The following is a 47,413-nucleotide window of genomic DNA, read 5'->3' as shown; positions in this document are numbered from 1 at the left end:
CGCCTTGTATCTTGCGTTCACCAACGTCGAGCAACGAAAACGTTGGAGCGATGGGGCCGGTGGCCACCGGCCCCATCGCGCGGCGGGCGGCGCCCGAGTACGCCTCGGTTACAACCGCTCTGGAGCATGGGACCGCCGCCGTTGTCACACACAACCGGACAGTCGCTGGATCGTCCATCGCATGGACAAGGTAGGTTACTGTGACGCAGGTAATTTGTGGAGTGGATGTTTCCTCGAAAATGCTGGATGCCCGCATTGGCCGGGATGGAAAAGTCGAGCGTTTTTGTAGGACAAGCGAGGGGATCGATGCCCTGGCAAGCTATTGCCAGGTAAACAACGTGACCCTGGTGGTTATGGAGGCAACTGGCGGCTACGAGAGGCTTCCCTTCGCGCTGCTCTGGCAGCAGGAGATCCCGGTTGCGATCGTCAATCCGCGGTCAGTCCGGCAGTTTGCCGAAGCCATGGGATTTCTGGAAAAAACCGACGCCATTGATGCTGGGATCATCGCCTGGTTTGCCGAGGTCAAGAGGATCGCGCCCCACGCGCCGCTTGGAGCCGAACATGGTCGGCTCCAAGCCCTGGTGCAGCGGCTACGTCAGCTCACCGCCATTCAGACATCCCAGATCAACCAGCGGAGGCTGGTCACCGATCCCGATACTCTGGCAAACGTTGACGCTCTGCTGGCCTTTTTGCGCGGGCAGATCCGCAATCTGGCGAGCGTGATTGCCGGGATTATCGATCAGGATCCGGTATGGGGCGAGCTCGACAAGACCTTTAGGACCATCAAAGGGGTGGCGGATCGGACCGTGGCCCAACTCATGGCCGGATTACCCGAGATCGGAACTCTGTCAAACAAGGCGATTGCCAAACTGGTTGGTGTCGCGCCCATTGCTCGTGATAGCGGCACCATCAAAGGAAAACGCCTGACCAGGGGCGGGCGGGCTGATGTCCGGACGATCCTTTACGTCATCGCCGATATCGTCCGGAGATACAACCAAGAGTTTGCAGACTTTCATAAACGGCTCTCTGACGCTGGGAAGCCCAAGAAGGTCATTCGGATCGCTCTGGCGCATAAGCTGCTGATCCGACTCAACGCAAAAGCGCGTGATGCCCGCAAGGAAATGGCCTTTGCCGCTTGACAGCACAGACAGTCGCTCCAGACCTCTCCCTTGTTTGAAAACAAAAAAATCACCGCCGGTCTCAGCCCGGCATCAGCGCCGCCCCCTGCCACAGGGTCAGCCCCCCGAGCACCGCGAAGGAAGCGGCGGCGGCGGCGCGGATCAGCCGCATCGGCAGCTTCTGGGCGGCGACGTCGCCGAGCAGCACCGCCGGCAGATTGACCAGCAGGATGCCGAGGGTGGTGCCACAGGTGACCAGGATCACGTCGTGGAACCGGGCGGCCAGGGCGATGGTGGCGATCTGGGTCTTGTCACCGATCTCGACCAGGAAGAAGCTGACCAGGGTGGCGAGGAACGGCCCCCAGCCGGGGCGGGACTCGGCCGCGCCCTCGTCGGCGGCGTCGGGCACCAGACACCACGCCGCCATCGCCAGGAACGAGCCCCCGACGATCCAGCGCAGCAGATCGGGGCCGATCCAGCCGGCCACCGCCGCGCCGAGCCAGGCGGCGAGACCGTGATTGGCCAGGGTGGCGAGCAGGATGCCGAGCAGGATCGGCGCGACGCGGCGATAGCGCGCGGCAAGGGCCAGGGTCAGCAACTGGGTCTTGTCGCCGATTTCGGCAACCGCGACCACCCCGGCGGAGACGAACAGAGAGTCCATGTGACAAAGGTCCCGGGGGCGGACGGATGCGACCATGGCCAAGCTCCCCGTCCACCCCCAAGGTGACGGATGCCAGGCCAAAGGTCTCGCCAAGCCAACCGGGCCGGACGCGCCATGGGCCATGATGGCCCAAGTCTGTTGACGCGCCCCCCTTCGGCCGGAACCGAAGGCGGCTACTCCCCAATGACGGCGCGGACCCTATCGCGCGCCCCTGCTATACGCAAGCGTATTTGTTCTGGACGAAAAACTCTGCGACCGTCTACCCATACGGCAGGCACATGCCCATTTATCAGGCAGGGAAAGAGGAATTCGCGGTGGAGACGAGAATGGCCGGCAGGCACGGCATTTCCAAAAAATTTCTGATCATCGTCCTGGCCAGTATCGCCGGCGTGGCGGTGGTGGCGGGACTGGCTTTGTTCTTCCTGCGCGGCATCATGGTCGAGGATCGCGTCGCCAAACTTCATAATCTGGTTGACGTCGCCCAGGGCATCGCCCGCCAACAATACGAGCGGGCGCAGCGCGGCGAGATCGATCAGGCCGAGGCCCAGCGCCTCACCCGCGAAACCCTGCGCAGCCTGCGTTATGACCAGGACGAATACTTCTTCATCTATGCGGTGGACGGCACCACCGTGCTTTATCCCGGCCGGGAAGAGCGCGAGGGCAAGAACGCGATCGAGGTGCGCGATTCCGACGGCGTGCCGCTGATCCGCCGCCTGATCGAGGCGGCCCAGGCCGGCGGCGGCGCGGTGTTCTACCGCTTCCCCCGGGTCGGCTCCGACACCGCCATCCCCAAGGTCTCCTATGCCGCCCTGTTCGCGCCGTGGAACTGGATGATCGGCACCGGCATCTACATCGACGACATCGAGGCGATCTTCCGCGCCAAGGCGCTCGGCTTCGGCGGGCTGGTGCTGCTGGTCGCCCTGGTGGTGGCCGGGCTGGCCCAGCTGATCTCGCGCGGGATCGTCGGCCCGCTCCAGCGGCTGGCCGGCATCACCACCCGCCTCGCCGGCGAGGATTACGCCTGTGAGGTCACCGAAACCGAACGCCGCGACGAGATCGGCGCCCTCGCCGTCTCGATCCGCACCCTGCGCGACGCCGCGCGCGAGGCGGCCGAGCTGCGTCGCGACCAGGAGCGCCACAAGCAGGAGGCCGAGGCCGAACGCCGCCGCGCCGCCCTGGCGATGGCCGACAGTTTCGAACGCAGCGTCAAGCAGGTCTCCGACGTGATCGCCGCCTCGGCCGGCAACATGAAGAACGCGGCCGAAAGCCTGACCGGGGTGGCGCGCCAGACCTCGTCCCAGGCGACCGGCGTCGCCGCCGCCGCCGAGCAGGCCTCGGTCAACGTCCAGACCGTCGCCGCCGCCTCGGAGGAACTGTCGGCCTCGATCAACGAGATCAGCCGGCAGGTCCAGCAATCGGCGGCGATGTCGGCCGAGGCGGTCAGCGAGGCCCGCCGCACCGATCAGCTGGTGCAGAGTCTGGCCGAGGCCACCGACCGGATCGGCATCGTCGTCAACCTGATCAACGACATCGCCGCCCAGACCAACCTGCTGGCCTTGAACGCCACCATCGAGGCGGCGCGGGCGGGCGAGGCCGGCAAGGGCTTCGCCGTGGTCGCCAACGAAGTCAAGGGGCTGGCCAACCAGACCGCCAAGGCCACCGAGGAAATCTCCACCCAGATCGGCGCGGTCCAGAGCGCCACCGGCGAAGCGGTGGCGGCGATCCGCCTGATCGGCGGCACCATCGGCCGCATCGACGAGATCGGCTCCGGCATCGCCGCCGCGGTCGAGGAACAGCACGCCGCCACCGCCGAAATCTCCCGCAACATCCAGCAGGCTTCGGCCGGGACCCGGCAGGTGACCGATTATCTCGGCCAGTTGGCGGCGGCGGTGGCCGAGGTCGGCGACACCTCCAGCAACGTGCTGACCGCCTCGCAGGACTTGGCCGAACAATCCGGCCGGCTCGACCACGAGGTCGGCACCTTCCTCCACAGCGTGCGGGCCTGACGCAAAGCGCGGGCTCCGCCCGCACCCGCCAAGGGCCGCACGGCCCTTGGATCCCCTTCCTTGCCCTTCGCGCGGCAACCACCCGCGCCCAAGCGGAAAGGCCGGTCCGCACCCGACCACCAATGGGATCCAAGGGCCTTGCGGCCCTTGGCGGGTGTGGGCGGAGCCCACAATCATCCCGAAACCCGAGATGAGCCAGCAGGGAATCAGGCCCGGCGGCGGTAGGCGGCCGGGGTTTCGCCGCAGAAATCCCGGAACGCCTTCGAAAACGCGCTGAGGCTGGCAAAGCCGAGTTGGTCGGCCACCTCGGCCAGCGGCGGGCCGGGCTGGGCCAACAGCGCCAGCGCCGCCAGCATCCGGCTCTGGCTCAGATAATGTTGCCAGCTCATCCCGGTCTCGCCCTGGAAATGGCGCCGCAGGCTCCGTTCCGACATCGCGGCGGCGCGGCAGGCCCCCGACAGGGTGGCGTCGGCCAGATGGGTCTGGGCGTACTCCATCGCCCGCGCCAGTCCGGGATGATCGCTGCGCGGCAGCCGGAACGGCATCTCGTGGGCCACCCATTCCCGGCACAGCAGCGTCAGCGCCCGGAAATAGGCATCGGCCAGTTCATCCGGCCGGGGGCGGTCGGGCGGCCAGCGCGTCGCGTACAGGATCATCTCCCGCATCACCGGCGCCACCGCCACCACCCGCACCCCGCCGCCGCTCTCCCCCAGGCTCCCCGCCGGAAAGAACACCGAGGCCGAATCGACCGGCCCCAGCCAGGTGCGATGGCGCATTCCGGCCGGAATCCAGATCGCCCGCTGCGGCGGCAGCAGAAACCGCGCCGTCGCCGTCTCCAATTGCAGGCTGCCCCGGATTGCGTACAGCATCTGATCGCTGCCATGGGCGTGCCAGTCATAGGCGAATGGCTCGACCACCGCCTCGCGGAAGGCAAAGGCGTCGGCGGGATGGCGCTCGATCCCCACCGTCTCGATCCGCTGTCGCGTCTCCGCCCCGCTCAGCCAGCGCATCCCCGCCTCCCCGTCGCCACTTTGGCCGATTGTAGCACTTTATTGGCCGGCCGGCGTTCATCGGCCAAGGCCGCGCCGTGCTATGCCTGAGGGATCGATCCCCCCGGCCCCACAGGAGAGCGCGATGAGCGAGCGCGACCGGCACCAAGCCTCGATTCTCGACCAGTTCACCCGGCAGGCGGCAGGCTTCGCCGCCCTGCCCGCCCATTCCGACCAGGACGCCCTCCGCCTCTGTTGCGAGCTGGCCCGGCTCGGCCCCGATGATGTGGCGCTCGATGTCGCCTGCGGCCCCGGCATCCTCGCCTGCGCCCTCGCCGCCACCGCCCGCCACGTCACCGGCCTCGACCTCACCCCGGCGATGATCGCCCAGGCCCGGCGGCGCCAGCGCGAAGCCGGACTCGCCAACCTCAGGTGGGAAATTGGCGACGGCCACGCCCTGCCCTTCGCCGACGGCGCCTTTTCGTTGGTGACCAGCCGCTACGCCGTCCACCACCTGCTCGATCCCCGGGCGATGCTGGCGGAAATGCGCCGGGTCTGCACCGTCGGCGGCCGCCTCCTGCTGATCGACGCCACTCCCACCGCCGCCACCCAGGCCGCCTATGACGCGATGGAAACCCTGCGCGATCCGTCCCACACCAGCGCGTTGACCCTCGATCAGATGCGCGGGCTCGGCCAGCAGCTCGGTTTGAGCGAGCAGGCGATCGGGGGCTACCGGCTGGAGGTCGAACTGGAGGCCCAGTTGCGCGCCGCCGCCTGCCCGCCCGGCGCGGAAGAAAGGCTGCGGGCGCTGTTCCGGCGTGACGCCGAGGACGGTGTTGACCGGCTCGGCGTCGGGGCTCGCTACGAGGAAGGCGAGATCCGGTTCTGTTATCCGATCTCGATCCTGGTGCTGGGACGGGAAAGCTAAAAAAACGTGGGCTCCGCCCACACCCGCCAAGGGCCGCAAGGCCCTTGGAACCCTTTGGGGGGAGGCGCACCGCCGTTCAGGGAGCCGGCGTCAGCGCGAAGGGGCTATATATATGGCGTCACATATGGACGCCGTATTCGAGCCGGGTCAGATAATCTTCGACCAACTGCGTCCCGGCCGGGGTGGCGAGCAGTTCGATCGGTCGCCGCCGGTCGAGCCCCAGCGCCGGCTGTTCCAGCCAGCGCTCGGCCTCCTCCCGGCCGCCGAGCAGTTTGACAACCTCATCGACACCCACGGCCTCCGACATGGTAACTCCTACTCGACAGCTGTCGCTCATCATACGACAACCTGTCGCCAGGACACCAAAATACTGGAGGCGGTTAGCGTGGCTTCTTCAGAAGCTGACTAAGTGAATCCACACCTTCTTCCTTGAGAAGCGTGCTGAGCATCATGTCACTGCGCCGTCCCGCTGCGAAATCAGCGCCATAAGTCTCCCGCACATTACCAACAAGAGTTCGGCCATTTTTCTTACGTATCGTACCATCATTGTTACGACGACGACCATCAAGCCCAGGTTGATTCATTTTAATCATCCTCCACCTTTTTTTGAAATTTCGAGCGTTCCCGCCTTACGAGCAGCCGGTGGTGCCGCCGCAGGTGTCGCACTTCAGGCAGGTGCCGTTCCGGACCAGGGTGAAGTTGCCGCATTCGGGGCAGGCGTCGCCTTCGTACCCCTTGATCCGCGCCGCGCGGATCTGTTCGGCGCGGTCGTCGCGCGGCGCGACCGGCGCCGGAGCCTCGGCCGCCGGAGCAGCCGCCGGGGCCGCCGCCGGCCGACGGAGCAGCCGCAGGTTCGACCGCACATAGCCGCGCGAGGCCACCCGCCGCACCGCTTCGAGCTGGCCGGCGGTCGGGCGGGTGTCGAGCTGGCCTTCGGCCGCGCCGCGCCCGACCGTGTCCGGGGTCAAATCGGACGGGACGACATGGGCCAGATCGTTGCGGCCGAGATAGGAGATCGCCAGTTCGCGGAAGATGTAATCGAGGATCGAGGACGACATCTTGATCGTCTCGTTGCCCTCGACCATCCCCGACGGCTCGAACCGGGTGAAGGTGAAGGCCTCGACGAATTCCTCCAGCGGCACGCCGTATTGCAGCCCGACCGACACCGCGATGGCGAAATTGTTCATCATCGCGCGGAAGGCGGCGCCTTCCTTGTGCATGTCGATGAAGATCTCGCCCAGCCGTCCGTCCTCGTATTCGCCGGTGCGCAGATAGACCTTGTGGCCGCCGACCATCGCCTTCTGGGTATAGCCCTTGCGGCGGTCGGGCAGGCGGGCGCGGCCGCTGGCGGCGGCGCGTTCGACCAGCTTCTCGACCACCTTCTCGGCCACCGCCGCCGCCTTGACCGCCGCCGGGGCCTCGGCGACGCTATCGGCCAGGGCGCCCTCGTCGTCGAGCAGCGCCGCCTGCAACGGCTGGCTCAGCTTCGAGCCGTCGCGGTACAGCGCCACCGCCTTGACCCCCAGCCGCCACGACAGCAGGTAGGCTTCCTTGCACTGCTCGATCGTCGCGCTGTTGGGCATGTTGATGGTCTTCGAGATCGCCCCGGTGATGAAAGGCTGGGCCGCCGCCATCATCCGGATATGCGCCTCGACCGACAGCGCCCGGGTGCCGGTGCGGCCGCACGGGCTGGCGCAATCGAACACCGGCAGATGCTCTTCCTTGAGGAACGGCGCCCCTTCCAGGGTCATCGCCCCGCCGACATAAAGGTTGGCGGCCTCGATCTCGGCCTTGCTGTAGCCAAGATGGGTCAGCAGGTCGAAGCCGGGCTCGTCGAGCTTGGCCAGCGGGATCTTGAGGGTCTCGACGCAGAACGCCTCGCCCAGCCCGTGCCGGGTGAAGACGAAACGGATGTCGAAGGCGGATTCAAGCTGCCCCTCGATCCGGGCCAGACTGGCCTCGTCGAAGCCCTTGGCGGCGAGGCTGGCGGGGTTGATCGCCGGCGCGCCCTTGAGGGTGGCGTGGCCGATGGCGTGGCGGACGATCTCCTCGATGTCGGAGGGCGCATAGCCCAGGCTGCGCAGCGCCTCGGGCACCATCCGGTTGATGATCTTGAAATAGCCGCCGCCGGCCAGCTTCTTGAACTTGACCAGGGCGAAATCGGGCTCGATCCCGGTGGTGTCGCAATCCATCACCAGCCCGATGGTGCCGGTCGGCGCCACCACCGAGACCTGGGCGTTGCGGAAGCCGTGGACGGCGCCCTGCTCCAGCGCCCGGTCCCAGGCATGGCGGGCGGCGGCGACCAGGGCCGCGTCGGGGCAGTTGCCGGCGTCGAGCGGCACCGGCGGGCGCGACAGCCCCTCGTAGCCATGGGCGAGGCCGTGGGCGGCGCGGCGATGGTTGCGGATCACCCGCAGCATCGACTCGCGGTTGGCGGGGAAATCGACGAAGGCGCCCAGCGCGGCGGCCATCTCGGCCGAGGTGACATAGGCCTCGCCGGTCATCAGCGCGGTGATGGCGCCGATCAGGGCGCGGCCGCGCTCGCTGTCATAGGGGATGCCGGCGGCCATCAGCAGCCCGCCGACATTGGCGTAGCCAAGGCCGAGGGTGCGGAAGCGGTAGGACAGTTCGGCGATGCGGTCGCTGGGGAACTGGGCCATCAGCACCGAGATTTCCAGCACCATCGTCCACAGCCGCACCGCGACGCGGAAGCCGTCGAGGTCGAACCCGCCATCGGCCTGCCGGAAGGCCAGCAGGTTGAGCGAGGCCAGATTGCAGGCGGTGTCGTCGAGGAACATGTATTCCGAGCACGGATTGGAGGCGTTGATCCGGCCGGATTCGGGGCAGGTGTGCCACTCGTTGATGGTGGTGTCGAACTGGATGCCGGGATCGGCGCAGGCCCAGGCCGCCTCGCCCACCTTGTCCCACAAAGCGCGGGCACGGACGGTGCGCAGGGTCTGGTCGGTGGTGCGGGCGGTCAGCCGCCAATCCGCGTCGGCGGCAACCGCGTCAAGGAAGGCGTTGCTGACCCGGACCGAATTGTTGGAATTCTGGCCCGAGACGGTGAGATAGGCCTCGCCCTCCCAATCGGTGGTCATCACCGGAATGTCGAGCCGGGTGAAGCCCTGGCGGGCGAACTGGATCACCCGCTGGATGTAGGCCTCGGGGATCTCGGCGCGGCGGGCGGCCAGCACCGCCGCCTTCAGCCGGGGATTGCGGCGCGGGTCGAAGCGGGCCTCGCCCTCCCCTTCGCCGCAGGCGGCCAGCACCTCGGGCAGATGGCGGGCGGCGAGACGCGAGCCGGCGACCAGGGCGGCGACCTTCTGCTCCTCATGCGCCTTCCACTCGATGAATTTCTCGATGTCGGGATGGTCGATATCGACCACCACCATCTTGGCGGCGCGGCGGGTGGTGCCGCCCGACTTGATCGCCCCGGCGGCGCGATCGCCGATCTTGAGGAAGCTCATCAGCCCCGACGAGCGCCCACCGCCCGACAGCCGCTCCCCCTCGCCGCGCAGGCGGGAGAAGTTGGTGCCGGTGCCCGAGCCGTATTTGAACAGCCGGGCCTCGCGCACCCACAGATCCATGATGCCGCCCTCGTTGACGAGGTCGTCCTCGATCGACTGGATGAAGCAGGCGTGCGGCTGGGGATGCTCGTAGGCGGACTCGGAGCGCACGACGCGGCCGGTGGCCGGATCGACGTAGGAATGGCCCTGGCCGGGGCCGTCGATGCCATAGGCCCAATGCAGGCCGGTGTTGAACCATTGCGGCGAGTTGGGCGCGGCCATCTGGCGCGCCAGCATGAAGGCCAGCTCGTCACGGAAGGCGCGGGCGTCCTCCTCGTCGTCGAAATAGCCGCCCTTCCAGCCCCAGTAGGTCCAGGTCCCGGCGAGGCGGTCGAACACCTGGCGGGCGTCGCGCTCGGCGCCGTAACGCTCGGCCTCGGGCAGCGCCGCCAGCGCCTCCGCGTCGGCCTCGGAGCGGGCCAGCCAGGCCGGCACCCCGGGCTCGACCACCGGGCGGGTGCGGGCCGGCACCCCGGCCTTGCGGAAATATTTCTGGGCCAGCACGTCGCAGGCGACCTGCGACCACTCGGCCGGCACCGCGATGTCGGTCAGCGAAAACACCACCGAGCCGTCGGGATTGCGGATCTCGCTCGATGCCTGGCGGAACGGGATGTCGGCATAGGGCGACTGGCCGGCACGAGTGAAGTGACGCTGGACCCGCATGGGTGTTTCCTTCTGTGGCAGGGGGTGGCCCGGGAGCGCCGAACCGGAGCGGAGGTTAGTCCCGACCGCCGGTTTGCGTCAATATATAGTTATCCACAAGGTTTTCCACACATCATGTTGATTTGCAGTGTTTTGAAGAGCTTAACCGGATTTGGGCGCGCCGGGGCGGGTTGACCCGGGCCGGGGCGGCGGCCTAGTCTCGGCCGCGCCGGAGCGATCCGGTGGTTCGACCCGGCGAGGAGCGGCCGTGATGACCTATCTGCTGATCGCATTGGGCAGCGCCCTCGGCGGCACGCTGCGTTACTGGCTGTCCGGCCTGATCGCGGCCTGGGTCGGCCAGACCTTTCCCTGGGGCACCCTGGCGATCAACGTCACCGGCTCGATCCTGATCGGCGCCTTCGCCACCCTGACCGGCCCGGACGGGCGGGTGCTGGTGCCGGGCGAATGGCGCCAGTTCGTGATGGTCGGGATCTGCGGCGGCTACACCACCTTTTCCTCGTTCAGTTTGCAAACCCTGACCCTGGCCCAGGATGGGGAATGGCTGTGGGCGGGGGCCAACGTGGTGCTGTCGGTGGTATTGTGCCTGTTCGGGGTGTGGCTCGGCCATGTCGGCGCCAGCCTGTTCAACCAGTTGCCGTGACCGGAGGGAGGCACCCAGGATGACCATGTTGCGCGAAGCCGCCCTGCTCCGGATCTACACCAGCGAACGCCGCCGCCTCGACGGCCGCCCGCTGCACGAGGCGATCGTGCTGCTGGCGCGCGAGCAGGGACTGGCCGGGGCCACCGTGCTGCGCGGCCCGCTTGGCTACGGCGCCTCCAACCGGCTGCATACCGCCAAGATCCTCGATCTGTCCGAGGACCTGCCGCTGGTGATCGAACTCGTCGATTCCCGGGAAAAGATCGAAGCCTTCCTGCCCCACCTGACCCCGGTGCTGGGCAAGGGACTGGTCACGCTCGAAAAGGTCCAGGTGCTGACCGGCGGGGAATGACGGCGGGCTCCCGCCCGCGCGCTTCGCGCGCCATCCCATCGCGTTACGCGGGCTCCCGCCCGCGGGCCCGGCCGGGGCGATGCCCCGGACCCCCTTCTTTTTTTTCGATTTCCCCATCAAAAATACGAACCTCCGGGGAAAGAGAGACTGGTCATTCCCGTGTCAGGGCGCCAAACGGCTCCCCTGGATGCGCGGATCAAGTCCGCGCATGACGGAACAGACCGGAGGGCCGTTCGGTCCGTCGCCCCGGAATGAACAAAAAAAGAAGGGGTTCGGGGAGCTTTGCGCCCCGAGCGGGTGCGGGCGGCAGCCCGCCAGGGGGGCTGACCGGCCCTGGCCGATGGTATAGGATCAGCGGATGGAGAGGGTTCCGCATATCCTGGTGGTGGACGACAGCCGCGAGATCCGCGAGCCGCTGGCGCGTTATCTGACCAAGATGGGGCTGCGGGTCAGCGCGGTCGGCGACGGGCGGGCGATGCGGCAGAGCCTGGCGACCGGGGCGTTCGATCTGGTGATTCTCGATCTGATGCTGCCGGGGGAAAGCGGGCTCGATCTGGCCCGGCCGCTGCGCGAGGCGCGGATTCCCTTCATCATGCTGACGGCGATGAGCGAGGAGGCCGACCGCATCGTCGGGCTTGAACTCGGCGCCGACGATTACGTCTGCAAGCCGTTCAGCCCGCGTGAATTGCTGGCGCGGATCAAGGTGGTGCTGCGCCGCGCCGGCGGGCCGGGGCGGCCGTTGGTCGAGGCCGAGGCCGGGCGGCCGTTGCGGATCGACCGCTGGCGGTTCGACCCGACCCGGCGCGAGCTGACCGGGCCGGACGGGGTGGCGGTGGCGCTCAGTTCGGCCGAGTTCCGCCTGCTCGACGTGCTGGCGCGGCGGCCGGGCCAGACCCTCAACCGCGACCAGTTGCTCGACCTCAGCGCCGGCCGCGCCGCCGAGCCGTTCGACCGCAGCATCGACAACATCATCAGCCGGCTGCGCCGCAAGATCGAGGACGACCCCAAGGCCCCCCGCATCATCAAGACGGTGTGGGGCGAGGGCTATTGCCTGTCGGTGCCGGTCGAGGAGGCCTGAGGGCGATGAGGCTGCTGCCGCGCCGGATCTTTCCCCGTCTGGTGCTGCCGCTGCTGCTGGCGATCGGGCTGTCGCAGGGGATCTGGCTGGCGGAAGCCCTCCACGGCCAGCACCGGTTGAAGCGCGGGCTGGTCCACAGCCAGATCTTCGAGCAGGTCGAGGCCACCCTGCGCCTGCTCGCCGCCCTTCCGGCCGAACGCTGGGCCGAGACGGTCGAGCATCTCAGCCTGTCCGACCTGTGCTACGCCATCGAGGCCGCCCCGGTGGTGGCCGACGGCCCCGACCAGGATCCGCCGCTGGCCGGCCGGCTGGCCAGCCTGCTGCGGCTCTACGCCGCCGGGCCGCCCCGTCTCGCCATGGAGACGACCGACACCCGCCCCTGCGCCGGCTACGAGGCGGTGTCGGGTTCGCCCCATGCCGGCCCGGCCGACCACAGCCACGATTTCGGCGCGCTGGCGATCGCGGTGCCGCTGGCCGACGGGCGCTGGCTCAACGCCCAGGCCCGGATGGTGCTGCCGCCGCTGTGGGACCGGCCGACCCTGGTTTCGCTGCTGGTGCTGGCCGGGGTGACCATCGGCGGCGTGTTCCTGCTGGTCAGCCACGAGACCCGCAGCCTGCGCCGCCTCGCCGCCGCGGTCGAGCGGCTGGGACGCGGCGAGACGGTGCCCCGGGTGCCTGAGGACGGGCCGAGCGAGGTGGTGGCGCTGATCCGCGCCTTCAACACCATGCAGGACCGGCTGACCCGCTTCATCCAGGACCGCACCCGCCTGCTCGGGGCGATCAGCCACGATCTGCGCACCCCGCTGACCAGCCTGCGGCTCAAGGCCGAGCTGCTCGACGATCCCGACCTCGCCGCCCAGATGACCGCCACCCTGACCGAGATGGAGACCATCGTCCGCTCCAGCCTCGATTTCGCCCGCAACGACGCCACCAGCGAGCCCAGCCGCGACATCGACCTGACCGCGCTGGTCGACAGTCTGGTCGAGGACATGGCCGAGCTGGGCCAGGACGTCGCCTTCGCCGAGGACTCGCCCCGGCTGACCCTGCCGGCGCGGCCGACCGCGTTGCGGCGCGCCCTGCGCAACCTGATCGAGAACGCGGTGCGCTACGGCCACCACGCCCGGGTGGCCTGCCGGCGCGCGGACGGCGCCGCCCTGGTCGAGATCGCCGATGACGGCCCCGGCATCCCCGACGACCAGTTGGCCGAGGTGGTCAAGCCGTTCGTCCGGCTCGAATCCTCGCGCAACCGCGCCACCGGCGGGGTCGGGCTCGGCCTCGCCATCGCCGCCGACATCGTCGCCGCCCATGGCGGCAGCCTCGCCCTGCGCAACCGGGCGGCGGGCGGGCTGACCGCGACGGTGTCGCTGCCGCTGCCGGCGGCGGGGCGAAGTGGCGCCCCCACGGCAAAAGTGTAAGCATTTGTCGCAGGGGGCGCGGCTGGGACCGCCTGCGACAAAACCCGCCCCGGCCGGACACAGTTCGGCAGTCTTTTCGGGCTAGGGTCACGCCATCGCAACTTCCCCCACCGAGGCCCCCCGTGACCGTTTCCGTCCGCCCAATGTTTCGCCTGCTGCCCCTCGCCGCCCTGGCCCTGACGCTTGGGCTGGTCGCCACCGCCAACGCCGCCGACCCGATCGAGCAGCGCGAACAGGATTTCAAGGCCGCCAAACGCTCGGTCGAGCAGATCAAGGCCGGGCTCGGCGACAACAAGCCCGCAATGGTCGCCGCCGCCGCCCAGTCGCTGTCCGACCTCGGCGCCCGCATCCCCAGCCTGTTCCCGCCCGGCAGCAACCAGGGCAAGACCGACGCCAAGGCCGAGATCTGGACCAATTTCGCCGACTTCACCGCCAAGGCCAAAACCTTCCAGGAACGCGCCGACACCCTGGCCCAGCTCGCCAGCGCCCCCGGCGCCGACCGCGCCCGGCTGGCCGACGCCTTCGACAAGATGATGGCGAGCTGCAAGGCCTGCCACCGCGCCTACAAGGAAGATTGAGGGGCCACGCGATGACCAGCCCAACCCCTCCCGCCGGCCTCGACGGCTGGCTGCGCCGCTACGTCACCCAGACCACCACCGCCGTCGGGCTGGTGGTGGGGGTCAGCGGCGGCCTGCTGTTCTTCGATCTCGCCAAGCGTCAGGTCCATTCGATGCACGAATGGCTCGGCATGGCCTTCCTGGCGATCGCCGTGCTGCATGTGGTGCGCCATCGCGGCAGCTTCGCGGCGATGCTGCGCCAGCCGCGCCAGCATGTCCTGCTGGCCCTGACCGGCTTCGCCATGCTGGCCTTCGTCGGCGCCAGCTTCACCGCCCCCGCCGGCGGCGGCAACCCGGTCCACCAGTTGGCCGACCGCGCCCTCGACGCCCCGCTGGTGGCGCTCGCCCCGGTGCTCGGCCTCGGCCCCGACGAGGCCCAGCGCCGGCTGGCCGCCGCCGGGGTGGCGGTGGACAGCCCGGCGCAGTCGCTCGCCACCCTCGCCGCCACCAACCACACCGACCCGCGCCGTCTGCTCGGCGTGGTGCTGGGCGGCCGGCGCGATTGATTTCCCCGCCCCGAGGCCAGGCCGTCGGGTAGGGTACAGACCACCCACCCTACCCGTCATTCCATCCAGACCGCCGCCGCGCGCCCGAAGCCGGCGGCGGTTTGCTTTATCTTCAAGGACTTGATCCGCGTCGTTGCGGCCGATTCTCCTGATTTTGCCGGTATTTTCCTTAGTTTCACTCCAACCGACGCGCAAGGAAATGACGGCGCGCTGCGGATTTCGCTTGCGTCGCCCCATCGCTCCGGGCAGCTTACGCCCTACCCGCAGGAGCGGCCGCCCCGGGTGGGATTGGGGCGGCGTGTCCGGCCGGCGGGAGGAGTGGACGATGACCATCGGTGCGGATCCCGCCCTCACCATGTCGAGACGCCGTGGCGATCCGCCACGGGCGGCGCGTGCCCTGCATTCGCGCCGGACAGTCCAATAAAGCAAACAACCGGATGGGGAGACCAACGATGCTGCTGACACAGCAGGACCGAGAAAAAGCGCTCATTCTGAAACTGGCCCGCCGCCACGGCCGCAACCGCACCGCCCTGATCCCGATCATGCAGGCGGTGCAGGAGGAATGCGGCTTCGTCTCCGAGTTCGCGATGCAGTACATCGCCGACCTGATGGGGATCGCCGCCGGCGACGTGCTGGGGGTGGCGACCTTCTTCCACTTCATCAACAAGAAGCCGAAGGGCAAGTTCATCATCCGCCTGTCGCGCGACATGTCGTCGATGATGAAGGGCGCCAAGGCGGTGGCCCATCAGCTCGAGAACGATCTCGGCATCCGCTTCGGCAACACCACCCCGGACGGGATGTTCACGCTGGAATGGACCAGCTGCATCGGCATGAACTACCAGGCCCCGGCGATGATGGTGAACAATGAAGTGTTCTCCAATCTGACCCCGCCCAAGGTCCATCGCATCATCGAGGACTGTCGCCAGGAGTTCAACACCCGCCGCCCCACCGTCGGCAATGTCGGCGAGACCTACGCCAACACCCTCAATTACACCAATCACGAGGTCAATTCCGGGCTGACCCGGGCGGTGAGCCAGACTCCCGCCGAGGTGATCGCCGAACTGACCGTCTCCGGCCTGCGCGGGCGCGGCGGCGCCGGCTTCCCCACCGGGGTCAAGTGGAAGCTGGCCGCCGCCGCCAAGGGCGAGACCAAATACGTCATCTGCAACGCCGACGAGGGCGAGCCCGGCACCTTCAAGGACCGCATCATCCTCGGCAAGTACGCCGACATGGTGTTCGAGGGGATGACCGTCGCCGCCTACGCCATCGGCGCGCGCGAGGGCGTGGTCTATCTGCGCTACGAATACACCCACCTGCGCCCCCATCTCGAAGCGGTGCTGGAATCCCGGCGCAAGGCCAACCTGCTCGGCGACAACATCCTCGGCAAGGAGGGGTTCTGCTTCGACATCCGCATCCACATGGGTGCCGGCGCCTATGTCTGCGGCGAGGAAACCGCCCTGATCGAAAGCCTGGAAGGCCGGCGCGGCGAGCCGCGCAACCGGCCGCCCTACCCGGCCGAGCGCGGCTTCCTCGGCCAGCCGACCGTGGTCAACAACGTCGAGACCCTGGCCACCCTGTCCTGCATCATGTCGCGCGGGGCGAAATGGTTCGCCTCGATCGGCACCGAACGCTCGAAGGGCTTCAAGCTGTTCAGCGTCTCGGGCGACTGTTCCCGCCCCGGCGTCTATGAGCTGCCGTGGGGGATCACCGTCGATCAGCTGCTCGAAACCGTCGATGGCAAGGGGGCCAAGGCGGTGCAGATCGGCGGCTATACCGGCCATCTGGTCCCCGCCCGCCAGTTCGACCGCCGCCTCGCCTACGAGGATCTCGGCATCGGCGGCTCGATCATCGTCTACGGCCCCGACCGCGACATGCTCGAAGTGGCGGAAAACTACCTCGAATTCTTCGTCGAGGAATCCTGCGGCCAGTGCACCACCTGCCGGGTCGGCAATCAGAAGCTGCTGGAGGGCATCCGCCTGCTCCAGCAGGGCAAATGCTCCAACCGCTATCTCAACGACCTGATCGCCCTCAGCGAGACGGTCAAGCTGGCGTCGAAATGCGGCCTGGGGCAGGCCAGCCCCAACGTGATGATCGCCCTCAACGCCCACTTCAAGGATGAAATCCTCGCCCGCCCGGTCGAGGGCGCGCTCTGACCCCCGGCCGCAAGGAAGCAGATCCCATGGACAGCCTCGACATCACCGCCGAATCCGCCGCCGCCCCGACCGGGGCTCCCGCCGCCACCGGCGCCCCCGCCCCCGCCGGCGGGCTGGCCGCCGCCCCCCGCCCGGCCGAGGCCGAGGCGGTCGCCCCGCCGATCGCGGTGACGATCGACGGGATTCCGGTCTCGGTCGCCCCCGGCACCACCATCCTCGACGCCGCCCGGCAGGTCGGGCTCAACATCCCCACCCTGTGCCACCATGACGACCTCTGCACCGCCGGCGTCTGCCGCATCTGCGTCGTCGCGGTCGAGGGGATGCGCACCCTCCAGGCCGCCTGCGCCACCCCGATCCAGCAGCCGCTGACCATCCACACCAACACCCGCGAGGTCCGCACCGCCCGGCGCCATGTCGTCGATCTGATGCTGTCGGACCATTACGGCGACTGCACCACCTGCAAGCGCAACAACAATTGCGAGTTGCAGGCGCTGGCCAAGGAATACGGGGTCGATTTCCACCGCTTCGGCCAGCTGACCGCGCCGAAATACGCCATCGACCGTTCCAGCCCGTCGGTGGTGCGCGACATGAACAAATGCGTGCTGTGCCGCCGCTGCGTCCGCACCTGTTCCGAGTTGCAGGGGGTCAACGCCCTGCTGGTCAAGGGCCGCTCGGTGCGCTCGCGCGTCGCCACCTTCGGTGACAAGCCGTTGTCGCAGGTGGTCTGCATCAATTGCGGCCAGTGCATCAACCGCTGCCCGACCGGGGCGCTGACCGAACAGGACCAGACCGACGAGGTGTGGACCCTGCTCGACGATCCGACCCGCCACGTGGTGATCCAGACCGCCCCCTCGCCGCGCGCCGCGATCGGCGAATGTTTCGGCCTGCCGGCCGGCAGCAACGTCACCTATCAGCTCAACACCGCGCTGAAGCGGATGGGCTTCGACGGGGTGTTCGACACCAATTTCAGCGCCGACCTGACCATCATGGAGGAAGGCACCGAACTGCTGATCCGGCTCTATCAGGCGCTGGTCCAGGGCGACACCGACGTTCCCCTGCCGCAATTCACCAGCTGCTCGCCCGGCTGGGTCAAGTACCTGGAGCATTTCTACCCGACCTCGGTGCCGAATCTCTCGACCGCCAAGAGCCCGCAGCAGATGTTCGGCGCCCTGCTCAAGACCTATTACGCCGAGAAGAAGGGGATCGATCCCAACGACATCGTGGTGGTGTCGCTGATGCCCTGCACCGCCAAGAAGTTCGAGTGCAACCGCCCCGAACTGGTCTCGAGCGGCTTCAAGGACGTCGATTACGCCCTGACCACCCGCGAACTGGCCAAGATGATCAAGGAAAGCGGCATCGACCTGCCGCACCTGCCCGACACCCCGTTCGACGAGCCGTTCGGCGACGGCACCGGCTCGGGCACCATCTTCGGCACCACCGGCGGGGTGATGGAATCCGCGCTGCGCACCGTGATCGAGGTGGTGACCGGCCAGAAGGTCGAGAATTTCTTCGACCACGCCAACATCCTGCCGGTGCGCGGGATCGAGGGCGCCCGCATGGCCGAGATCGAGATCACCGAGATCGGCCCGGTGCCCGAGCTGTTCAAGCCGCTGGTGTCGGACTGGGAATGGCTGCGCGGGGTGACGCTCCGGGTCGGCGTGGTCCACGGCTCGGCCAACGCCCGCAAGGTGATGGAGGACATCAAGGCCGGCGGGCCGTTCAGCAAGTGCCACTTCATCGAGTTCATGGCCTGCCCCGGCGGCTGCCTCGGTGGCGGCGGCCAGCCGATCCCGACCAACACCGAAATCCGCGCCAAGCGGGCCCAGTCGATCTACCAGATCGATGCCGATTACCCGGTGCGCAAGTCACACGAAAACCCGGTGGTGCTCCAGCTCTATCGCGAGTTCCTCACCGACGGGCCGTGCGGGCACATCGCTCACCATCATCTGCATACGCACTACACCACGCGGGGGAAGTTCATTTCCTAGCGGCGGGCGTTCGAGTCGGGAGCCGGGGCCTTCGCAGGCCCCGGCTTTTTCGTGGGCGCCGCCCACACCCGCCAAGGGCCACAGGCCCTTGGAACCGATCAGGTCTCCGGTAAAACAGGTTCGGCGCCGAAAGGACGGTTGAGGATCGACAGCGCCTCGCCCGCCGCGAAAACGCGGTTGCGGGCATGGCCGGTGCGTTCGGTCAGGATGCCGACCTCGGCCAGTTGCTCCACCGCCTGGGCGGCGCTCTTGAAGCTGACCGCCAGCAGATCGGACAGGCGCCTGACCGTCACCACCGGATAATGCGGCAGCCAGTCGAGGGCCCTGGCAGAGGCGGAATCCCGGCGAAAGTCACGACGGCGCCGCCACACGGCCTGCAATCCGGCCAGGGCGGCGCGGGTGGCCAGCACTTCGGTGACGGTGGCGATCACCGCCTCGGCGAAAAACCCGACCAGGGGTTCCCAGTCCAGGCGTTGCTGGGCGCCTTTCAGCGCGGCGTAATATTCCGCCCGGCGCGTCTCGATGAAAGGGGCGAGGTAGAGCGGGATACGGCCGTCGGCGACCATCATCAGCGGGATCAGCAGGCGGCCGACCCGGCCATTGCCGTCACGGAAAGGATGAATCGCCTCGAACTGGGCATGGGCCAGCGCGATCCGGGTCAACAATCCCTGGGTCATGGCCTGCATCCCCTCGCCGCGCATGTAGCCAAGCAGAGCGGTCAGGCAGGAGGCCACTTCGTCGGGCGGCGGTGGATTGAAGCTCGAATAGGCGATATCCCGAGCCCCGCCGATCCACACCACCCGCTGGCGCAATCTCCCCGGAGGGTCGCCGTACTCGGGATCATCCCGCATCACCCGCTGATGCATTCTGCCGATCAGGTCGAGCGAGAAAGCGGTGGCGCCCAGCCGCTGCACGTCCGGCACCAGCTCATCGAGCGCGAGGGCGTAATCGCGAACCTGACGGGTTGCCGCCTTGCCCGGTTCGTCCTGGGTTTCCTCGACGGCAAGCAATTCATCCAGGGTGCTGTTGGTCCCCTCGATCGCCGAGGATGCCACCGCTTCCCGGCGGGTAAGGATGCGGCTGATCAGATAGGCATCCTTGAGTTCGACGGCGATCGCCTCGATCCTGGCCAGCGCCGCCATCGCCTCCTCGACCTTGCGGAGGGCGGCGCCCAACGGCACCGCCGCCTCGGGAAGACGCGGGGGAACGACGCCGTAATGGGCCTGGAATGGCTCCGGCAAACGAACCAGCCGCTCCCGGACGGCGTGACAGAGGTCTTCCCGACGCACGACGAACCTACAACTGACGACGCAGCGACGCGTTCATATTTACCTTTTAACACACATGCGTCAATTTGCTGTCCCGTTTGCCCCCGGGGAGGTTCAGGAACCTCAGGTTCCTGGCGGGTGCGGGCAGAGCCCGCGGGACTTTGGTCCCCGCGCGGCGACCGGCGGGATCACACCGCGCGGACTCCGGTGAGAAACGATTCGACCACGCCGCGCAGTTCGGTCGCCTCCTGTGACAGGCCCTGCGACACCGACACCATCTGACGCGAGGCGGTGCCGGTCTCGGCGGCGGCATGGTTGACGCCGGCAATGTTGCTGGCGATTTCACGAGTGCCGCCGGCCGCCTGCTGGACCGAGCGGGCGATCTCGGTGGTAGCGACCGATTGCTGCTGCACCGCCGCGCCGATCGCCATCGAAATCTGGCAGACATCGCCGATCCGGGCGATGATCCGGGCGATCGCCGCCACCACCTGTTCTGTCGCGCCCTGCACCGCGCTGATCTGGCCGACGATCTCCTCGGTGGCGCGGGCGGTCTGGTTGGCGAGATGCTTGACCTCGCCCGCGACGACGGCGAAACCCTTGCCGGCCTCGCCGGCCCGCGCCGCCTCGATGGTGGCGTTCAAGGCCAGCAGGTTGGTCTGGGCGGCAATGTCCTGGATCAGACTGACGACGATCCCGATCCGGGCCGAGCTTTCCGCCAGGCTCTGGACGGTGGTGTCGGTCCGGGTGGCCTCGTCGGCGGCGTTGCCCGAGACCAGGTTCGACTGCTCGACCTGATGGGCGATCTCGGCGATCGAGGCCGACAATTGTTCGACCGCCGCGGCCACGGTCTGCACATTGGCCGAAGCCAGCTCGGTCGCCGCCGCCACCGCGGTCGATTGGCTGGAGGTCCGTTCGGCACTGACCGACAGGACCCGCGCGGTTGAATCCATCTCGACACAGGCCTCGGACACCATCGCCAACAATTGCGACACCTTCTGGTCGAAGGCACTGCTCAGCGTCTCGATCGCCGCGGCGCGCTGCATCCGCGCCGCCAGGGCGGTTTCCTGTTCGACCTTCAGCAGATCGGCCTGCCGCATGTTGTCGCGGAACACCTGCATCGCCGCCGCCATCGCCCCGATCTCGTCGCCACGGCCCCGGTTGGGGATCTCGACCGTCAGATCGTGTTCGGCAAGGCGTCCCATCGCCTCGGTCAGCAGACAGATCTGCCGGATCACCCGACGGCTCAACACCAGGATCGCTCCGGTACAGGCCAGCACGACCCCCAACAGCGTCCCAAGGGCGAAGTCGAGCCGGATCCAGGCGTCATTCAGCGCGGATTGGTTGCGTTCGCGCGCGGTGTCGAGCGCGGCGTCACGCAGCACCAGCACGTTGTTGAGCATCGGCGTGGTCCAGGGCGACCAGGCGTTCGCGGCCATCTCGACGAACGCCTCGCCGGCACGGGCCGCGGTCAGCACCGCCTGATACCGCTGCTCGCCCTCGGTCATCACGGTCCGCCGGACGTGATCGAGCGCCTCGGTCAGGTGGGGCGGGTCGCCGAGATTGTGCACGCCCTGTTCAAGCTGGCGCCACAGCAGGGCGACCTGACCGGTCTGCGCCGTCGCCTCCCAGACCCGCGCGGGCGGAAAGGGCTGACCCCGGACATACAGGCCGAGCAACGAGGAGCGGTTGCCGTTGATCGTTCGCATGTCCTGAGCCTGCAACGCCAGGGCCATCGGCCCGATCTGGTCGGACGACACCAGCGCCACGGCGCGGAAGCTCTCCGCCACAGCCAATTCCAGCGCGCCGAGCCCCTGGCGGAAGCCATCGACCATCGTATCGAGCGCCTTGGGCGAGCGACCGGTTTTCGGCGATTGGAGCTGGCGCCGCGCCTCGGTCCGCACCGCGACGATCGCTTCCCGCGCCGCGTCCAGCCGGGCCCGGGGCAGCCCGGCCTCGTCCCAGGCCGCCAGCGCCGCCGCGAACAACCGGTCGGTCGCCGCCGTCATCTTGTCCAACTCGGCCTGCGTCTCGGCCGAAACGGCCTCCTCCCGCATCAGGGCCTGGGTCCAGCCGCCGCGTTCGCGCGGAATCTCGCCGCCGATCCGCAGCGTGGTTTCAAACGCGGCCAGAGCCCGCGCCGCCACCTTTTCCTGCCGCAGATCGCCCAGCGCGCCCCAGGCGAGAAACCCGGCGATCACAATCGCGAATGCAACGATGACCAGAGTGCTGGCCAGTATCAATTGCCGAAGACTCATGCCTCTCGCCCCCACTGCCCGGACAAGATCGACCAAAGTCGCGCTAATTCGACGAATGTTATATTACCTTGAGGAGATGATCAATCGATCGGCCAGGGGGCGGGGGAAGATGATATTCTGCGCCCCACTCGGACCGACGAGGACCCGCCCAGGATCATGCCGCCCGCTGCCATCCCCGACGCCGCGCCGCGAGGCGGCACCCCCCGCGAAGTGTTGCTGGCCTTCCTGAAACTGGGACTGACCTGCTTCGGCGGGCCGGTGGCCCATCTCGGCTATTTCCGCCAGGAATTCGTTGTCCGCCGCCGCTGGATCGACGACGCGGCCTATGCCGATCTGGTCGGGCTGTGCCAGTTCCTGCCCGGCCCGGCCAGCAGTCAGGTCGGCTTCGCCCTCGGCCTCGGCCGGGCCGGCGCCTGGGGCGGGCTGGCGGCGTGGGCCGGCTTCACCCTGCCCTCGGCGCTGCTGCTGGTGGCCTTCGCCGCGCTGGCCGACCGACTGGCCGGACCGCTCGGCCTCGGTCTGCTGCATGGGCTGAAGCTGGTGGCGGTGGCGATCGTCGCCCAGGCGGTGTGGGGAATGGCGCGCAGCCTGTGCCCCGATGGGACCCGGGCCGCGATCGCGGCGGCGGCAAGCCTGATCGTCCTGTCGGCGCCCTCGGCGGCGGCCCAGATCGGCGCGATCCTGGCCGGTGCCCTCGCCGGCTGGCGACTGTGCCGGCGCCCCGCCACACCGCCCCCGCCCGACGGGACAACCCCGCTGGTTTCCCCCCGGGTCGGGATCGCCGCCCTCGCCGCCTATCTTGCCCTGCTGGTGGGGCTGCCGCTGCTGACCCATTTTCTGGCCGCGCCGTTGCTGGCGCTGGCCGAGTCCTGCTACCGCGCCGGGGCGCTGGTGTTCGGCGGCGGCCATGTGGTGCTGCCGCTGCTGCGGGAAGCGTTCGTCACCCCCGGCTGGATCGATGACGGCCGGTTCCTGGCCGGCTATGGCGCGGCGCAGGCGGTGCCGGGACCGCTGTTCACCTTCGCCGCCTATCTCGGCGCCAGTGTTGAGACCGGCGCCCCCCGCCTGGTCGGCGCCACGCTGGCGCTGGTGTCTATCTTCCTGCCCGGCCTGCTGATTTTGCTGGCCGCGCTGCCGTTCTGGCACCAGCTGCGCCGAGGCGCGCAGGCCCAGGCGGCGATGCGAGGCATCAACGCGACGGTGGTCGGCCTCTTGGCCGCCGCCTTGTACGACCCGATCTGGACCGGCACGATCCATACCCCGACCGATCTGGCCCTGGCCCTCGCCGGCTTTGCCCTGCTGACGATGACCCGAACACCCCCCTGGATTGTGGTCGCCCTTTCCGCCACCGCCGGCCTGGCGCTGTCCTTTTAACCCTGGGGAGGTCCAGGAACCTCAGGTTCCTGGCGGGTGCGGGCAGAGCCCGCGTCAGGCCGCCTCGCCCCGCAACTCCGCCGGGGCGCGGAAGGTGAAATTGGCCGGCGCCTCGATCACCGCCCGCCGCGCCTGCCCGATCCGATTCTTAAGATCGTCCGGCAACCGCCCCTCGCCCCCGGCGGCGCGGGCGATCTCGACCAGCGACGGCATCCCCTTCTCCCCGCCGGTAATGACGGCGCCATGGCGCTGGGCAGCGAACAGCAGATCGTGGATCAGGGTGCGCTTGTTGGCGGCGACGGCGAGCCGGGCGCCGGCCAGCGCCGCCTCGGCCCCTTCCGGGGCGATCAGGGTGACGCGGTGGTGGGGATCGAGCCCCCCGGGAAACAGGTGCCCATAGGCCGACAGCTCGACCTCGACCACCCCGTCAAGCTCGCGGCCGAGGGCGCGGATCGCCTGACGGTAATCGGCATAGGCGTCGAGCAGCGCGGCAGCGGCGGAGCTGTCGCCGGGACAGGCGACATTGACGTCGGTCGAGGTGCTCCACGGCTTGATCTTGCCGGGCGACTTGACGCGGGCGCGGGTGCGGGCGAGGTCGGGGGCGCCCTCGCGGATGGCGCGGAAGGTCTCCATCTCGGCGCCGGAGGAGAAGCCGACGCCGAAATCGATCATCACGCCACCGATGGTCTCGGTCTCGGGATCGAGCAGCCCCATCAGCACGTCGTCGATCGACAGCTCGGACCAGCCGGTCAGGCAGGCCAGCATGTCGGCGCCGGCATAATCGCAGGACTGGAGCAGGTTTTCCGCCTTGGAGCGGGCGGGTTCCTCGGCATGGGCGATGAAGCCGACCAGGGAATCGCGGCTGACCAGCTCGATGCCGTTGATGACGATGTCGCCCTCGCCGCCGCCGAGCCGCTGCCCGGCGGCCGGCAGCTCGATATGGGTCCAGCGGCGCAGATAGACCAGCAGGCCGGCGATGCTGTCGGTATCCGAGCCCTGCACCGGCAGCACCAGCCCGAACTCGCTCGACGCCACCTCGACCAGCCGCAGGCGGGCGGCGGTGACCATCCCGGTCCAGCCCTGCATCCCCTCGACCCGCCACAGATCGTCGGCCGCCAGCAGGCGCGGCGCGCCGCCGTCGGCGAGGCAGACCGCCTCGATGATGTTGGAGGGGCGCAGCCGCAGCGGACCCATCCCCCCGGTGGCGATCACCCCGCCGACGCAGGCCGAGGCGACGCTGGTGAGGTCGATCAGCACCCGGTGATTGGGGCCGACCTGCTCGGCGACCACGGCGTTGACCTGGGCGAAGGTCAGGCCGGCCCCGGCGGACACGGTGCCGGCGGCGGCATCGACCGCGATCTGCTGGCTGGCGAGGGCTTCGAGCGGGGTGTCGGCCGGCACCAGTTCGGGGATGGCGGCGGCGCGGGGGCGGATCGCCACCACCCCGGCGAAACCGGCGGCGGCCTCGGCCGGATAATCGAACGATTTGATCGCGCTGGTCAGCCCCCCGGCCGGCATCACCGCCCAGTTCTGCCGCACCGCCTCGGCCACCGCGCCGGCAATGTCGGCGGTGACGCACAGGCGCGCGACCAGCGGCCGGCCGCCGTCATCGGTCAGCTCGGCCTCGGGCAGGGCGGAAAAGTCGAGGGGTGCCGTGGACATGGCGGGCGAACCAGTTCTGCTGGGAGGGGGGGAAGCGGCCGACCATATAGCACCAACCCGCCGCCGCTTGAACCCCTTTACCCTACCCGTTTCCCCCTCCGCGCCGCGACTCCGCGCCAGGGCGGCATCCGGGTGGGCGTGGCCCACAAAAAGGGGTGGAGCGGGTGGCGCATGGGTTGCCCCGCACCCGGGCAGCCGTTAATCTTGGCAGGGTATGCGGCCGCAACGGAGGGTGGAGCGACGATGGCCTTCGACGAAATGAAGTCTGCCGACGGCGGAGTCCGTCCGCCGTTCCGGGCCTATGAAGACTGGCTGCTGTCGATGCCACCCGATCTCCTCCCCCGCAAGAACGAGCAGGCCGACGCGCTGTTCCGCCGGCTCGGCATCACCTTCGCGGTCTATGGCGACCAGGAGGGGACCGAGCGGCTGATCCCGTTCGACCCGATTCCGCGCATCCTGACCGCCAGCGAGTGGAAGACCCTGTCCGACGGCTGCTGTCAGCGGGTGCGGGCGCTCAACGCCTTCCTCAAGGATCTCTATCACGGCCAGGAGATCCTCAAGGCCGGGATCATCCCGCCCGAGCGGGTGCTCCACAACGGCCTGTTCCGGCCGGAAATGCAGGGGCTGCACGTCGCCCGCGACGTCTATGTCCACATCGCCGGGATCGACATCGTCCGCACCGGCGAGAAGGAATTCTACGTGCTGGAGGACAACCTCCGCTCGCCGTCCGGGGTCTCCTACATGCTGGAGAACCGGGCGATGATGATGCGGCTGTTCCCCGATCTGCTGACCCGCTACCGCGTCGCCGCGGTCGATTCCTACCCCGATCTGCTGCTGCGCAACCTGCGTTCGGTGGCGCCGCCGGCCTGCGAGGGTGATCCCACCGTGGTGGTGATGACCCCGGGCTATTACAACAGCGCCTATTTCGAGCATGCCTTCCTGGCCGAACAGATGGGGGTCGAGCTGGTCGAGGGCCGCGATCTGTTCGTGCGCGACAATCTGGTCTACATGCGCACCACCCGGGGGCCGCAGCGGGTCGATGTGATCTATCGCCGCATCGACGACGATTTCCTTGATCCCGACGCCTTCAACCCCAATTCGGCGCTCGGCGTGCGCGGGCTGCTGGCGGCCTACCGCGCCGGGGGGGTGACGCTGACCAACGCGATCGGCACCGGGGTGGCCGACGACAAGGCGACCTACATCTACGTCCCCGACATGATCCGGTTCTATCTGGGCGAGGAGCCGATCCTGTCCAACGTGCCGACCTGGCGGCTGGAACGCGACGACGAGCGGCGCTACGTGCTGGAGCATCTCGACGAGATGGTGGTGAAGGAGGTCCAGGGCGCCGGCGGCTACGGCATGCTGGTCGGCCCGACCTCGAGCAAGGCCGAGATCGAGGCGTTCCGCGCCCGCATCCTGGCCAATCCGGCCAATTACATCGCCCAGCCGACCCTGGCCTTGTCCACCGTGCCGACCCTGGTCGAGCAGGGACTGGCGCCGCGTCACGTCGATCTGCGCCCCTATGTGCTGATGGGCGAGACGGCGACGCTGGTGCCGGGCGGGCTGACCCGGGTGGCGCTGCGCCCGGGCTCGCTGGTGGTCAATTCGTCGCAGGGCGGCGGAACCAAGGATACCTGGGTGCTGGAGAACGACCCATGCTGAGCCGCACCGCCGACCATTTCTACTGGCTGAGCCGCTACATGGAGCGGGCGGAGAACATCACCCGCTTCATCGAGGTCGCCAACCGCCTGTCGCTGTCGGCTGGCGGCGAGCGGGTCGCCCCCTGGCAGCCGGTGCTGACCATCGCCGGCGGCGAGGAGGAATTCATCGCCCGCTTCGGCACCCCCTCGGCCGGGGCGGTGATCGATTTCGCCGTGCTCGACCCGGGCAACCCGTCCTCGATCCATGCCTGCCTGCGCGCCGCGCGCGAGAACGCCCACGCCGTGCGCAGCGTAATCCCGGCCGAGCTGTGGGAATCGATCAACGGCACCTGGCTGGAGGCACGCGGCATCGACGGCCCCCGCCTGCGCGAGCAGGGGCTGATCGCCTTCTGCGAATGGGTGCGCGAGCGCGCCCACCAGTTCCGCGGCATCAGCTACGGCACCATGCTGCGCGACGAGGCCGACATGTTCATCCGCCTCGGCACCGCGCTGGAACGCGCCGACAACACCGCCCGCCTGCTCGGAGTGCGCGCCGCCGGGGTCCAGCCCGACCGCACCGAGGTCGATGCCGACGACCAGTTGCACTGGGCGGCAGTGCTGCGCTCGGTCAGCGCCTTCCGCGCCTTCCGCACCGTCCATGGCGGCGACGTCACCCCGCTGCTGGCGGCCGATCTGCTGGTGATGCAGGCGGCGTTGCCGCGCTCGCTGCATGCCTGCCTCAATCAGGTTCACGACCTGCTGGAGCGGTTCAACCCCGAGGCGGAATGCGCCCGCCTCGCCGGGGCGGCCCATGCCGGAATCCATTACGGCCGGCTCGATCAGTTGCTGGCGCGCGGGCTCGACCGCTTCGTGGTCGATTTCCTCGAAACCAACACCAAGCTGGCCCAGCAGGTCCACGACGACTTCCTGCTGGGGTGACGGAGGCGCCCTATATAACCGCTCTCCCTCTGTTCTTACCGATCAGCGTGAAGCGACTTTTCGGGGCCCTTCACGCTCAGAGGCTGACTCAGAATCGTTTTACGCGATTTTCATTCGCACAAGTCTCCTTTTGATAATCTCAATGCTTGCGATCATGAGGATCGCCAGGGCCGATTCAATCGTCGCCTCGACATCTTTGGCAAGGCGACGATTCCTGTTCAACCAAGCGATGGTCCGTTCGACGACCCAGCGCCGGGGCAACAGCACGAAGCCTTTGGCATCCTCGGGGCGCTTGATGATGCGGATGGTCCAGCGGCCTTTTCCGGCGAGAGCATGGACCAATTTATCCCCGGCATAGCCACCATCGGCGAAAACGTGGCGCATCCAGGGATAGCGCCCGGCCATGGAAAGCAGGACGTCCGACGCTCCGTCACGGTCCTGGATGTTGGCCTCGCGGATCACCGCCCACAGAAGCAACCCATTGGCATCGCTGACAATATGCCTCTTGCGCCCCTTGATCTTCTTGCCGGCATCAAAGCCTCTGGGGCCACCGGACTCTGTCGTCTTGACCGATTGGCTGTCAATGACACCGGCCGTCGGCTGGGCATCGCGCCCCATCGCTTCGCGGGCCGCCATCACCAAATACTGATTGATGCTGGCCCAGACCCCCGAGTCCCGCCATCGGTAGAAATAGCCTTGAACCGTCGTCATCGGCGGAAAATCCTTGGGCAGCATCCGCCACTGGCAGCCACTTTCGACAAGATAGAGAATGGCGTTGAGCACCTCCCGCAACGAAACCTTCCGGGGGCGACCACGTCGCTCGGGCGCAGGCAAATGCGGCAGAACCAAAGCCCATTCTTCATCGGTCAAATCGCTTGAATACCTCTGCCCATCCCGCCGATACTGTTTGCGGGTGATTTCAGTCCGCGACATCTTGTGAGCCATTCAGTCTTCGCAACACCGATTGAATCACAAGTCATTGAAATCACCCAACTTATTTTTCGGTTAGCCTCTTACGAGGGAATCCGGGCATACAAAATCAAAGCATCACTCCAGGAGATTTGCTACTATCTTTGCGAGAGGGTGAATATGGCACATTAAGAGCCGGGTGAAAATCGTCAATACTGATTGGATCATTCAGACGAATTCTCTTTCTAGCTCGAGAACTCATCGTGGTTTGAAGGCGCTTTAGAAGCGCGGAGCTGCGTTTGCGCCGCCTCTTGGCTTTTTCTACCCGCTTTTTTGCTCGTGCCGGCGCCGAGAGCGCCTTATCGTCATCAGAAACATCATCGAATGATGGGTAAATAATTGAATAATAAATTTCAGCCATAGGAAACCATTTTCGCACCTTCTCTCGACAATTATGGTAGTCAACACCACAAGGTTCAAGTTCCGTATAAAGCCAAATAACCTCATAATTGCCACTATATTTTAACTCAAGCCAATCGTGTATGAGCCTTTCACTGTGGACCCCGTCAGAAATCTCAGAATGAATCATCTTAACCCCAGTCGACAGGACCTTAAAATTAACGGTAGCAATATTGCGACCATTGGCTTCACCCCGCGAGCGGATCTCCCGAGCCGATTCTGCTGCCGGATGAGAGCTAAAATGCACCCGAACAAAGCGGGGGGGCACCACGGCCGCAGCTGGTGCCTTAGCAAGCTGCAAGACCTCAAAACGTCCCGCCACACCAGCGAATCGGAAAAGCGGCAGTGCGGCGCCCGGCTTGGGCTGAAGTGTAAGCGCCACTGGGCCGAACCGAGTGGGCGGGGGGGAAGCTTCCAGCTTAGGCTGAAGCGTCGCAGATGGAGGCGTGGGCGCCACTGGGCCGAACCGAGTGGGCGGGGGGGAAGCTCCCAGCTTAGGCTGAAGCGTCACAGATGGAGGCGTGGGCGCCACTGGGCCGAACCGAGTGGGCGGGGGGGAAGCTCCCAGCTTAGGCTGAAGCGTCACAGATGGAGGCGTGGGCGCCACTGGGCCGAACCGAGTGGGCGGGGGGAAAGCTCCCTGCTTAGGCTGAAGCGTCACAGATGGAGGCGTGGGCGCCACTGGGCCGAACCGAGTGGGCGGGGGGAAAGCTCCCTGCTTAGGCTGAAGCGTCGCAGATGTAGGCGTGGGCGCCACTGGGCCGAACCGAGTGGGCGGAGGAGAAAAACGGGACGGCGCCATCACGACTCCTCAGGTTTTCGCATAACTCTTCCAGGATAATCCGCTTCTAGAACACTCCAAGCCTATTATCCGGCGCCCCCCCATTTTTTCACAGACCCCGGCGCCAAGGCGGGGAAACCACCTTGGCTGGTGCCGGCAAAACAGGCATGCTTTCCTCGGTTTCGATAGTAGCGATCTGATCCATCGATGTGGGTGCGCCTGTTGTTGCTGGGAACCCTGACGGTCGCCGCGCTGGCCGGCGTGGGCTGGTGGCTCGCGCCGACACACCGGATCAACCCCGACGACCCGGCCCAGGTGGCGCGTGGGGCGGGGCTGTATCAGGCCCAGTGCGCCCGCTGCCACGGCGCCCAACTGGAGGGTGAGCCGAACTGGCGGATCCGCAAGCCCAACGGCGAATTACCGGCACCGCCGCACGATGCCAGCGGCCATAGTTGGCACCATCCCGATTCCTATCTGTTCGCGGTGACCAAGCATGGGCTGGCGCCGTTCGTCCCGCCCGATTACAAGAGCGGGATGCCGTCCTTCGTCGGGGTGTTGAACGACGACGAGATCCGGGCGGTGCTGGCCTTCATCGAATCGCGCTGGCCGCCGGAGATCCGCGCCCGCCAAGCGGCGATCCCGCAGCAATAGGAGCAGGACGGCGTGACCGCCAGGGTCCAGATCGGCCAATATGCCTACCAGTGCCGCCCCCGCTGGGGCTTCGGCACCCCGCTTCATCCCCGCCTCGCCCAGATCCTGGAGCGCGGCCGCGCCGGCTATGCCCGCCGGCTGACCGCGCTGGCCGAACTGGCGCCGCTGCTGGCGGCGATCCCATCCGACGCCCCGGACGACTCGCCCGAACCGCGCTGGAACAACCCGTTCTTCACCGGACTCGACGCGGTGGCGCTGTGCGGGATGCTGACCCGCCACGCGCCGCGGCTGATGATCGAGGTCGGCTCGGGCAATTCGACCCGCTTCGCCCGCCACGTCGTCGCCGCGCGCGGCCTGCCGACCCGGCTGGTGTCGATCGACCCCGCCCCGCGCGCCGAGATCGACGCGCTGTGCGACGAGGTGATCCGCGCCCCGGTCGAGGCGACCGACCCGGCGCTGTTCGCCCGCCTCAAGCCGGGCGACATCCTGCTGATCGACAGTTCGCACCGCAGCCTGGAGAATTCCGACGTCACCGCCTTGTTCCTCGACGTGCTGCCGGAACTGGCCCCCGGGGTGATCGTCCACGTCCACGACGTCTATCTGCCCTACGATTACCCGCCCCAGGCCGAGGGGCTGATGTACAATGAGCAATATCTGCTCGCCGCCCTGCTGCTGGGCGAGGCGTCCTGGCTGGAGCCGATCCTGCCCTGCTATTTCGCGGTCAAGGATCCCCGCCTGTCGCCGCTGCTCGACCCGGTGTGGGCGGCGATCGGCACCAACGCCTTCCCCGCCCCCAGCAATTCGTTCTGGCTGACCATCAAGCGGCGGCGCTGACGCGGGCTCCGCCCGCACCCGCCAAGGGCCGCAAGGCCCTTGGAACCCATTGGTTGTCGGGTGTGGCGAGGACAAGGGACAGGGATCCAAGGGCCCTCGGCCCTTGGCGGGTGCGGGCAGAGCCCGCGCTTACCCTCTTTAAGGGTGAATTCACGGGCATTTTCCCAAAAAATCCAGATACGATATTTTAACTCAACGTCAATTTGATTTCTGCTAGCGTGTTGGTCATAAGCAATCGTCAAACGAAAGCAAGGACCGCCGCGTGATGACGTATGGGGAAGGACCTCGATCCTCCAAACCATCCGGCTCGGTTTCCCCGCCTGGACTTCTCGGTTTACGGGCATTGTCTGTCGGGATCCGCCGTTTCGCCTCGGCCTTCGCCGCCGGCTTTTGTCAGCCTTCGTTGCTGGCGGTGACGATCGCCCTGCTGCTCTGCCTCGGTGGGATCGGCGCCGCCTGCCTGCTGATCACCGAGGCCAAGCTGACCGGCGAGCGGGTGGCGTGGTACGCGCTCGATCCGCTCGACGATTACGCCTTCGCCACCGGCACCGCGCTGGCCCTGCGCGCCCAGCCGCCGCAAGGTCCGGCGGTGGCGCTGATCGGCACCGCCGCGATGCGCGAGGCGCTGATCCCCGACGAGGAGATCGCCGCCCGGCTGACCAACCGCGTCGGAACCGACGTGCCGGTGATCGATTTCATGAGCGGCGGCCAGTCCGGGATCGAGATGGCGGCGCTGGCCGACAGCCTCGGCCCCGATTTCGAGGGGGTGGTGGTGCTGGGGATCAGCCTCAGCCGCCTTGCCGCCGATTCCTCGGAACTGGCCGGGCTGGTGCGCGAACCCCGCCTCGCCTTCGCCTCGGCGGCGGGTGACGCCGAGATCCGCGCCGCCGGCTTCAGCCCGCCTTGGCACAGCGGGATCTACTTCCTTGATAATTACAAATTCTTCGTCGCCCGCGCCCGCGTGCTGGTCGGGCGTGTCCTGGGCGGGGCGGTGCCGGTCCATGCCAGCCGCACCTATCTCGACCGCGCCCCGGCCGACGCCCGGCAATGGGAAACCGACACCCGCATCCTCCAGGCCCGCCTCGCCCATTACGCCGAGCGGGCCGACGGCAACCTCGCCGCGATGAAGCGGGTGATCGGCCTGTTCCCCGACCGGCGCAAGGTGCGGATCGTGCTGCTGGAAATCCCGCTCAACCCGCGCGCGGTCAGCACGGTGATCGGCCCCGAGCTGGTCGAGGCCCACCGCGCCCGCCTGCGCGCCTTCGCCGAACGGGAGGGGGTCGAATATTGGGACCTCAACCCGGTGGTGCTGCTCGGCCCCGACGATTTCCAGGACTGGGCCCACGTCAACCGCGCCGATGCCCGCGAACGCTGGACCGCGCCGCTGCTCGACCGCCTGCTTCCCCTGCTCCGCGTCCCGTCACGCTGAGGGAGGTCACGATGGACAAGTTCGCTTTCCGGCTCGGTCAGATCGCCCAGGGGCTGGGCCTCGGCCTGCTGCTGTTCGCCGCTCTGACGATGATGGTCCAGATCGAAAGCGGCGCCCGCGTGTTCCGCTATCAGGGGTTCTGACATGGTTCAATCCGCCCTGTTCTGGCTGGTGCTGGCCGTCGCCGTCGCGGGCAACTGGGCCCTGCCGCCGGCCCGCCGGCCCTATTGGCTGGTGGCAATCTCGACCGCCTATCTGCTGTCGCTCGACGCCGTCGGGGTCGCCCCGCTGCTGGGCTGGATCGGGCTGGTGTGGGCGCTGCGCCGCCGGGTCGCCGCCACCCCGGCGCTGGGCAATTGGGTGGTGATCGGGCTGGTCGGCTCGCTGATCCTGCAACTGGCCTATTTCAAATACCTGCCGCCGCTGCTGTCGCTGTTCTCGGAAGGGCCGGCCCGCGCGGTGGTGGTGCCGCTCGGCATCAGCTTCATCACCTTCCGCCTGATCCATTACGTGATCGAGACCCGGCGCGGCACCCTCGCCCACCACGGGCTGTGGGACTACCTGTCCTGGGCGACCCTGTTCACCATCTGGACCGCCGGACCGATCGAGCGGTTCGACCATTTCCTCTCCCAGCGCCGCGCCAACCTGACCCGGGCGATGGTCGCCGAGGGGCTGACCCGGATCATCCTCGGGCTGGGCAAGAAGTTCGTGCTCGGGCTGCAACTGGTGCCGCTGGCGTTCGGCGAGGTCTCGACCCCCGACGGCTTCCTCGCCGCCCTGCCGCACCTCTCGACCTTCGAGGCGTGGCGCTACCTGATCGTGTCGTTCTTCCTGTTCTACCTTGATTTCAGCGCCTATTCCGACATCGCGATCGGATCGAGCCGGCTGCTCGGGCTCGGCATCATGGAGAACTTCAACTGGCCGATCCTCGCCCCCAATCCCGGGGTGTACTGGAAACGCTGGCACATGACGCTGTCGGGCTGGTGCCAGTCCTACGTCTACATGCCGGTGATCGGCCTGACCCGCAATCCCTACCACGCGGTGTTCGCCAGCTTCGCCTGCATCGGGCTGTGGCATGCCGGCTCGTGGACCTGGCTGGCCTGGGGGCTCTATCACGCGGTGGCGGTGACGCTCTACCAGACCTGGGCCCGCTTCCGCCGCAAGCAGGACTGGCCGTGGCTGGAACAGGGCTGGCTGCGGGTGCCGGCCGCCCTCGCGGTGATCTGCTACACCTCGGTGCCGCAGGGCTTCACCCTGATCCAGGGCATCGGCGTGCCCTATGACGGGCTGCGCATCCTCGCCAAGCTGGTGTTCGTCAATCTTCCGGCATGAAAATTCTTTAAGAACAGCAACTTAGCGGAAAGAACGGGAGTGGGGAAACAATAGCGGGGCTGCCGCCCCGCGCCCCGCCCGGAGGCGAGCCTCCGGACCTCCCTTATTTTTGAAAAACCGGGTGTTTGCGGGCGGCAGCCCGATCGCGCCAGCGAAGCTCAACAGAAGGCGTTCGGCATGATTCCTTTCACGGTGGATGATCTGGTCGAACAGGGGCGGCGGCGCTGGCCGGACCGCACCTTCCTGGTGGCCGGGGCCGAGACGGTGACCTTCGGCGATCTGGCCGAGCGGGTCGAGCGTTTCGCCGGCTGGCTCCAGGCCCAGGGGATCGGGCCGGGCGACCGGGTCGGCGTCACCGTGCAGAAATCGCCCGAGGAGATCGTGGCGATGCTGGCGGCGGCCCGGCTGGGGGCGGTGTGGGTCAATCTCAGCATCCACTGGAACATCCAGCAGGTGCGCGATCAGGCCCGCGACTGCGGCATGCGGATCCTGGTCACCGGCGCCCGCCGGGCCAGCGAGATGCTGGCCCAGGACTGGCCGGACAGTCTGGAAAGGCTGGTGGTGGCCGGCGAGGGCGCGGTCGAGGGCGACCGGCGGCGCTGGGTCAGTTGGCAGGACGCCGTGGCTCCGCTCCAGCCGGGGGCGCGGCGGCCGCTGGAAACCGATCTCGCCGCGATCTGCTACACCTCGGGTTCGACCGGCCGGCCGAAGGGGGTGATGCTCAGCCACCGCAACTTCCTCGCCGCCACCCAGATCGTCGCCGAATATCTCGGCAACAATGCCGAGGACCGGCTGCTGTCGGTGCTGCCCTGCTGCTTCAATTACGGCCTGCTCCAGGTGCTGAGCATGCTGCTGGTCGGCGGCACCATCGTGCTGCAACGGGTGACGATGGCGGCGGAACTGGCGGCCGCGCTGGCCCGCCACCGCATCACCGGCATCGCCGCCGTGCCGTCGATCTGGACCCCGCTGGTGGCCTATCTGTCCGAGGTCGGCGGCGATTTCCCCGACCTGCGCTACCTCACCAATGCCGGCGGTAAATGCCCCGACGCGGTGCTGGCCTGCCTGCCCCGGCTGTTCCCGACCACCCGGGTCTATCTGATGTACGGCATGACCGAGACCATCCGCGCCACCTACCTGCCGCCCGAGCTGTTCGACAGCAAGCGCGGGGCGATGGGCAGCGCGATCCGCAACACCGAGGTGTTCATCGTCGATGCCGACGGCAATCCCTGCCCGCCCGGCACCGCCGGCGAGCTGGTCCAGCGCGGGCCGACGGTGGCGATGGGCTACTGGAACCGCCCCGACGACACCGCCCGCAAGTTCCGCCCCTGCCCCGGCCTGGGCGCGATCGGGGCCGAGCGGTTCTGCTGGAGCGGCGACATCGTCCGCCAGGACGAGGACGGCATCCTGTGGTTCGTCGGCCGCCACGATTTCATGATCAAGTCGAACGGGGTGCGGATCAGCCCGACCGAGATCGAGGAGGTGGTCCACCGCTTCCCCGGGGTGGTCCACGCCGTCGCCTTCGGCGCGCCCGATCCCCAGGCCGGACAGGCGATCGAGGTCGCGGTCCAGGCCGGCGAAAACGGCATCGATCTGGCCGAGCTGCGCCGCTTCTGCCGCGAGTCCCTGCCCGGCTACCTCCATCCCCGCCGGCTGCATCTGTGGCTGGGCCGGATGCCGACCACCGGCAACGGCAAGATCGACGTGCGCGCGGTGGTCGAGACCCTGCGGCGCGCCGCCACCCCCGACCCGCTTTCCCCCGCTGAAGGAGTCAGATCATGAGCCTCCACCGCGACGCCATCGCCGCCTTCCTCGAAAGCGAACTCGGCCTGAAGCCCGGCAGCTACCAGGACGACGAGCTGCTGTTCTCGACCGGCCGGCTGGATTCGTTCGGCCTCGTCAACGTGATGAGCTTCGTCGAGGAACGGCTGGGCCGCAAACTGAAGGTGTCGGAAACCACCCTGGCCCATTTCGACAGCATCGAACGCCTCGCCACCTTCATGAACGCCGGGTGATGTGGGCTCCGCCCACCCCCGCCAAGGGCCGCAAGGCCCTTGGAACCCCTTGGGGGTCGGGCCCGGAGCGGCCTGTCAGTTTGGGCGCGGGCGTTGGCCGCGCGCCGGGCAAGGAAAGGGTTCCAAGGGCCCTCGGCCCTTGGCGGGGGCGGGCAGAGCCCGCGAAGGGCCTTCCCCCCATGCCTTTGGTCCTGTCCCCCCTGGCGGGCTGACCTGCGCGCAACGAGGATTGGTCGGCGGCGGCGGCTGGAGTATTCTCCCCGGCCTTTCTCCCCCCCGCCCGAGGTCCCATGTCTTCCCTGCGTTTGGCCGTATTCGACGTCGATGGCACCCTGATGGACAGTCAGGACACCATCCAGGCGGCAATGACGCTGGCCTGGAGCCGGTTCGACCTCGGCCCGCCCCCGCCCGAGCAGGTGCGGCGGATCATCGGCCTGTCGCTGCCCGACGCCTGCGCGGTGCTGCTGCCCGACGCCCCGGCCGAGACCTGGCGCGGCGTGGCCGAGGCCTACAAGGCGGCCTTTCATGAATTGCGGCTGCGCCCCGGCCACCACGACCCGCTGTTTCCCGGCGCGCGCGAGGCGCTCGACCGGCTGGAGGACGAGGGCTGGCTGCTCGGCCTCGCCACCGGCAAGTCGCGCCGGGGGGTCGAGGCGATGCTCGACGCCCACGACCTGCACGGCCGCTTCGTCACCATCCAGACCGCCGACGACAATCCGGGCAAGCCCGCCCCCGGCATGCTGCTGCGCGCGGCGGCCGAATGCGGGATCGAGGCCGGGCGGATGGCGATGATCGGCGACACCGCCTATGACATGCTGATGGCCAAGGCCGCCGGGGCGGCGGCGATCGGGGTGTCGTGGGGCTATCATCCGGTCGAGGAACTGCGCGAGGCCGGCGCCCGGGTGATTCTCGACGGATTCGACGCCCTGGCCCGTGCCCTCGACGCGACGATCGGAGAAGCCTGATGCGCCCCGCGACCCTGTTCAAGTTCGTGCTGGCGGTGGTGCTGCTGCTGGCCGTCGCGGCGATCGCCGCCGCCAAGTCGGTCAACACCGAACGCTACAAGGCGGTGATGATCGAGCGGGTCCGCGCCGCCACCGGGCTGACCATGGTGTTCGCCGGGCCGGTCAAGCTGCGCCTCGGCCTCGCCCCGCGTCTCAGCGTCACCGGGCTCGGCCTGTCGGTGCCGGGGGCGGTGGGCGATCCGCCGCTGCTGTTCGTCGATCGGATCGAGGCCCGGGTCGGGCTGCTGCCGCTGCTGTTCCACCAGTTCCGCACCGAGCGGCTGCTGCTGATCCGCCCCACCCTGCATCTCGACCCCGCCACCGCCCCGGCCGCCGCCGCCGCGCTGGCCGGCGGCACCGGGCGGCTGGCGCTCGACCGGGTCGGCGACGAGGTGCCGGCGACCCGCTTCGCCCTGGGCGAGGTCGAACTGAAGGACGCCACCCTGCTGTGGCAGGCCGCCCCCGACCGCCCCGAGATCCGCGTCACCCTGGCCAAGGGCCGGATCCGCCCCGAAAGCATCGAGGGCGGGCCGATGACGCTGGAGGCCAAGGGCGCCTGGAGCGGCACCGAATTCGAGCTGGCCGGCGTGGTCGGCCCGGCGCCGATCCGCCCCGGCCAGCGCCCGTTCCCGGTGCGGCTGAAGGGCACCATCAGCGGCGCGGTGGTGGTGGCGCGCGGCGGCATCGCCGACCCGGTCACCGGCGAGGGGCTGGAGATCGACCTCGACGCCCGCGGCGACGAATTGCGCGACCTGCTGCTGCGCACCGGCCTCGCCGCCGCCCCGGCCGAGGGCGGCAGCACCGCCCCGATCGGCCCCTACAAACTGTCCACCCGGCTGACCGGCTCGGCCGGCGCCCCCTCGCTCGCCAACGTCGATCTGCTGATCGGCAAGCACGACACCCTGCTGGTCAAGGCGCGCGGCAAGGTCGCCGCCCCGCTCGACGCCGCCGGCATCGACCTCGCCGTCACCGCCGAGGCCGACGGGCTGACCGGCCCGGGCCGGCTGCTCGGGCTCGCCTTGCCCGCCTCCGGCCCGGTGCGGCTGTCAACCCGGCTCGGCGACGACGGCCCCGGCCGCTGGCGCCTCGCCGGGCTCAAGGCCCAGATCGGCGGCAGCGACCTCGGCGGCGACCTGACCCTTTCCCTCGGCACCGCCCGGCCCCGCCTCACCGGCAAGCTGACCGCCGCCACCCTGTCGCCGGCCGATTTCGGCCTCGATCCGGCCCGGCTGCTCGACACCTCGGCCGCGCCGCCCCGGCCGGCGGTGGCGGTGCCGGACCAGCGGCTGCTGCCCAACGACCCGCTGGCGCTCGATCCGCTCGGCGCGGTCGATCTCGACCTCGCCCTCGCCGCCGCCCGCCTGCCGCTCGGCGGCACCGCCTTGACCGAGGCCCAGGCCCAGCTTCGCCTCGCCGACGGCCACCTCGCCTTGTCCGGCCTGACCGCCCGCCTCGGCGGCGGCACCCTGACCGGCAGCCTCGCCCTCGACGCCTCGGAGCGGGTGCCGGGCTTCACCCTCCACCTCGCCGGCAGCGATCTCGATCTCGGCCGGATCGGCAACGGCTTCCCGTTCGACGGTGGCCGCGCCGATCTCGCCCTCGACCTGCGCGGGCGCGGCGCCACCCCCCGCCTGCTCGCCGCCAGCCTCGACGGCTCGGTCCAGGCCGGGCTGACCGGCACCGGCCTGCTCGCCGCCACCGCCGGCGGGGTGCCGGCCCGGCTGCTGACCGCGCTCGACGGCGGCAGCGGCGACGAGGACCCGATCGCCCTGCGCTGCCTCGCCGCCCGCATCACCGTCCGCAACGGCATCGCCCGCGCCGACCGCGCCCTCGCGGTCGAAACCCCGCGCGCGGCGATCCTCGGCGGCGGCAGCCTCGACCTGCGCAGCGAGGTGCTCGACCTCGTCTTCGCCGCGCGCGGCGGCGGCAGCCTCCACCTGCACGGCGCCCTCGCCACCCCCGACCTCGGCGCCGAGCCGAACCCGCCGGCCCACCCCGCCGGCCGCGCCGCGCCGCCGGCCCGGGTCACGATCGATCCCGCGCCCTGCCGCGCGGTGCTGGGGCGGCACTGAAACGGGGGATGATGTGGGCTCTGCCCACACCCGCCAAGGGCCGCAAGGCCCTTGGATCCCCTTGATGGTCGGGCGCGCGAAGGACAAGGGAAAGGGTTCCAAGGGCCTTCGGCCCTTGGCGGGGGCGGGCGGAGGCCGCGAATCGTCTTCCCCGCCTTAACTTTGAAAAATCCGGGCGGTATTGACCCCGCCGCACCACCCGGGTAGAGGAAGGCGCGGCCGGAGCGGCCGCCTCCCTTTTCCCGTCGTCGCAGAGGTTTATCCCGTGTCGCTCAACCTGCCCCGCCGGTTCTATCGCGCCGCCAGCGCCGGCATCACCCCCGACGGCTTCGCCATCCTGCTCGACGGCCGGCCGGTGCGCACCCCGGCCGGGCGTCCTCTGCTGCTGCCCGGCCGCGCCCTCGCCGAGGCGATCGCGGCGGAATGGGAGGCCCAGGGCGAGCTGATCCGCCCGCCGACCATGCCGCTGACCCAGCTCGCCAGCACCGCGCTCGACCGGGTCGGGCCGGAGCGGCCGGCGATCCTCGGCCAGTTGATCGCCTATGCCGGCACCGATCTGCTGTGCTACCGCGCCGATCATCCCGCCGACCTGCGCGCCCGCCAGGAGCGCGACTGGCAGCCGCTGCTCGATTGGGCGGCCGAGCGGCTGGCGGCGCCTTTGGTGGTCACCGCCGGGCTGCTGGCGGTCAGCCAGCCGGCGGCGGCGATCGAGGCGCTGGCCGCCCATCTCGACCGTCAGGACCTGTGGACCCTGACCGCGATCCAGGCGGTGACCGCCGCCACCGGCTCGCTGCTGCTGGCGCTGGCGCTGGCCGAGGGACGGATCGACGCCGCCGCCGCCTGGACCCTGTCGGCGCTCGACGAGACCTATCAGATCGAGCAATGGGGCGAGGACGCCGAGGCCACCGCCCGCCGCACCGCGCTCGAAGCCGACATCGCCGCCGCCGCCCGCCTGCTCGCCCTCGCCGCCCAGCCCGGCTGAGGCCGGGCGGACGCGACGATTGCGGCGGCGGTCTTCTTTTGCGATGATCCGGCCCCGGCCGGATGCGGCCACACCCTTTTCACCCTGTCCTGTCTGGAGAACGCCGTCATGGGAAGCTGGAGCATCGGGCATTGGCTGATCGTCCTGATCATCGTGCTGCTGCTGTTCGGCGCCAACAAGATCCCGAAGCTGATGGGCGACGTCGCCAAGGGGGTCAAGGCGTTCAAGCAGGGTCTGAAGGAAGGCGAGGAAGACGGTCCCGCCGCCCAGCCCCAGCCGTTGCAGGCCCAGGCGCCGCAGCCGCCGGTGACCCCGGCCGCCAGCGCCGCCGCCGCCCCGGCCGAGCCGCCGCACAAGCCCTGAGCCGCCCGGCGGGGAAGGAACCCGGATGTTCGACATCGGCTGGGACGAGATGGCGCTGATCGCCGCGGTCAGCCTGATCGTGATCGGACCCAAGGATCTGCCGACCGTGCTGCGTCAGGTCGGGCGGTGGACCCGCAAGGCCCGCGACGTCGCCGGCGAGTTCCATCGCGGCGTCGATGAGATGCTGCGCGAGTCCGACCTCGCCGACCTCAAGCAGCAGGTCAGCCGCGCCGCCGATCCCGCCTTGCTGCGCCAGCAGATCGACCGCGCGATCGATCCCGACGGCGAACTGACCCGGGCGATGAGCCTGACCCCCGAGCCGCCGCCCGCCGCCGCCCCGGCCGCGCTCGCGGTGGCGGTGGCGGCGCCCCCCCCGGTCGAAGCGGCGCCGGCCGAGGCCGCGCCCGAGCCGATCCCCCCCGATCAACCGGCGCCCCGCCCGCCGGCGCCCTGAACCGCGAAGCCAGACGCCCGTGTCCGATCTCCCCGACGACAAGACCATGCCGCTGCTCGATCATCTGGTCGAGCTGCGCCGCCGGCTGATCTGGTCGGCGCTGGCGTTCATCCTCGCCTTCGGGGTGTGCTATTACTTCGCCGGCACGATCTACCAGTTCCTGCTCGACCCCTACGCCACCGCCGCGCTGGCCAAGGGCGGCAGCCGCCGGCTGATCTACACCGCCCCGACCGAGGCGTTCTTCACCTTCATGAAGGTGGCCGGCTTCTCCGCCGCCGCCCTGTGCTTCCCGATCTGGGCCGGGCAATTGTGGGCCTTCATCGCCCCCGGCCTCTACAAGCACGAGAAGCGGGCCTTCCTGCCCTTCCTGTTCGCCACCCCGGTGCTGTTCGCGCTGGGGGCCGCGCTGGTCTATTTCATCGTGCTGCCGGCGCTCTACACCTACCTGCTCGGGTTCGAGGCACTGGCGGTGCCGCCGGGATCGCTGCCGATCCAGCTTGAGGCCAAGGTCAACGAATCGCTGTCGCTGATCATGACCCTGGTGTTCGCCTTCGGGCTGGCGTTCCAGATGCCGGTGCTGCTGACCCTGCTGGCCCGGGTCGGCATCGTCACCGCCGACGGACTGGCGGCCAAGCGCCGCTTCGCCATCGTCGGCAATTTCGTCTTTGCCGCCATCGTCACCCCGCCCGACATCGTCAGCCAGTGCTCGCTGGCGGTGCCGATGGTGCTGCTCTATGAGCTGTCGATCCTGTCGGCCCGCTTCGCCGAACGCAGCCGCGCCCGCGCCGACGCCGAGGACGAATCCCTCCCCGTCCCCCTCACCGCCGCCGCCCCGGTCGAGGAAACCGACTTCAACGCCTGAGGTGGATGCGCGGATCAAGTCCGCGCATGACGGAAAGGACGGGGGGAGACTCCCTCCCCGCCACTCCCGGATAAATCGAATAAAATGAAGGGGGTCCTGGGCATCGCCCCGGCCGGGCCCGCGGGCGGGAGCCCGCGTAACGTCATGGTATGCGCGCGAAGCGCGCGGGCGGGAGCCCGCGTAACGTGATGGTATGCGCGCCGAGCCGCTTGCCCTGTCGGCCCGTTTTCGTGATATACCTTAACCTCATAACGAAAATCCGCCGCCGCAAAAAATTGCCACGTTCCGCTGCGAGGACGTGAGGCTGTCCCGGACTCGACAGTCGATGTTGCCTTTCCGACACCAGCGGGGAAGCAATCGCGTGGTCATCGACGGCCGGGCGCTGGCATGGCTTTTGCTGAACGGCTTGAAGCCACGCCGTCGTTTTTTTATCCCCCTGTTCTGGTTCCGAGGAATCGTTCCGATGTTCGCCCCGACCAAAGCCCCCTGGATCAGCCCCGGCGTGGTGATTCACCAGCCCGACAGCCCGGTTGACGCGATGCTGGCGGCGTTTGCCGCCGGGATCGCCGGACGCGGCTTCACCGTCGCCGGCTGCGTCCAGGGCGAGGGCGGGCTGATCGATCTGGCCAGCGGCACCCCGCTGCCGGGCGAGCCCGCCACCGCCGCCGCCCGCACCCTGCGCAAGGCGATGCGCGAGGATGCCGACCTTGCGGTGATCTCCGGTTTTCCGTTGTTCCGCCACGCCGCCACCGACCTTGCCGCCGCCGTCGGCGAGGGGCTGACCCAGGGCATGCCGGTGCTGACCACCGTCGCCGATGGCGGGGTGCAGGCGTGGCACGATTTCGCCGGCACCGCCGGCAGCCTGATTCCGCCGGCGATGGACTCGCTGTGGCGCTGGTGGGGGCCGGAGCGGCTGTACCAGGATCTCGCCCTCGGCGTCGCCCACGATCAGGTGCGGCAATTGGTGATCGGGCCGCGCTGGCTGATGGTCGAGGGGCCGGCCGGGGCCGGGCTGGCCTATCTGCCGCGCAATGCCCGCGATCTGATCAGCCGCCTCGCCGATTTCCGCAAGATGAGCCTGCGCCAGCTGGCCGATTATTCCAGTTCATGGGATCCGCTGGAAATGGCGCTGGGGGTGGCGGCGATCAACGCCCATTACAACCGCTTCGACCTGGAAGGCGAGCCCGGCAATGGCGCCCAGGCCTTCGGGACCGAGGCCGGGCGGGTGGTGGTGGTCGGCGCGTTCCCCGGCCTCAACGAGGTGATCCGCAATCCCCAGGTGATCGAGACCGATCCCCGCCCCGGCGAATATCCCACCGTGGCGATGGACACCCTGCTGCCCGGCTGCGCGGCGGCGGTGGTCGCCTCCTCCTCGCTGGTCAACCGCACCCTGCCCCGCATCCTGCGTCTGGCCCACGGCGCCCGCGTCGCCCTGGTCGGACCGGTGACGCCGCTGACCCCGCGCCTGCACGCCTATGGGGTCGAGATCCTGGGCGGGCTGGTGGTGCGCGACGCCAAGGGGCTGGGGGCGGCGATCCGCGCCGGGGCGCTGCCGCGCGAGTTCATCCGCTTCGGCCAGTATGTCCATCTTCGCCGCGCCGACACCGCCGCCGCGCCGGCCCCGCGCCGCGCCGCCCTGGCCTGAGGGGGGCCGGCGGATGGCCACCAAGCCGACGCCCCGCGACCTCCCGGACGGGCTCGGCCCGCGCCAGGATTTCGCCGACCGGCGCACCCTGTCGCTGATCGAGCCGGTGCAGGCGCCCTGGGTGCGGCCCGGTCTGGTGATCCACGACCCGGCCGAATCGGTCGATGGGCTGCTGGCCGATTTCGCGCTGCGCCTCAAGGGGCGGGGCTTCACCGTCACCGGCTATGTCCAGCGCAACCACGCCGCCGACGCCGCCCCCGGCGAGGGCTGCGCCGAGCGGATCGAGCTGTTCGACCTCGCCAGCGGCACCCCGCTGGCGGTCGAACGCTGCGACGCCACCCGCCATCTGCGTCAGGCGATGCGCGAGGATGCCGACCTGCTGGTGATCAGCCGCTTTCCCGCCTTCCGCTCCGCCTCGCGCGATCTCGGCGCCAGCCTGGGCCAGGGGGTGGCGCAGGGGCTGCCGGTGCTGACCTCGATCGCCGGGCGCTGCCTGCACCGCCTGCCGGCGCAGATGCGCCGCCAGGGGGCGATGGTCGCCCCCGATCTCGACTCGCTGTGGCGCTGGTGGGGGCCGGAACGGCTGTATCAGGACCTCGCCCTCGGCGTCGCCGACGACGAAATCCGCGCCATCGCCTGCGGCGGCCGCTGGATCATGGTCGAGGGCCCGCATGGCAGCGGCCTCGCCGCCCTGCCCCGCCCGCCGCGTGACCTCGCCCCCCGCCTCGCCGGGCTGCAACGCGAGGGGCTGCGCCGCCTCGCCCTGCTGTGCCGCTCGTGGGACCCGGTCGAGATGGCATTGGGCGTCGCCGCCCTCAACGCCCATTACAACCGGCCCGATCCCGACCTGCGCCCCGGCAACGGGGTGCAGGCGCTGCCGCACGGCCCCGGCCGCGCGGTGGTGATCGGCGCCTTTCCCGGCCTGGGCGGGATCCTGCCCCAGGCGGCGGTGATCGAGACCGAGCCCCGTCCCGGCGAGTTCCCGCCGGTGGCGATGGATACCCTGTTGCCGGGCTGCGGCTGCGCGGTGGTCAACGCCTCGGCGCTGGTCAACCGCTCGCTGCCGCGCATCCTGCGGCTGGCCGAAACCGCGCCGCTGGCGCTGATCGGCCTGTCCACCCCGCTGACGCCGCGCCTGTTCGATTACGGCATCGCCGTGCTGGGCGGGCTGGTGGTGCATGACCCGCGCGGCCTCGCCGCCGCGATCCGCGCCGGCGCCGCGCCGCGCGAATTCACCCGCTTCGGCCAATACCGCCACCGCTGCCGCGCCGCCGCCTGATCCCGGGCTCCGCCCGGACCCGCCAAGGGCCGCAAGGCCCTTGGAACCCTTTGATGGTCGGGGCACGCAGGCCAGGGAATGGGATCCAAGGGCCTGCGGCCCTTGGCGGGTGTGGGCAGCGCCCACGAAAAAACGGGAGCGGCGCCGAGCCGCTCCCGTTCCTTTACCCCAAGATGACGGCCGATCAGCCGATCTTGTCGAGTTCGCGCACCACGGCCTCACCCATCACGGTGGTGGAGACCTTGGCCTTGCCCGGCTGCATGATGTCGCCGGTGCGCAGACCGCCCTTCAGCACGGTCTTGACCGCGGTTTCGATCAGGTCGGCCTCGGCCTCCATATCGAACGAGTAGCGCAGGCACATCGCGAAGGACAGGATGGTCGCCAGCGGGTTGGCGATGTCCTTGCCGGCGATGTCCGGGGCCGAGCCATGCACCGGCTCGTACAGGGCACGACGGCGGCCGTTTTCGTCGGCGGCGCCGAGCGAGGCCGACGGCAGCATGCCGAGCGAGCCGGTCAGCATCGCCGCGCAGTCGGACAGGATGTCGCCGAAGGTGTTCTCGGTGACCATCACGTCGAACTGCTTGGGATTGCGCACCAGCTGCATCGCCGCGTTGTCCACGTACATGTGGGACAGCTCGACGTCGGGGAATTCCTCGCGCTGGAGCTTGACCATCTCCTCGCGCCACAGCACGGTGCATTCGAGCACGTTGGCCTTGTCGACCGAGCAGACCCGCTTGTTGCGCTTGCGGGCCAGTTCGAAGGCGACCCGGCCGATGCGGCGGACTTCCTCGGTGGTGTAGACCAGGGTGTTGACGCCCCGGCGCGAGCCGTCGGGCAGGGTCTCGATCCCGCGCGGCTGGCCGAAATAGAGGCCGCCGGTCAGTTCGCGCAGGATCATGATGTCGAGGCCGGCGACGATCTCGGGCTTGAGGGTCGAGGCATCGACCAGGGCGTCGAACACGGTGGCCGGACGCAGGTTGGCGAACAGGCCCATTTCCTTGCGGATCTTGAGCAGGCCGCGTTCCGGCTTCTTGTCGAACGGCAGGTTGTCCCACTTCGGGCCGCCGACCGCGCCGAGCAGCACCGCATCGGCCGCCAGCGCGTCGGCCAGGGTTTCGTCGGCCAGCGGGGTGCCGTGGACGTCATAGGCCGAGCCACCGATCAGACCCTCGGACAGGTCGAACTCGATTTTCCGCCGCTTCCCCAGCCAGTCGATGATCCGGCGCACCTGCGCCATCACTTCGACGCCAATGCCGTCGCCGGGAAGAATCAAAAGTTTCTTGGCGGACATGGTACGCTCCCAAATTATAACGATCGGATGGTGCCTACCGCCTTGCGGCGGCGGCGTCAATCCTTGTTGGTTAACCCGAAGGTCAAATCACAGCCAAGGCTGGGACTGGGTGCGGGTCTGTTCGAACGAAGCGATGCGGTCGGCCCGCTGCATCGTCAAACCGATGTCGTCGAGACCGTTCAGCAGGCAATGCTTGCGGAAGGGATCGACCTCGAAGGCGATGCAGCCGCCGTCGGGACCGGTGATGGTCTGCTTGACCAGATCGACGGTGACGATGGCGTTGGCGCCGCGATTGGCGTCGTCCATCAGCTTGTCGACCTGCTCCTGCGGCAGCTTGATCGGCAGGATGCCGTTCTTGAAACAGTTGTTGTAGAAGATGTCGGCGAAGCTCGGCGCGATCACGCAGCGGATGCCGAAATCGAGGATCGCCCACGGGGCATGCTCGCGCGACGAGCCGCAGCCGAAATTGGCCCCGGCCACCAGGATGCTGGCCGAACGGTAGGCCGCCTTGTTGAGCACGAAGTCGGGGACTTCCTTGCCGTCCGGGGTGTAGCGCATCTCGTCGAACAGGTTCTTGCCGAGCCCGGTGCGCTTGATCGTCTTGAGGAACAGCTTGGGGATGATCATGTCGGTATCGACGTTGATCATCGGCAACGGCGCCGCGACGCCGGTGAGAACGGTGAACTTCTCCATCGCCTTACAGCCCTCTCACATCGGTCAGCCGGCCGGTCACCGCCGCCGCCGCCGCCATCGCCGGGCTGACGAGGTGGGTGCGGCCGCCCCGGCCCTGGCGGCCTTCGAAATTGCGGTTGGAGGTCGAGGCCGCGCGCTGGCCCGGCTCCAACTGGTCGCCGTTCATCGCCAGACACATCGAACAGCCCGGCTCGCGCCATTCGGCCCCGGCCGCGCGGAAGATCGCGTCGAGCCCCTCGGCCTCGGCCTGCTCCTTGACCAGACCCGAGCCCGGGACGATCAGGGCGCGCACGCCCGGAGCGACCTTGCGGCCCTTCAGCACCTCGGCGGCGGCGCGGAAATCCTCGATCCGGCCGTTGGTGCAGGAGCCGATGAACACCACGTCGACCGGAATGTCGGTCGCTTTCTGGCCGGCGGTCAAGCCCATGTAGGCGATCGAGCGCTCGACGGCGCGGCGCTTGGCCTCGTCGGCGATCTCGGCCGGATCGGGCACGCGGCCGCTGATCGGGATCACGTCCTCGGGGCTGGTGCCCCAGGTCACCTGCG

At 68.8% G+C, this 47,413-nt stretch carries 42 protein-coding genes and 1 riboswitch (1 of these 43 cut by a window edge); of the genes, 29 read left to right on the top strand and 13 right to left on the bottom strand.

Translation table 11 applies throughout. The features are described from left to right. Positions 1-200 precede the first annotated feature (200 nt). Entirely contained in the window at positions 201-1,139 is a 939-nt protein-coding gene (locus ACFSNB_RS03755; RefSeq protein WP_377314636.1) for an IS110 family transposase, read from the top strand. Positions 1,140-1,200: 61 nt separating this feature from the next. On the opposite strand, the gene ACFSNB_RS03750 is transcribed toward ACFSNB_RS03755, so the two are convergent. Continuing rightward, on the bottom strand, positions 1,201-1,779 hold the full coding sequence (locus ACFSNB_RS03750; RefSeq protein WP_377314635.1) for a TMEM165/GDT1 family protein: 579 nt from the start codon (positions 1,777-1,779) through the stop codon (positions 1,201-1,203). A gap of 16 nt (positions 1,780-1,795) precedes the next feature. Next, positions 1,796-1,973, bottom strand: a riboswitch (yybP-ykoY riboswitch). Positions 1,974-2,093: 120 nt separating this feature from the next. Here ACFSNB_RS03750 and ACFSNB_RS03745 point away from each other — a divergent pair. Continuing rightward, a complete protein-coding gene (locus tag ACFSNB_RS03745) occupies positions 2,094-3,785 on the top strand; it encodes a methyl-accepting chemotaxis protein (RefSeq protein ID WP_377314633.1) in 1,692 nt (563 codons plus the stop codon). Positions 3,786-3,991: 206 nt separating this feature from the next. Here ACFSNB_RS03745 and ACFSNB_RS03740 read toward each other — a convergent pair whose 3' ends face one another. Further along, positions 3,992-4,795 carry an AraC family transcriptional regulator gene (locus ACFSNB_RS03740; protein ID WP_377314631.1) on the bottom strand — a complete coding sequence of 268 codons (804 nt, stop codon included), beginning with the start codon at positions 4,793-4,795 and terminating at the stop codon, positions 3,992-3,994. Positions 4,796-4,919: 124 nt separating this feature from the next. Between ACFSNB_RS03740 and ACFSNB_RS03735 the strand changes: the two genes are divergently transcribed. Then, complete coding sequence (locus ACFSNB_RS03735; RefSeq protein WP_377314629.1) at positions 4,920-5,702, top strand: class I SAM-dependent methyltransferase; 783 nt, start codon at positions 4,920-4,922, stop codon at positions 5,700-5,702. A gap of 118 nt (positions 5,703-5,820) precedes the next feature. Here the strand turns inward: ACFSNB_RS03735 and ACFSNB_RS03730 are convergent, their stop codons facing one another. The 3 genes from ACFSNB_RS03730 to ACFSNB_RS03720 form a co-directional block, all read right to left on the bottom strand. After that, positions 5,821-6,009: an antitoxin Xre/MbcA/ParS toxin-binding domain-containing protein gene (locus ACFSNB_RS03730; RefSeq protein ID WP_377314627.1), complete on the bottom strand. Its 189-nt coding sequence runs from the start codon at positions 6,007-6,009 to the stop codon at positions 5,821-5,823. Positions 6,010-6,082: 73 nt separating this feature from the next. Next, on the bottom strand, positions 6,083-6,286 hold the full coding sequence (locus tag ACFSNB_RS03725) for a hypothetical protein (RefSeq protein ID WP_377314626.1): 204 nt from the start codon (positions 6,284-6,286) through the stop codon (positions 6,083-6,085). 45 nt (positions 6,287-6,331) lie between these two features. After that, positions 6,332-9,931 (bottom strand): vitamin B12-dependent ribonucleotide reductase, encoded by a 3,600-nt coding sequence (locus ACFSNB_RS03720; protein ID WP_377314624.1) that lies wholly within the window; start codon positions 9,929-9,931, stop codon positions 6,332-6,334. 250 nt (positions 9,932-10,181) lie between these two features. On the opposite strand from ACFSNB_RS03720, the gene crcB reads away from it, so the two are divergent. The 8 genes from crcB (at position 10,182) to ACFSNB_RS03680 (ending at position 18,677) form a co-directional block, all read left to right on the top strand. Beyond that, a complete protein-coding gene (gene crcB, locus ACFSNB_RS03715; protein WP_377314623.1) occupies positions 10,182-10,571 on the top strand; it encodes a fluoride efflux transporter CrcB in 390 nt (129 codons plus the stop codon). 19 nt (positions 10,572-10,590) lie between these two features. Continuing rightward, a complete protein-coding gene (locus tag ACFSNB_RS03710) occupies positions 10,591-10,920 on the top strand; it encodes a DUF190 domain-containing protein (protein WP_377314621.1) in 330 nt (109 codons plus the stop codon). 358 nt (positions 10,921-11,278) lie between these two features. After that, complete coding sequence (locus tag ACFSNB_RS03705) at positions 11,279-11,998, top strand: response regulator (RefSeq protein ID WP_377314619.1); 720 nt, start codon at positions 11,279-11,281, stop codon at positions 11,996-11,998. 5 nt (positions 11,999-12,003) lie between these two features. Then, entirely contained in the window at positions 12,004-13,413 is a 1,410-nt protein-coding gene (locus ACFSNB_RS03700) for an ATP-binding protein (protein WP_377314618.1), read from the top strand. Between the two features lie 122 nt (positions 13,414-13,535). Further along, a complete protein-coding gene (locus ACFSNB_RS03695; protein ID WP_377314617.1) occupies positions 13,536-13,991 on the top strand; it encodes a c-type cytochrome in 456 nt (151 codons plus the stop codon). Positions 13,992-14,002: 11 nt separating this feature from the next. Further along, positions 14,003-14,536 (top strand): DUF4405 domain-containing protein, encoded by a 534-nt coding sequence (locus ACFSNB_RS03690; protein WP_377314616.1) that lies wholly within the window; start codon positions 14,003-14,005, stop codon positions 14,534-14,536. A 452-nt stretch (positions 14,537-14,988) separates the two neighbouring features. Next, complete coding sequence (locus tag ACFSNB_RS03685; RefSeq protein WP_377314614.1) at positions 14,989-16,689, top strand: NAD(P)H-dependent oxidoreductase subunit E; 1,701 nt, start codon at positions 14,989-14,991, stop codon at positions 16,687-16,689. A gap of 26 nt (positions 16,690-16,715) precedes the next feature. Further along, on the top strand, positions 16,716-18,677 hold the full coding sequence (locus ACFSNB_RS03680; protein WP_377314612.1) for an NADH-dependent [FeFe] hydrogenase, group A6: 1,962 nt from the start codon (positions 16,716-16,718) through the stop codon (positions 18,675-18,677). A 98-nt stretch (positions 18,678-18,775) separates the two neighbouring features. On the opposite strand, the gene ACFSNB_RS03675 is transcribed toward ACFSNB_RS03680, so the two are convergent. Then, the gene (locus tag ACFSNB_RS03675) at positions 18,776-19,918 is read right to left on the bottom strand and encodes a Fic family protein (RefSeq protein ID WP_377314610.1); all 1,143 of its coding nucleotides are present in this window, start codon (positions 19,916-19,918) and stop codon (positions 18,776-18,778) included. A gap of 215 nt (positions 19,919-20,133) precedes the next feature. Then, positions 20,134-22,200, bottom strand: a complete 2,067-nt coding sequence (locus ACFSNB_RS03670) for a methyl-accepting chemotaxis protein (protein WP_377314608.1) — start codon at positions 22,198-22,200, stop codon at positions 20,134-20,136. A gap of 156 nt (positions 22,201-22,356) precedes the next feature. Between ACFSNB_RS03670 and chrA the strand changes: the two genes are divergently transcribed. Then, complete coding sequence (gene chrA / locus ACFSNB_RS03665) at positions 22,357-23,574, top strand: chromate efflux transporter (RefSeq protein ID WP_377314607.1); 1,218 nt, start codon at positions 22,357-22,359, stop codon at positions 23,572-23,574. Between the two features lie 54 nt (positions 23,575-23,628). Here chrA and ACFSNB_RS03660 read toward each other — a convergent pair whose 3' ends face one another. Continuing rightward, the gene (locus tag ACFSNB_RS03660; RefSeq protein WP_377314605.1) at positions 23,629-25,236 is read right to left on the bottom strand and encodes an FAD-binding oxidoreductase; all 1,608 of its coding nucleotides are present in this window, start codon (positions 25,234-25,236) and stop codon (positions 23,629-23,631) included. Positions 25,237-25,479: 243 nt separating this feature from the next. Here ACFSNB_RS03660 and ACFSNB_RS03655 point away from each other — a divergent pair, with 243 nt between their 5' ends. Further along, the gene (locus ACFSNB_RS03655) at positions 25,480-26,898 is read left to right on the top strand and encodes a circularly permuted type 2 ATP-grasp protein (RefSeq protein WP_377314603.1); all 1,419 of its coding nucleotides are present in this window, start codon (positions 25,480-25,482) and stop codon (positions 26,896-26,898) included. After that, positions 26,892-27,815, top strand: coding sequence for an alpha-E domain-containing protein (locus ACFSNB_RS03650; protein ID WP_377314601.1), 924 nt, complete (start codon positions 26,892-26,894; stop codon positions 27,813-27,815). The genes ACFSNB_RS03655 and ACFSNB_RS03650 overlap by 7 nt, the downstream gene beginning before the upstream one ends. A 99-nt stretch (positions 27,816-27,914) precedes the next feature. Here ACFSNB_RS03650 and ACFSNB_RS03645 read toward each other — a convergent pair whose 3' ends face one another. Both ACFSNB_RS03645 and ACFSNB_RS03640 read right to left on the bottom strand, forming a co-directional pair. Continuing rightward, positions 27,915-28,748: an IS5 family transposase gene (locus ACFSNB_RS03645; RefSeq protein WP_377314640.1), complete on the bottom strand. Its 834-nt coding sequence runs from the start codon at positions 28,746-28,748 to the stop codon at positions 27,915-27,917. A gap of 106 nt (positions 28,749-28,854) precedes the next feature. Next, positions 28,855-29,565, bottom strand: coding sequence for a nucleic acid/nucleotide deaminase domain-containing protein (locus ACFSNB_RS03640; protein WP_377314599.1), 711 nt, complete (start codon positions 29,563-29,565; stop codon positions 28,855-28,857). A 606-nt stretch (positions 29,566-30,171) separates the two neighbouring features. On the opposite strand from ACFSNB_RS03640, the gene ACFSNB_RS03635 reads away from it, so the two are divergent. The 15 genes from ACFSNB_RS03635 (at position 30,172) to ACFSNB_RS03565 (ending at position 44,883) form a co-directional block, all read left to right on the top strand. Then, positions 30,172-30,615, top strand: a complete 444-nt coding sequence (locus tag ACFSNB_RS03635; RefSeq protein ID WP_377314596.1) for a c-type cytochrome — start codon at positions 30,172-30,174, stop codon at positions 30,613-30,615. Between the two features lie 12 nt (positions 30,616-30,627). Continuing rightward, entirely contained in the window at positions 30,628-31,449 is an 822-nt protein-coding gene (locus ACFSNB_RS03630) for a class I SAM-dependent methyltransferase (RefSeq protein WP_377314594.1), read from the top strand. Positions 31,450-31,792: 343 nt separating this feature from the next. Then, complete coding sequence (locus ACFSNB_RS03625) at positions 31,793-32,878, top strand: SGNH/GDSL hydrolase family protein (RefSeq protein WP_377314592.1); 1,086 nt, start codon at positions 31,793-31,795, stop codon at positions 32,876-32,878. Positions 32,879-32,889: 11 nt separating this feature from the next. Further along, positions 32,890-33,021 (top strand): hypothetical protein, encoded by a 132-nt coding sequence (locus ACFSNB_RS03620; protein ID WP_377314591.1) that lies wholly within the window; start codon positions 32,890-32,892, stop codon positions 33,019-33,021. A gap of 1 nt (position 33,022) precedes the next feature. Continuing rightward, positions 33,023-34,210: an MBOAT family O-acyltransferase gene (locus ACFSNB_RS03615; RefSeq protein ID WP_377314589.1), complete on the top strand. Its 1,188-nt coding sequence runs from the start codon at positions 33,023-33,025 to the stop codon at positions 34,208-34,210. A gap of 177 nt (positions 34,211-34,387) precedes the next feature. Next, positions 34,388-35,989, top strand: coding sequence for an AMP-binding protein (locus ACFSNB_RS03610; protein ID WP_377314587.1), 1,602 nt, complete (start codon positions 34,388-34,390; stop codon positions 35,987-35,989). Beyond that, entirely contained in the window at positions 35,986-36,222 is a 237-nt protein-coding gene (locus ACFSNB_RS03605) for an acyl carrier protein (RefSeq protein ID WP_377314585.1), read from the top strand. Before ACFSNB_RS03610 ends, ACFSNB_RS03605 begins: the two co-directional genes overlap by 4 nt. A 290-nt stretch (positions 36,223-36,512) precedes the next feature. After that, positions 36,513-37,187: an HAD-IA family hydrolase gene (locus ACFSNB_RS03600; RefSeq protein ID WP_377314583.1), complete on the top strand. Its 675-nt coding sequence runs from the start codon at positions 36,513-36,515 to the stop codon at positions 37,185-37,187. After that, a complete protein-coding gene (locus ACFSNB_RS03595) occupies positions 37,187-39,298 on the top strand; it encodes an AsmA family protein (protein WP_377314581.1) in 2,112 nt (703 codons plus the stop codon). Before ACFSNB_RS03600 ends, ACFSNB_RS03595 begins: the two co-directional genes overlap by 1 nt. 265 nt (positions 39,299-39,563) lie before the next feature. Continuing rightward, entirely contained in the window at positions 39,564-40,280 is a 717-nt protein-coding gene (locus tag ACFSNB_RS03590) for an ATP12 family chaperone protein (protein WP_377314579.1), read from the top strand. Between the two features lie 108 nt (positions 40,281-40,388). Beyond that, a complete protein-coding gene (locus tag ACFSNB_RS03585; RefSeq protein WP_377314577.1) occupies positions 40,389-40,643 on the top strand; it encodes a twin-arginine translocase TatA/TatE family subunit in 255 nt (84 codons plus the stop codon). Positions 40,644-40,668: 25 nt separating this feature from the next. Next, entirely contained in the window at positions 40,669-41,097 is a 429-nt protein-coding gene (tatB, locus tag ACFSNB_RS03580; RefSeq protein WP_377314575.1) for a Sec-independent protein translocase protein TatB, read from the top strand. A gap of 19 nt (positions 41,098-41,116) precedes the next feature. Beyond that, positions 41,117-41,959: a twin-arginine translocase subunit TatC gene (tatC, locus tag ACFSNB_RS03575; protein WP_377314573.1), complete on the top strand. Its 843-nt coding sequence runs from the start codon at positions 41,117-41,119 to the stop codon at positions 41,957-41,959. A gap of 463 nt (positions 41,960-42,422) precedes the next feature. Continuing rightward, the gene (locus tag ACFSNB_RS03570; protein ID WP_377314572.1) at positions 42,423-43,604 is read left to right on the top strand and encodes a Rossmann-like domain-containing protein; all 1,182 of its coding nucleotides are present in this window, start codon (positions 42,423-42,425) and stop codon (positions 43,602-43,604) included. 13 nt (positions 43,605-43,617) lie between these two features. Further along, entirely contained in the window at positions 43,618-44,883 is a 1,266-nt protein-coding gene (locus ACFSNB_RS03565) for a Rossmann-like domain-containing protein (protein WP_377314570.1), read from the top strand. Positions 44,884-45,067: 184 nt separating this feature from the next. Here the strand turns inward: ACFSNB_RS03565 and leuB are convergent, their stop codons facing one another. The 3 genes from leuB to leuC all read right to left on the bottom strand — a co-directional run. Continuing rightward, positions 45,068-46,174, bottom strand: a complete 1,107-nt coding sequence (gene leuB / locus ACFSNB_RS03560) for a 3-isopropylmalate dehydrogenase (RefSeq protein WP_377314568.1) — start codon at positions 46,172-46,174, stop codon at positions 45,068-45,070. 87 nt (positions 46,175-46,261) lie between these two features. Beyond that, positions 46,262-46,867: a 3-isopropylmalate dehydratase small subunit gene (leuD, locus tag ACFSNB_RS03555; protein WP_377314566.1), complete on the bottom strand. Its 606-nt coding sequence runs from the start codon at positions 46,865-46,867 to the stop codon at positions 46,262-46,264. Positions 46,868-46,871: 4 nt separating this feature from the next. Next, on the bottom strand, positions 46,872-47,413 hold the end of the coding sequence (leuC, locus tag ACFSNB_RS03550) for a 3-isopropylmalate dehydratase large subunit (RefSeq protein ID WP_377314564.1). The gene runs 862 nt beyond the window's last position; the window shows 542 of its 1,404 coding nt (coding positions 863-1,404); its start codon lies beyond the right edge, outside the window; its stop codon occupies positions 46,872-46,874.

It is taken from the genome of Phaeospirillum tilakii, assembly GCF_042683125.1.
Taxonomy (GTDB): Bacteria; Pseudomonadota; Alphaproteobacteria; order Rhodospirillales; family Magnetospirillaceae; genus Phaeospirillum; species Phaeospirillum tilakii.
The sequence above is the reverse complement of the archived record's forward strand: the minus strand, read 5'-3'. Positions and strand labels throughout refer to the sequence as shown.

What these genes read in the sequence shown, in the direction of transcription:
- ACFSNB_RS03710 (WP_377314621.1), top strand. Translation starts at nt 10,591, where the DNA reads ATGACCATGTTGCGCGAAGCCGCCCTGCTCCGGATCTACACCAGCGAA.
- ACFSNB_RS03585 (WP_377314577.1), top strand. Translation starts at nt 40,389, where the DNA reads ATGGGAAGCTGGAGCATCGGGCATTGGCTGATCGTCCTGATCATCGTG.
- ACFSNB_RS03725 (WP_377314626.1), bottom strand. Translation starts at nt 6,286, where the DNA reads ATGAATCAACCTGGGCTTGATGGTCGTCGTCGTAACAATGATGGTACG.
- ACFSNB_RS03690 (WP_377314616.1), top strand. Translation starts at nt 14,003, where the DNA reads ATGACCAGCCCAACCCCTCCCGCCGGCCTCGACGGCTGGCTGCGCCGC.
- chrA (WP_377314607.1), top strand. Translation starts at nt 22,357, where the DNA reads ATGCCGCCCGCTGCCATCCCCGACGCCGCGCCGCGAGGCGGCACCCCC.
- ACFSNB_RS03705 (WP_377314619.1), top strand. Translation starts at nt 11,279, where the DNA reads ATGGAGAGGGTTCCGCATATCCTGGTGGTGGACGACAGCCGCGAGATC.
- ACFSNB_RS03620 (WP_377314591.1), top strand. Translation starts at nt 32,890, where the DNA reads ATGGACAAGTTCGCTTTCCGGCTCGGTCAGATCGCCCAGGGGCTGGGC.
- ACFSNB_RS03740 (WP_377314631.1), bottom strand. Translation starts at nt 4,795, where the DNA reads ATGCGCTGGCTGAGCGGGGCGGAGACGCGACAGCGGATCGAGACGGTG.
- ACFSNB_RS03570 (WP_377314572.1), top strand. Translation starts at nt 42,423, where the DNA reads ATGTTCGCCCCGACCAAAGCCCCCTGGATCAGCCCCGGCGTGGTGATT.
- ACFSNB_RS03600 (WP_377314583.1), top strand. Translation starts at nt 36,513, where the DNA reads ATGTCTTCCCTGCGTTTGGCCGTATTCGACGTCGATGGCACCCTGATG.
- ACFSNB_RS03720 (WP_377314624.1), bottom strand. Translation starts at nt 9,931, where the DNA reads ATGCGGGTCCAGCGTCACTTCACTCGTGCCGGCCAGTCGCCCTATGCC.
- ACFSNB_RS03650 (WP_377314601.1), top strand. Translation starts at nt 26,892, where the DNA reads ATGCTGAGCCGCACCGCCGACCATTTCTACTGGCTGAGCCGCTACATG.
- ACFSNB_RS03645 (WP_377314640.1), bottom strand. Translation starts at nt 28,748, where the DNA reads ATGTCGCGGACTGAAATCACCCGCAAACAGTATCGGCGGGATGGGCAG.
- ACFSNB_RS03655 (WP_377314603.1), top strand. Translation starts at nt 25,480, where the DNA reads ATGGCCTTCGACGAAATGAAGTCTGCCGACGGCGGAGTCCGTCCGCCG.
- ACFSNB_RS03750 (WP_377314635.1), bottom strand. Translation starts at nt 1,779, where the DNA reads ATGGACTCTCTGTTCGTCTCCGCCGGGGTGGTCGCGGTTGCCGAAATC.
- ACFSNB_RS03730 (WP_377314627.1), bottom strand. Translation starts at nt 6,009, where the DNA reads ATGTCGGAGGCCGTGGGTGTCGATGAGGTTGTCAAACTGCTCGGCGGC.
- ACFSNB_RS03660 (WP_377314605.1), bottom strand. Translation starts at nt 25,236, where the DNA reads ATGTCCACGGCACCCCTCGACTTTTCCGCCCTGCCCGAGGCCGAGCTG.
- crcB (WP_377314623.1), top strand. Translation starts at nt 10,182, where the DNA reads ATGACCTATCTGCTGATCGCATTGGGCAGCGCCCTCGGCGGCACGCTG.
- ACFSNB_RS03670 (WP_377314608.1), bottom strand. Translation starts at nt 22,200, where the DNA reads ATGAGTCTTCGGCAATTGATACTGGCCAGCACTCTGGTCATCGTTGCA.
- ACFSNB_RS03735 (WP_377314629.1), top strand. Translation starts at nt 4,920, where the DNA reads ATGAGCGAGCGCGACCGGCACCAAGCCTCGATTCTCGACCAGTTCACC.
- ACFSNB_RS03685 (WP_377314614.1), top strand. Translation starts at nt 14,989, where the DNA reads ATGCTGCTGACACAGCAGGACCGAGAAAAAGCGCTCATTCTGAAACTG.
- ACFSNB_RS03680 (WP_377314612.1), top strand. Translation starts at nt 16,716, where the DNA reads ATGGACAGCCTCGACATCACCGCCGAATCCGCCGCCGCCCCGACCGGG.
- ACFSNB_RS03565 (WP_377314570.1), top strand. Translation starts at nt 43,618, where the DNA reads ATGGCCACCAAGCCGACGCCCCGCGACCTCCCGGACGGGCTCGGCCCG.
- ACFSNB_RS03700 (WP_377314618.1), top strand. Translation starts at nt 12,004, where the DNA reads ATGAGGCTGCTGCCGCGCCGGATCTTTCCCCGTCTGGTGCTGCCGCTG.
- leuB (WP_377314568.1), bottom strand. Translation starts at nt 46,174, where the DNA reads ATGTCCGCCAAGAAACTTTTGATTCTTCCCGGCGACGGCATTGGCGTC.
- ACFSNB_RS03610 (WP_377314587.1), top strand. Translation starts at nt 34,388, where the DNA reads ATGATTCCTTTCACGGTGGATGATCTGGTCGAACAGGGGCGGCGGCGC.
- ACFSNB_RS03605 (WP_377314585.1), top strand. Translation starts at nt 35,986, where the DNA reads ATGAGCCTCCACCGCGACGCCATCGCCGCCTTCCTCGAAAGCGAACTC.
- tatB (WP_377314575.1), top strand. Translation starts at nt 40,669, where the DNA reads ATGTTCGACATCGGCTGGGACGAGATGGCGCTGATCGCCGCGGTCAGC.
- ACFSNB_RS03595 (WP_377314581.1), top strand. Translation starts at nt 37,187, where the DNA reads ATGCGCCCCGCGACCCTGTTCAAGTTCGTGCTGGCGGTGGTGCTGCTG.
- leuD (WP_377314566.1), bottom strand. Translation starts at nt 46,867, where the DNA reads ATGGAGAAGTTCACCGTTCTCACCGGCGTCGCGGCGCCGTTGCCGATG.
- ACFSNB_RS03635 (WP_377314596.1), top strand. Translation starts at nt 30,172, where the DNA reads ATGTGGGTGCGCCTGTTGTTGCTGGGAACCCTGACGGTCGCCGCGCTG.
- ACFSNB_RS03615 (WP_377314589.1), top strand. Translation starts at nt 33,023, where the DNA reads ATGGTTCAATCCGCCCTGTTCTGGCTGGTGCTGGCCGTCGCCGTCGCG.